Origin of the sequence: Pseudoduganella danionis (assembly GCF_009720775.1) — a bacterium.
Taxonomy (GTDB): domain Bacteria; phylum Pseudomonadota; class Gammaproteobacteria; order Burkholderiales; family Burkholderiaceae_D; genus Rugamonas; species Rugamonas danionis.
Genome location: NZ_WNKW01000005.1, coordinates 230687 through 288357 on the forward strand (window position 1 = coordinate 230687; position 57671 = coordinate 288357).

Genomic DNA, 57671 nt, shown 5'->3' on the forward strand with positions numbered 1-57671 from the left:
AGGATGCGCGCCGTGAACAGGAGCGGCGTGAACTGCTCGATCACATACGCCGTAACGAACGGCGCCGCGACGATGCGCGCGTCTGGGTAGAGCAGTATCAGCGCGACATGGAGCGCCTGCGCCGCAATATCTACTGAGCGAGGAAGGCACCGCTGGAGGTGACAAACGCGGCGAAAGCGCCCACATTCAGGCTGCCGAAGCCGCTCGTGTAATCCCAGCCTTTGGCCGCGCTGTAACCGCCATTGCTGCCGCTGGTTACGTCATGGAATAGCGCCGTCTGCGCCACGCCGTATTTGTACAGGGCGGGTGCAGGGAAGGCCAGCTTGTTATTGTTGGCCGACTGGATGCGTGCCCAGAAACCGGCGAAGATGGGCGCTGCCAGACTGGTGCCGCCGTACTGCAGCTTGCTGCCTTTGACCAAAGTGATGGCGCCGCTGCTAGGGTCGCCGGCAAAGGCCAGATCCGGCACGCCACGACGGGTGGAAGTGCCGAGCACCTTGGCGCTCAACTGCCAGCTCGGGGCCGCTTCGATCAGGCTGGCGCCGCCGCCCGTGCCGCCACCGCTCGCACAGGTGCTGGCCGTGCTGCAAGCCCATACCGTTTCACCGGTCCACGCGCCGGCAGTGCTGGTGCTGAGCGAAGTGCCGCCTACCGCGATCACATAGGGCGACGAAGCCGGATAGCTTTGCGCATTGCTGACACCTCCGCAGCTATACGAGCCGCTATCGCCGGAAGCCACCACAAAGGTCTGGCCCTGCGCTATGCCGGCCAGGAAAATCTGGTCGTTGGCCGCAGCCGTGCCACTCGCGCGCGCATTGATTTCGCATTCGCCCAGCGATACGCTGATGACCTTGGCCACATTGGCACTCACGGCAGCATTGAATGCGGCCGTCAGGTCTGCCTCGGCCATCGAGGCCGCGTTATAGAACACCATGGATTTGACCACGCCGCCCGCTGCGCCGAGCGCATTCTGGCTATCGATATTCCACTCCGCCGTGTTATCGGTGGCGCTGGCATTGGTCACGCGGCGCGCGTTGACCACGCTCACAGCGGGTCTGGCGTAGCCGGCGCTGCTAGCAAAGCTGTACAGGTCGGTGAGAGTCTGGGTCACGCTGCCGGCAGTGATGATGCCGATCGAGGTCTTGGCGGCAGTGGGCAGTGCGCTGGCGTTATAGATGGCCGGCCAGCTAGTCGGGCTGTGACCGACTTTGCCGGCCGTCGCGTAGGCGGTACTCAGTGCCAGCACTTGCGCCGTGTGGGCCGTGTGCACGGTCTGCAAGCCGTGCACACCAAGCACGATGTTGCCTAGTGCTGCAGGCACTACGGGATCGTTGGTATTGGCGTAGGCGTGGCGTTCGCCGCGGTTGAAGTGGGCCATACGCACTTTGAAGGCCTTACCGGCCGTGGCGGCCGTGCCATCGGCCGTGATCAGCATGCGGTTTTCGCTCACTTCGATATTCACATAGCCGCTCTGGCGCAGGTGCTGGACGACGCTGGCAACATCGCCGCTGCTTGGCGCATACTGGGCCAAAAACTGTTCGCTGCTGAGGGCGCTGACGCCTGTGCCCGACATCAAGTTTGCCGCGAAGCTTTCGAGCTGGGCACGGTTACGTAGCTGCAGCGAGATGGCTACCGGTACGGTATCGCCGGCACGCAGTTCCGCGCCTTCGGTGTACTCGCTGGTATCTGGTGTCTGGGTGCGTACGGCGCGCCAGTTCTGGCGGTTGTCCGCATAAACACTGCCGCTGAGTGCCACTGCCAGCAGGGCAGCAAGCATGGTCGATACGGGGCGCGATGGTCGCAGCATGGCAAACTCCTGACGATAACAGTAAAAAGTTTATCTCAGGTAATGTTCAATGCGGAAAAATTTACGTACATTTACCGCCAGATTGACGCTAAGATGCACACAGTTAGTTGCAATAATCTTATAACTTGTTAGCATTGCCACGAAAACAGTGACGGAGAAACAATGAATTCCCCTAGTGTGCCGCACCCGTATTACGAAATTCTGATCGCTGCCGCGCGCAAGTCCGGGCCCGCCACGGTGGCCGTGGCTCATGCCTGCGATCACCATGCACTCGAAGCGGCGCTCGACGCGGCCAGCATGGGACTGATCAGCCCCATACTGGTGGGACCACAGGATCGCATACAGCAGGCGGCGCAGGAGGCCGGACTGGATATTGCAGCATTGCCGATTGTGCATACCGAGCATAGTCACGACTCGGCTTTCCGTGCCGTCGAGTTGATACGCGAAGGCAAGGCCAGCGTGCTGATGAAAGGCAGTCTGCACACGGACGAACTGATGGGTGCTGTGGTCGCAGGCGAAACAGGCTTGCGCACCAGCCGCCGCCTGAGCCACTGCTTCGTGATGGACGTGCCGGGCCGTAACGAGCCGCTGATCATTACCGATGCAGCAGTGAATATCACGCCTACGCTGGCGGACAAGGTCGACATCGTCCAGAACGCTATCGATCTGGCCCATGTGCTCAAATTCGAGCCCGTCAAAGTCGCGATACTCGCAGCGGTGGAAACCGTGAGTGCGCGCATGCCATCGACCATCGATGCAGCAGCCCTGTGCAAGATGGCGGACCGCGGCCAGATTACGGGTGCCATACTCGACGGCCCGCTGGCCATGGACAATGCCATCGATCCCGAAGCGGCGCAGATCAAGCATCTGGTGTCGCCCGTGGCGGGGCAGGCCAACATTCTGCTGGCGCCGGATCTGGAAGCGGGCAATATGCTGGCCAAGAGCCTGACTTTCATGGCTGGCGCGGCCGCGGCCGGCATCGTGCTCGGTGCGCGTGTGCCCATCATTTTGACCAGCCGGGCCGATTCCGTTACTGCGCGGCTAGCCTCGTGCGCCGTGGCCGTGCTGATGGCACGCAATGCGCTGGCCAGCGGCCATGTGATGGGGGATTAAAGTCATGCAGTCGAATGAAAGCATCGTCGTCATCAACGCGGGCTCGTCCAGCATCAAGTTCTCGCTATATAGCGGCGCTGAACTGGAACTGACCTTCCGTGGCAAGATAGAAAATCTGTACAGCGGCGTGACCCATTTCGCCGCCGAAGATGCGCAGGAAAACAGCATAGGCGAACGGCGCTGGCCCGATGCACCGCTAGACCATGCGGCTGCCATGGCCTATCTGCTGGAATTTGCCGATAGCCACCTCGATGGCCATACGGTGGTGGCCGTGGGCCACCGCATCGTCCATGGCGGTGTGCACTACTGCGGTCCGCAGCGGCTGGACGCGAGTGTGCTGGCCAAACTGGAGCAACTGATTCCGCTGGCGCCCCTGCATCTGCCGCATAACCTCGCACCCGTGCGCGCCATGATGGCGCTGACGCCGGACCTGCCGCAGGTGGGCTGCTTTGATACGGCCTTCCACGTGGGCCAGCCGGCAGAAGCGCAGAGTTTTGCCCTGCCTGAGCGGATCACGGCGCAGGGAGTACGCCGTTATGGCTTCCACGGCCTGTCCTACGAATATATTGCGGCCAGTCTGCCGCAGGCGGATCCCGCTTTGGCCCAGGCGCGCGTGGTAGCTGCTCATCTGGGTAACGGTGCCAGCATGTGCGCCATCGATGCGGGTCGCAGTGTGGCCAGCACCATGGGCTTTACGGCCGTCGATGGCCTGCCCATGGGCACCCGCTGCGGCGCGCTCGATCCCGGCGTGGTGCTGTACCTGATCGAAGAACTGGGCATGAGCGTGGCCGCCGTGCAGAAGATGCTGTATCAGGAATCGGGCTTGCTGGGCGTGTCCGGCATCGCGTCCGATATGCGCACGCTGGAACAGAGCAGCGAGCCGCGCGCACGTGCTGCCATCGATCTGATGGTGTACCGCATAGGGCGCGAACTGGGTTCGCTGGCAGCCGCGCTGGGCGGGCTCGATGCGCTGGTGTTTTCCGGTGGCATAGGCGAGAACAGTGCCAGCCTGCGCGCGGCCGTGTGTGCCGATGCCGCATGGCTGGGCGTGCAACTCGATGGCGTGGCCAATGCTGCCACTGGTCATGGTCTACGCCGCATCAGTAGTGGCGCCAGCCGCGTGGCCGTGTGGGTGGTGCCGGCCAATGAAGAACTCATGATCGCACAACATACCAAAGACTTACTGGAGCCAGCATGACGACAGAAACTGTTTATCCTATTTTGACGGGCAAGCGTGCATTGGTGGTGGGCGTGGCCAACGAGCATTCCATCGCCTGGGGCTGTGCGCTGGCGTTCCGCAAGCTCGGTGCTGAAGTGGTGCTGACCTATCTGAACGATAAGGCCAAACCCTATGTCGAGCCGCTGGCGCAGTCCATCGATGCGCAATTGCTGCCGCTTGATGTCACCAGGCCGGAGCAGATGGAAGCCCTGTTTGCCACGCTGGGGGAGCAGGGCAAGCTCGATATTCTGGTGCACTCGATCGCGTTCGCGCCCAAGGCCGATCTGCAGGGCGGCTTGATCGATTCCTCGCTGGAAGGCTTTTTACAGGCCATGGATGTATCCTGCCATTCCTTCCTGCGCATGGCCAAGCTGGCCGTACCGCTGATGGCGCAGGGCGGTGCCATGTTCGCCATGAGTTACCACGGGGCGGAAAAAGTGGTGCCGAACTATAACTTGATGGGGCCCGTGAAAGCGGCGCTCGAATCGGCTTGCCGCTATCTGGCTTACGAGCTGGGGCCGCAAGGCATAAGGGTCCATGCGATTTCGCCGGGGCCGCTGAAAACCCGCGCCGCTTCCGGCCTGAAAGAATTCGACCGTCTGCTCAGCGATGCGCTGAACCGGGCCCCGCTGGGCGAACTGGTCGACATTGAAGATGTGGGCAATACCTGCGCCTATCTGGCCTCGCCATTCGCCCATCACCTGACGGGCAGCACAGTGTATATCGATGGCGGTTTGAACATCATTGCTTGACCTTACTGTCATGGGAAGGTGTAACATGCTGGCCATGCGTCCCATCTTCCGCTTTCTGCTATGGCTGTTGATCGTCGCCTTGCCGCTGCAGGGCGGCGCGGCATCCATGCTGCCGTGCGTGCAGCTGACGCCACCGATACTGCATGGTAGCCACTGCGCAGCGCAAGAGAAGGCCCAGCAGCAGCTGGAACAGAAAAAAGCCGCGCAGCAGCACGCCCATGCGAAATGCAGCCATTGCACCGCCTGTGCCAGCGCGCTTGGTGCGCCGCTCAACGCTGAACTGCTACTGGCCCGCCTGACGGGCACGGTTGCCCCCATCAACGAGCTGGCACCGCCCGGCCATATTCCTCCTGCACTCGAACGGCCGCCCCGGCCTGCCTGAGATCTTGCCGAAGTCACGGGCTATCTGCCCGTATCCCGACATTATTGAAGGAATTCCATGAAACGATATAGTTTGTCGCAGCACGCGCCAGACGGCGTGCACGCACCGCTGTGTTCTGCGGCGCGTACACTTGCGCCTCTGGCTGGCTGGCGTAGTGCCATCCTGCTGCCCTTGATCCTGCTGAGCGGCTGCGCGTCGCTGTCCGCTGATGGCGGCTACACCGATGTGGCCAGCCTGACCAGCCAGCGTCTGGGCCAACCGGTCCAGCTCCAGCGTGACGCCGCCCCGGCACAACAAGTGCAGGCCTTGCTGGCTAAGCCGCTGACAGCCGATGCTGCCGTGCAGCTAGCTCTACTCAACAACTCCGGCCTGAAAGCATCGCTGACGGAACTAGGCATCGCCGAAGCCGAACTGGTGCAGGCTGGCCGTTTGCGCAATCCGGCCTTCAGTTTCGGCCGCGTGCGCGGCGGTGGTGAAACGGAAATTGACCGCAGCGTGATGTTCGATCTGGCCGGCCTGATTACCATGCCCCAGCGTCGCCGCATGGAGCAGCACCGCTTCGAGCAAACCAAATACAGCCTGGCTAGCCGCACGCTGCAACTGGCCAGCGATACCCGCATCGCGTATTTCACGGCCGTCGCAGCGGCACAGTCGCTTGAGTTTGCCGAGCAGGTGGCGCTGGCCGCCCAGGCTTCGGGCCAGCTCGCTGAGCGCATGGCCAAAGCAGGTAACTGGAGCCGGCTCGATCAGGCACGCGAACAGGCATTCCAGCACGACGCCACCACCCAGCTAGTCAAGGCCCGGCACGAAGCGCTTGCCAGCCGTGAAGCGCTGCTGCGCCTGCTGGGGTTGGACAACAAGGACACCGTGCTGCAACTGCCAGCGCGTCTGCCTGAACTGCCCCACCATGTGCTGGCCATGCCGGACGCCGAAGCGCAGGCACTCAGCAGCCGGCTCGACGTGCTGGCGGCTCGTCAGGCCAGTGAGGCCAGTGCCGAGGCGCTGGGACTGAGCCAGACCAGCAGCTTTGTCAATGTGTTCGAACTCGGTTATGCCGATAAGCGCAGCACGGGCAGCCCGCGTCAGCAGGGCTACGAAGTCACGCTGGAACTGCCCATCTTCGACTGGGGTAGCGCGCGCAATGCTGCAGCACAGGCCAGCTATATGCAGACCGTGCACCATGCCGCCGATGTCGCACTGCAGGCCCGCTCGCAAGTACGCGTTGCCTACTCGGCCTACCAGAGCCAGTACGAGATTGCGCGCCACTACCAGGACAAGGTGGTGCCGCTGCGCAAACAGATCGCGGATGAAGTGCTGCTGCGCTACAACGGCATGCTGGCCAGCGTGTTCGAACTACTGGCCGACGCGCGCGAACAGCTCACTGCCGTCAATGGCGCCATCACTTCCCAGCGCGATTTCTGGATCGCGGAAACCAGCTTACAGGCCGCTATCCATGGTGGCAGCAATGAATCGAGGAGCCAGCCATGATTACGCGGCGTGATTTTTTCAAAGGTGCAGGTGCAGCAGCGGTTTCCGCCACGGCGGTCAGCAAGGTCGGCGCGGCCAGTTTGCCGGAAGCCGTGGTGATGACGGGGGCAGACACCCATGTGCCGCCAGCACCGGCCAATGGCCGCCATTTCAACCCCGTAGTAACGCTGAACGGCTGGTCGCTGCCATGGCGCATGAACAATGGCGTCAAGGAATTCCATCTGGTGGCCGAGCCGGTGGTGCGCGAAATGGCGCCCGGCATGAAAGCCCATCTTTGGGGCTATAACGGCCAGTCGCCGGGGCCGACCATCGAAGTGGTGGAGGGCGACCGCGTGCGCATCTTCGTCACCAACAAATTGCCGGAACATACCAGCGTGCACTGGCATGGCCTGCGGGTGCCGAACGGCATGGACGGCGTAACGGGGCTGACTCAGCCCGGTATCGCGCCGGGCAAAACCTATGTCTACGAGTTTGTGGCCAGCCGTCCGGGTCAGTTCATGTACCACCCGCACGCCGATGAAATGACCCAGATGGCGATGGGCATGATGGGCTTCTGGGTCACCCATCCCAAGGACTACCGCCAGCAGGCTGTGGACCGCGATTTCGTGTTCCTGTTGAGCGCCTTTGATATTGACCCGGGCAGCTACAAGCCGAAACCGAACACCATGCTGGACTTCAATCTGTGGACCTTCAACAGCCGCGTCTTCCCCGGCATCGATACGCTGCCGGTGCGGCAGGGCGAAAAGGTGCGCATACGCGTCGGTAACCTGACCATGACCAACCACCCGCTGCATATGCACGGGCACGAGTTTGTCGTTACGGGGACGGATGGCGGCTGGGTACCGCCGACGGCGCGCTGGCCTGAAGTGACCACCGATATCGGCGTCGGACAGATGCGCGCCATCGAATTCCTCGCCAGCGAGCCGGGCGACTGGGCCCTGCATTGCCACAAGTCGCATCACACCATGAATGCCATGGGCCATAACGTACCCAGCATGATAGGGGTGGACCACGAGGGTATCGCCGAAAAGATCAACCGCATCGTGCCCGGCTATATGGCCATGGGTGAAAAAGGTGGTTCGATGGGAGGCATGCAGATGCCGCTGCCGGAAAACACCCTGCCCATGATGACAGGCGAAGGGCCATTCGGCGGGGTGGAAATGGGCGGCATGTTCACTGTGCTGAAGGTGAGAAAAGACCAGAAGCGCGGTGATTACAGCGACCCTGGCTGGTATCAGCATCCGGCTGGCACGCTGGCCTATGAATGGCAGGGCGAGCTACCGCCACCGAGCCGGCAGTATGATGGCGGCCGCTCAGCCATGCCAGCCCCCAAAGTGCAGGCAGGCCCGGAGTTGGAAGTGACTGTGCGCAAGCCCACCGGACACAGCGGTCATTGAGGCCAGGCCCGGCGCTTAGACCGGGCGTGCTAGCGCCGCGTGTAATTGCGCAGGATGCGGTCGTAAGTCCCATCCTTGCGCATTTCCTGCATCACTTTGTCGTAGCGTGCGATCAGGGCACTGTGGTCTTTCAGTCGCGAAAAGCCAAGAAACGCCACCAGCCCCAGATCGACCGACGGCTTGAGTTCCTTGACGGCATTGCCGTGGCCGGAGACTTCCGCCGAGTATTGCATCACCAACCTTGGCCCCACAGCGATATCGAAGCGCCGCCCAACCAGCTTGGCCACGTTCTGTGCCTGCGTGGCAGCTTCGTCTGTCCGTTTGATCTGGCCATTCAGCAGCGCTTGGGTGAAATTCGGTCCGTACACAGCGCCGCGCTCCACGCCGAAGCTGTATTGCGCGAGTTTGGCTATGTCGCCGTCGTAACGGATGTCTGAATCCTGTCGCACAAAGAAGGAAATACTGTCTTCCACCAGTTTTTCCCTAGGGTAGCTCACATAGTTCAGCCGCTCCTCTTTGTACGCGAGCGGAAACACGCCATCGGCAGTGCCGGCCGCCATCATGGTTTGAGCGCGTGTCATGGGTAGAAAGGTGATGCGGATAGGGACTTGCAGGCGGCCAAAGGCTTCCTTGACCAGATCTACGGCGATACCGCGCGGCGCGCCATCCTGTTCGAAAGAAAACGGCGGCAGCGCGGCCGTCACCAATTGTAAAGGCGCGGCCGCGCGGGCTGACGGAAATGCCATAAGGGCAAGGAATACCAGACGTAACGCGACGTTGTTATAAAGATAAATTAAAAAAGCGTGCAAATAGTTCATGACCGCAAGTGTAGCGGATCATGAAGCTATTGCCGATTTTTTGCGCCAATTTCGCCTGCGAACGCTGGCTTTCTATGCAAAACATCGGGTTTTCGGCTTAGCTGGCCAACAGGGCAGGGGAGTTGGCAGCGCGCGGATTGCGCCGCACCAAACCGCCGAGCTGGAAGACGCCCACGGCTTCGTTCAGGCTATGGACTTGCTCCTGCATGGCCTGTGCAGCGGCGGCCGCCTGTTCTACCAACGCAGCATTCTGCTGGGTTACATCGTCCATCTGGGTAACGGCTTCGGTAATCTGTTCTATGCCGGCTGATTGTTCATGGCTAGCTTGCATGATGTCGCCCATGATGTCGGTCACGCGACGCACGCTGGCCACGACTTCGTTCATGGTGGCGCCGGCCTGTTCCACCAGACGGTTGCCGGCCTGAACTTTGTCGACCGAATCGCCTATCAGCTCCTTGATTTCCTTGGCGGCAGCGGCGCTGCGCTGGGCCAGCGTACGTACTTCACTCGCGACTACGGCAAAGCCGCGCCCCTGTTCGCCGGCGCGTGCTGCTTCCACTGCCGCGTTTAGAGCCAGAATATTGGTCTGGAACGCGATGCCGTCGATGACGGCGATAATATCAACGATTTTGTGGGCCGAATTATCGATGGCGGCCATGGTATGCACGACCTCTGCAACCACTGCACCGCCCTTGGCAGCAACCGACGAGGCAGATTCGGCCAGATCGTTGGCTTCGCGCGCGCGGTCCGAATTCAGACGCACAGTGCCCGTCAGCTCTTCCATCGAAGAGGCGGTTTCCTCCAGTGTAGTGGCCTGACGTTCAGTGCGCGAAGACAGGTCCAGATTGCCGGAGGCGATCTGGCCTGCCGCGCTGGCGATGGTGGCGCTACTATGCTGTACCTGGCCGACGATGCGGCTCAGGCCGTCACGCATGGACTGCATGGCAAACAGCAGGCTGCTATGGTCGTCGCTACGGGCATGGATAGGTACTTGCAGGTTGCCGGCAGCAATTTCTGTCGCGATGGCGGCAGCCTGATCGGGTTCGCAACCGAGCTGGCGTACGATGCTGCGCGTAATCAGCCAGCCCGAGACCAGACTGCACAGCAGCGTCAGCCCGCCCAGTACCAGCATGCGCTGGCGCGCGCTGTCATAGGCTGCTTCCGCGTTGGCCACGGCCTCGGTATTCTGCTTCTGCTCGAGCGCCACTAACTGGCGTATGAGCTCCCACCATTTTTTTTGTACGGGGCGGAATTCGTAACGCAGCAGCTTGTAAGCATCATCCTGTTTATCGTTCAAGGCCATTTCCTGCGCACGCACGATGAAAGGCTGGGCCAGTTCGCCTTGTTTGCGTATGTTATCAAGCAACTCCTTTTCTTCAGGCGTGGTATTGGCTTCGCTGCGGAACATCTGGTCCAGCTTGTTCAGATGGGTGGTGTATTTGGCGCCCTGATCGCTGATGCGTTTGATTTCTATCTGAATTTCCTTGGCTTCCTTGAGCAGGATGAGGTTGCGCAAGGCCAGCGCGCGTTCCGTTACGGTCAAGTCCAGCGTTTGGGCGATCTGGGTTTCGACATCGTTGACCTTGGTAATCTCTATCATGCGCTGCTGGATTTCGCGCATGCAGGCCAGCCCCAGCACAATTACTACGCCCAGCAGGACGCACACCAGACCAAAGCCCAGACTCAGCCGTTTGGCGATATTCATATTCGGCATCACTATCCCCTCAGAAAAACTGCCAGTGAGCGTTGGATATTAAAGTTGGTGTAGGGGAGCAATTATCACCAACCATCACACTGGCGCAGAAGCAACACAAATTAATTTACTTGTCTTCCAAAATCGATGTGCTAGCGCACTGCCAGCCTTGGGAACGGACCTATGCGCGCGTCTCGCAGCTTGCTAGTCGCAAGTTGAGTGCTGGTGCTCCTGTACGCCACTCTTGCCTAGGCTTTGCGCGCAAAACAACCGATAATGGCGGCCAAATCAACTTTGCACTGTTTGGAAGCCGCACATGGAAATTAAAGTCAACTTTCTCGATAAGCTACGTCTCGAAGCGAAATTCGATGATTTCACGGTGATCGCCGATCAGCCTATCCGCTACAAAGGCGATGGCTCGGCACCGGGCCCGTTTGACTATTTTCTGGCCTCGTCGGCGCTGTGCGCGGCCTATTTCGTGAAGTTGTATTGCAATACTCGCAATATTCCAACCGAAAATATTCGCCTGTCTCAAAATAATATTGTTGATCCGGAAAACCGCTATCAACAGATTTTCAAGATACAGGTAGAGCTGCCGCCGGATATTTCGGCCAAGGACCGCGAAGGCATCTTGCGCTCGATCGATCGCTGCACGGTAAAGAAGGTAGTGCAGACAGGCCCCGAGTTTGTCATCGAAGAAGTGGAAAACCTCGATGCCGATGCCCAGTCCCTGCTGACGCTGAAGCCGGATACGCAAGCGGCCACCTATATCTCCGGCAAGGATTTGCCGCTGGAACAGACCATTGCGAATATGTCCGGCCTGCTGGCCGAGATCGGCATCAAGATCGAAATCGCGTCCTGGCGCAACATCGTACCGAATGTCTGGTCGCTACATATTCGCGATGCCCACTCGCCGATGTGTTTTACCAACGGTAAAGGCTCGACCAAGGAAAGTGCACTGGCCTCGGCGCTGGGCGAATACATCGAACGCACCAGCTGCAACCATTTCTACGCCGGTTCCTACTGGGGTGAAGAAATCGCCAATGCGGAATTCGTCCATTATCCGAGCGAGCGCTGGTTCAAGCCGGGCCGCAAAGATGCGTTGCCCAAGGAAATACTTGATGAATACTGTCTTGCCATCTATGACGCTGACGGCGAATTGCGCGGCTCGCACTTGATTGACACCAATTCGGGCAATACCGCGCGCGGCATTTGCAGCTTGCCTTATGTGCGCCAGTCTGATGGGGCGACTGTGTATTTCCCTAGTAATCTGATCGAAAATCTGTTCGTCAGCAATGGTATGAGCGCGGGCAATACGCTGGCCGAGGCTCAGGTGCAATGTCTGTCCGAAATCTTTGAGAGGGCGGTGAAGCGCGAAATTCTCGAGGGTGAGCTGGCCTTGCCGGACGTGCCGGCAGACGTGCTGGCCAAATATCCGGGCATCGTGGCCGGCATACAGGGGCTGGAAGAGCAGGGCTTCCCTGTGCTGGTGAAAGATGCTTCGCTGGGCGGCCAGTATCCGGTGATGTGCGTGACGCTGATGAACCCGCGCACGGGCGGCGTGTTTGCCTCCTTCGGTGCCCATCCTAGCTTCGAAGTGGCGCTCGAGCGCAGCCTGACGGAACTGCTGCAAGGCCGCAGCTTTGAAGGTTTGAACGATCTGCCGCCGCCGACTTTTACCAGCAACGCTGTGACGGAACCGAATAATTTCGTCGAGCACTTCATCGATTCGAGTGGTCTGGTGTCGTGGCGCTTCTTCAGCGCCAAAGCCGATTACGACTTCGTCGAGTGGGATTTCACGGCGCACGGCGCCAATTCCAATGCCGAAGAAGCGGCCGCCATGTTCGGCATACTGGCCGAGATGGGCAAGGAATCGTATATGGCCGTGTACGACGAACTGGGCGCAGTGGCTTGCCGCATTCTGGTGCCCGGCTACTCGGAAGTCTATCCGGTCGAGGATCTGGTGTGGGACAACACCAATAAGGCCTTGCTGTTCCGCCAAGATGTACTGAATCTGCACCGTCTGGACGAGGCCGCGCTGGAAGCCTTGCTCGATCGTCTCGAAAATAACGAGCTGGATGAATATGGCGACATCGCCACGCTGATCGGTATCGAATTTGACGAAAACACCGAATGGGGGCAGTTGACGGTACTCGAACTTAAACTGCTGATCCATCTTGCGCTGGGCCAGTTGGAAGATGCGCACGATCTGGTCGGTGCTTTCCTGCAGTACAACGACAACACGGTGGAACGTCGTTTGTTCTATCAGGCGCTGAATGCGGCGCTCGAAGTGGAGCTCGATGACGAGTTGCAAATGTGCGACTACGAAGGCAATTTCCGCCGCATGTACGGCAATCCGCGCATGGACGCCGTGCTGGGTTCACTTGACGGCAGCGTGCGTTTCTACGGCCTCACGCCTACTAGCATGCAGCTCGAGGGGCTGGACAGACATCAACGCCTGCTGGACAGCTACAAGAAGCTGCACAGTGCCCGCGCCAAATTCGCGGCCCGAGCCAAATAAGGCGCCGGGCAAGATTGGCTGGCCGGACTTTCGCGACCAAGTACGGCCTGGCCAGCGCTGTAGTGTCTGTATCGGCCACTCTCAGGCCGAGTAACATCAGGGGCCGAACACAGAAAAGTATCACATCAGACGATGCGGTTGATTGTGATGAAACTGGTCGAGAAAGGCCTGCTGAGCTTGAAGCAGGACGGCGCAGACCGCCGAGCTTACCTTGTGCACATTAGCGCCGCGGGGCGCGCACTGGCTGCAGAGGAACGAGCCGCGCGCGCGCAATGGCTTGCCGAGCAATTGCTAAAGAAGACGGATCTAGAGCAGCGGGCGCTATTGAAAACAGCGATCCAGACTCTCGATAAGCTTATCCAGTAATGCGTACTTGAATTTAAATGGCTAGGCTGTAATACAGGCGTGGCCGGAATTCATAATTTCGCATAATTTATATTATGTAAAATGCGATCTGCACGAATGGAACTGAAACGGCTACCTGACTTACTGATGGAGTTTGTCAGTCTTCTCTGGCATAGCTGCGCGGGCTGGCCAGCAAGGCCATGAAGGCGGCCAACCCAGCATCAAACTGCTCTGCTTCAGCCAGTATCACGTCGTCTGGATATAACGGTGGCTGTGCCGTTGTCGCCAGTGCCAGCGCGTGCAGCAGATCCCGCGCGCTGCCCCAGGCATAGATAGGCTTGCAATGGCGGTATTGATCGCGCAAGAATTCCGCCAGCCGCTGCTCTCTGTCGCGCGCATCGAATTGCAGTCCGTCCGGCAGGATTACGGCGTCAAAATACACGGCCGGCCCTGCTTCGAAGGAGATTTCCGCATCGAGAAATTCGCCGTCCTTGCCGGTGGAGCGTCCCAGTCGGGTGGCGACCAGTCTCGGAAGCGCACCTTCTGCGCGCAGGCGTGCGTAGGCTAGCCGGACAGCGCTGGCAGCGACGCCCGCACCCACGATAATCGCAACCTTGCGCGCCAGTATGCCGGTCACGCCGGGCCGGGCTGTCAGCGACAAGGCTGGCGATGGCGCGTATTCGGGCACTACCGTTAGGCCGCTGACAGGAGCAGGCGGCGGCATCACCATCCCCAGCCCTTCGGCAATGGCCGCAGCCAGCCCGGTGCTGACGTTGGCCAGATTGGCCAGTACACGCTGGCGCACGGCGGGTGTCTGCACCTTGCTCAGTTCGAATCGGAAGGCATCGATGATGTGGCGCTGTTCGGCACCAGTCTGACTCAGGTAAAACATGCGGGCCTGTCCATAGTGCTCGGCAAATTTGAGCGGCTTGGCGCGTAGCTTTTCTCCATCGACGGCGGCGGGAAATGAGGCATAGCCCAGATAGCCAGCCTGATGGGGACAGCCACCACCCAGTGAATTCGGCTCGTAATTGACGCGGCCGCGGTGTATGGTCTGGCGATGCATGCCGTCGCGCTGGTTGTTGTGGAGCGGATTGACAGGCCTGTTGATGGGAATTTCGTGGAAGTTTGCCCCGCCTAGTCGCGAAATCTGCGTGTCCACATAAGAGTGTATGCGTCCCTGTAGCAAGGGATCGTTGCTGAAGTCTATGCCGGGTATGACGTGGGCCGTGCAGAACGCCACCTGCTCGGTCTCGGCAAAGAAGTTGTCGGGATTGCGATGCAGGGTCATGCGCCCTACTGTTCTTACGGGCACGAGTTCTTCCGGTATCAGCTTGGTGGCGTCCAGTACGTCGAAGTCGAAGGCTTCGGCCTGCGCTTCAGTAAATATTTGCAGGCCCAGTTCCCACTGGGGATAAGCGCCCTGCTCTATGGCTTCCCACAGGTCGCGCCGGTGGAAATCGGGGTCGGCACCCATCAGTTTCGCCGCTTCATCCCATACCAGCGCATGGGTACCTGCCAAGGGGTTCCAGTGGAATTTGCAGAACACGGCATCACCCACGCGGTTAATCAGGCGGAAAGTATGCACGCCAAAGCCCTGCATGGTGCGGTAGCTGCGTGGAATGGCCCGGTCAGACATTTGCCATAGCAGCATATGCGTTGATTCCGGCATCAACGAGACGAAGTCCCAGTAGTTGTCATGGGCGCTAGAAGCTTGCGGCATGGCGTGATGGGGTTCCGGCTTCAGTGCATGCACCAGATTGGGGAATTTGATCGCATCCTGTATGAAGAAGACGGGCATGTTGTTGCCAACCAGGTCCCAGATGCCATCGTCGGTGTAGAACTTGACGGCAAAGCCACGCACATCGCGCGCCGTGTCGGCCGAACCGCGTTCGCCTGCCACGGTGGAAAAGCGCACGAATACGGGTGTTACCTTGCCTGTCTGACGGAACGGTGCGGCGATGGTAATGTCGCTCAGGTCGTCATAGGCTTCGAAGAAGCCGTGCGCTGCCGAGCCGCGCGCGTGTACTACGCGCTCAGGGATACGTTCATGATCGAAATGGGTGATCTTCTCCCGCAGCAGAAAGTCCTCCAGCAGGGCCGGTCCGCGTATACCGGCTTTGAGGCTGTTCTGGTTGTCGCCGATGGCAACGCCCTGATTGCTGCTCAGAGCCTGTTCGCCGCCATCTGCACGGTTCTGGTCTAGCGGGCCTATACTGCGGTTGATACCCTGGGCAGGCGTATCGCCCAGTTTGGCAGAAGTGGCTGCCTCGCTCGCCGTACTGGCCAGTGCCAGTACGTCATCCGGCAGGTGCATTTCGCCCGTTTGCGGGTGCCTCGCTGCCTCGCCGTATTCACCCGGCTTGCTACTATTGGCCGGGCATAGGGCGGCCAGCTTCTGCGCGCTGCCAGCCCGTCGCAGAGCCAACTGCTCTTGCGCACTATTGCTGCCGCTGGAGTGTGGCGCGCTGCCGGTCGACGGACCGGAGACGGTGCTCAGCAGCGAGCTGGCGCCGGTGGATGGGTCATTGTTGCTATGATTGCTATTATTGCTGGTGTCTGTCGGCATAGTGTGCTCCGTGGCGGAAGACCGGATGACAACGCCATGTAATTATTTTTCATGAAACATTGCGGGGCCGGTTAACCACCTCATCTTCGCCCGATATACCCGAGCTTAGAATAGGACAGCAGATCACCGCTCTGTAGGCGGGCACGCCGCCGCACATGGGGGCGCTGACGGAAGTCCTTGATTTCGTTATAATTCCGCCCTTATCTAGGAAGGAACCACGCCATGTCGCTACTGGCTCATCAGCTCGAACTCCTGTCGCCCGCCAAAACTGCAGAGATAGGCCGCGAAGCCATCCTGCATGGTGCCGATGCGGTCTATATCGGTGGCCCGGCTTTCGGTGCGCGCCACAATGCCAGCAACACCATCGAGGAAATCTCGGCACTGGTGCAATTTGCTCACCGCTACCGTTCGCGCATCTTCGTTACGCTCAATACCATCCTGCATGATGCGGAGCTGGACGCCGCACGCAAGCAGATCTGGCAGCTGTACGAAGCCGGCGTCGATGCGCTGATCGTGCAGGATATGGGCCTGTTGGAGATGGATTTGCCGCCTATCCAGCTACATGCCAGTACCCAGTGCGATATCCGCACGCTGGAAAAGGCCAAATTCCTTGGCGATGTGGGCTTTTCCCAGTTGGTACTAGCGCGCGAACTGACGGTCGAACAGATACGCCAGATCCATGCGGCGGTCGATACGCCGCTTGAATACTTTGTCCATGGCGCGCTGTGTGTGGCCTTCTCGGGCCAATGCTATATCTCGCATGCCGACACGGGCCGCAGCGCCAACCGCGGCGACTGCTCGCAAGCCTGCCGTCTGCCGTACACGCTGAGCGATAGCAAGGGCCGCGTGGTGGCGTACGAAAAACATTTGCTGTCGATGAAGGACAATGACCAGAGCCGCAATCTGGAAGCGCTGGTGGATGCCGGCATCCGCTCGTTCAAGATCGAAGGCCGCTACAAAGACATGGGCTATGTGAAAAACATCACTGCCCATTACCGTCTACTGTTGGACGAGCTGCTCGAGCGACGTCCCGAATTCAGCCGTGCGGCCAGCGGCCACACGGAGATACTGTTCACGCCCGATATCGACAAAAACTTCCACCGCGGCCACACGGATTATTTTGCCAACGGTCGTCAGGACGACATCGGTGCGTTCGATTCGCCCAAATATGTGGGCGTGGAGCTGGGCACCGTGACCAAGCTGGGCACCGACCATTTCGACATGCTGACCAATGCCGCCATGGCCAATGGCGATGGCCTGAACTACATGCACAAGCGCGAGACCTGCGGCATCCAGGCCAATGTGGTGAAGAAGCTGGGCGAGAATGAGGATGGCCAGCTGTGGCGCGTGTTCACCAACGAAGCCATCAGCGCCCTGCCCGGCCTCAAGGTTGGCCTGTCCATCAACCGTAACCGCGACCACCAGTGGGAAGCGACGCTCAACAAGAAATCGGCCGAACGTAAAGTGGGCCTGCATCTGACGCTGAGCGAACAGTCTGGCGGGCTGAGCCTGTCGCTGCGCGATGAAGATGGACTGTGCAGCTCTACTTCAGCCCAGCTGGAATTGCAGACCGCCCAGAATGCCGACCAGGCCGAGGCCTCGCTGCGCGCCAGCCTCGGCAAATTGGGCAATACCATGTTCGCGCCGCTCGGCATCGAACTGCAGCTATCGCAGCCGTGGTTCGTGCCGGCAGCGGCCATCAATGCCCTGCGCCGTGACGCCATCGAAGCGCACGAAGCGCTGCGGCTGGCGGCCTGGGAGCGACCGCAGCGCAAACCTGCAGCACAGCCGCCTGCCGTGTATCCGGACACCCAGCTCAGCTATCTGGCCAATGTGTACAACGAAAAGGCCCGCGTCTTCTATCACAAACATGGTGTGCAGCTGATCGCGGCGGCCTACGAGGCGCATGAAGAAGCGGGTGAAGTGCCGTTGATGATTACCAAGCACTGCCTGCGTTTCTCGTTCAACCTCTGCCCTAAACAGGCTAAAGGCGTACAGGGCGTGCAGGGCCAGGTGCGGGCCGAACCGATGACCTTGGTCAGCGGCGACGAAACTTACACGCTGCGCTTCGACTGCAAGCCCTGCGAAATGCATGTGGTAGGGGCCATGAAACCGGGCATACTGAAATCGGCGCCACCATCGAATATTCCCTACAGCCCTATTACCTTCCACCGTCAGCGTCCGACTAGCTGACGAAAAAAGACGGCGCCCAATTCACACGGGGCGCCGTTTTCTTTGCTATGCCGGCATGGCCGGCGCCAGCATGCTTAACGCATCATGTCGGCTTTGACGAAGTATTTGCGGGCGTATTTGAGCAGCTGGCCATCGGTAGGATGGTCGGCACTTTCCACGCTCATGACGCACTCGGCAACGGCCGGATGGGCGCGCAGCATGTACTTCATCAGTTCCAGTTTTTCGTGGCCAGGGCCAACGATCAGGATCTCGGTGCTGCCGCTCAGGGCTTTGGCCACGTCATCAAAATACTGCTTGTTTTCCGGTGCGCGGCCCGCGCCCGTCGAACCCGATTTACCGTGCAGGTGTGGATGCTTCGAGTGAGTTTTAATGACTTCGCTGTCGGCGGCTTCAGCATTGAAATGGATTACGTGTGCTTCGGTATGATCGATCCACGCGACAACATGATTGAAAGACATAAACGACTCCATAGAATATAAACGTGGTGCCTGTAAGTCGCCGCAAAGCACCTGCGTTTCGATATTTTTCTTGTGGCAACGATTTAAGTCTAGTGAAGTTAAGTCGCAGAATCTTTGATGTAAATCAATCAGTCGCGTGACAGTTCTGCTTGCCTTAATGCTCTGCCGATCGCTACAGGTCTCCTTCGGCCTGCGGGGCTTCCGGTGGCCTCTGCTCGGCCCAGTCGGCCCGTATCCTTATCAGCTCCGGCAGTGCATGCTCAAAGGCATCAACCATTTGCGGATCGAAATGCAGGCCTTTGCCGGCCCGGATGAAGTCGCAAGTGTCGCTCAGGCTCCACGCCGCCTTGTACGGGCGTTGCATGGTCAGCGCATCGAACACATCCGCCACGGCTACCAGCCGCGCAGCCTCGGGGATGGCCGTGCCCGCCAGGCCGTGAGGGTAGCCTGTGCCATCCCAGCGTTCGTGGTGCGATAGCGCTACATCGCGCGCCATGGAAAAAATTTCCCCGTTGCCGCTTTGTAGGATCTGCGCGCCGATTTCCGTGTGGCGCTTCATTATTTCCCATTCGTCGGGCGTGAGCGTGCGCGGCGCCTTCAGGATGGCGCTGGGCACGCCTATTTTGCCGGTGTCGTGCAGCGGCGCGGCCAGTTCCAGCTGCTCCACTGTTTCGCTAGACCAGCCTAGCGTGCTGGCCAGCGTGCAGGCATAGGCGGCCATGCGCCAGATGTGGGCACCCGTATCGTTATCGTTGTAGTGGCCCGCTTCGCCCAGCATGTACACGGCTTCGCGCCGCGCACGGGCGACATCGTTCAGGTGTACCAGCGACAGATGGGTGGCCACGCGGCGCAGCAGTGTGGGCACGGAGATAGGTTTTTGCACATAATCGACCGCGCCCGCATCGAAGCCGCGCGCCTCGTCTTCCGTGGCCGTCATGGCCGTGAGGAAGATCACGGGGATGTGGCTGAGCCGGACATCCGCCTTGAGGCGGCGGCAGACTTCGTAGCCATCCAGGCCAGGCATCATGATGTCGAGCAGGATCAGGTCGGGCTGTATGCGGCCGGCCAGTTCCAGCCCTTTGGCCCCATTGTTGGCAAACACCAGGCGATACTTGTCGCGCATTACCTGCAGCAGCAGGTTGAGGTTGTTGGGCTCGTCGTCTATGGCCAGAATGATCTTCTGCATCAGGCTTGCCCTTGCCAGTTGAGGATCAGGCTGTCGGTCAGTGTGCTGGCCTGATCGAAGTCGAAATGCTGCACGGCGACCAGCAGCGGCTGTACCGCATTGCTGCCCAGCAGTGTGGCCAGATGGCTGAGTAGCCCGCGTACATCGTCGGGATTGGCACTTTCGAGTCCGCTGCGCAAGGCTTGCAGCAGCTGGGGGACCTCTTCCTGTTGCGTGGCTGGGGCCGCTGCAGCAGTGTCTGCGCCGGGGGGACTGCTGCGGGTCTGCTCGACCAGTTCCAACAGCTGGTCGAAGTCGAGCTGGAGCTGCTGCGTGCACTGGCGTGCCTGTGCCAGATTATCGGCCTTGATGGCGGCGTCCACTGCGCTGGCCAGCTTGGCGATAGCGGCCAGTTGCAGATTGGCCGCCACGCCTTTCAGCGTGTGTGCCATGCGGCGCCCAAGTTCCGGCGCCGTATCGAGTTGCTGGATGATGCGCTGGCCATCGTTGCCGTGGGCGGTACAGAATTCTTCCAGCGCCAGACGGTACACTTGCGCGTCGCCCCACAGACGCAAGGCGCGCGGCAGATTGACCAGCGGTGCCAGCGGTGCGAGTGCTGCCGGCAAGTCCTGCGTCGCATCGGCGGCCAGTGTGGGATTGAAACGGCCACGGCCCGCCGGCACCAGCGTTTCCATTTGCTGCAGGATTTCCGCCAGATCGATGGGTTTGCCCAGCACGGCATCCATGCCCGCTTCGCGGCAACTCCGGTGATCTTCCGGCAGCACACTGGCCGTCAGGGCAATAATGGGCAGATAGGCGGCATCGGACGGACGCATCATGCGGATGGCGCGGGTGGCTTCCAGTCCATCCATGTCCGGCATCATCACATCCATTAGCACCACATCGAAATCTTCCTTGAGGCATGCATCGACAGCGCCATGGCCGCTGTCCTGCCAGATTACTTCATGGCCCAGCTGGCTCAGGCGCAGCATCACCAGACGGGCATTGGTGGCGACGTCTTCCGCCAGCAAAATACGGAAAGCGCGCGGCGTGCGCGCACTGAGCTCATAGTCGTCGGTCGGCAGCAGCACCGGGGTGCCGGGGTTGTGCACCGCTGGCAAAGGCAGCGTGAAGTGGAAGGTGGAGCCGGCGCCATAGCTGCTTTCGGCCCAGATTTTACCGTGCATGAGCTCGACCAGATTGCGGCAGATGGTAGTGCCCAGTCCGGTACCGCCAAAGCGCCGTGTGGTGCTCACATCGGCCTGGGTGAACAGCTCGAACACCCGGTCCAGCTGTTCTTCCGTCATGCCTATGCCGGTATCGCGCACGGCGAAATGGATCTGGCCATCATCCATGGCTTCCAGCTGCAGGCTTATGCTGCCCGCGTGGGTGAACTTGATGGCATTGCCCACCAGATTCAGCAATATCTGGCGGATGCGGGTGGGGTCGCCCAGACAGATGGCCGGCACGCTGCTGCCCACTTCGACCTGCAAGGTCAGGTGCTTGTGGCGCGCCTCCTGATCGAGCAGTCTGAGCACGTCGCGCAGCAGGCGTGTCAGGCTGAAGGGCAGCCGTTCCAGTTCCGTCTTGCCGCCTTCGATCTTGGAATAGTCGAGGATATCGTTAATGATGCAGAGCAGGTCTTTGGCCGACTGGTGCACCGTCTGTACATGCTCACGCGCCGTACCGGTTACGCTGGCATCGGCCAGCACCAGCTCGGAAAAGCCTATGATGGCATTCATGGGCGTGCGAATTTCATGGCTCATATTGGCCAGAAAGCTGGCCTTGGCACGCATCGCCGCTTCCGCCTGCTCCTTGGCATGGCGCAGATCTTCTTCGATGGCGCGTTGGGCCGTGATATCGGTAATGAAGGCGACGAAATACGGCTGGTCCGGTGCCAGCCGCGTGTGGCCCAGCGCTATCGAGATGGGAAAGGTCTCGCCATTGCGGCGCCTTGCCCGCACTTCGCGTTTGACGCCGATGGAACGGTAGCGTACGGCCGTATCAGCCTGGCGGAAATACTGCTGGTGCGCTTGTGCTTCGAGTTCGGGCAACAGGCAGGCAACGCTGTTGCCACGCATTTCGCTATGACTCCAGCCAAACATTTCCTCTGCCGCGGGGTTGAATACGTCGATGCGCCCTTCCCCGTCAGTGGTAATGATGGCATTGGCGGCCGTCTGCACTATCGCCGACAGCTCGCCCGTGGTCGTGCTGATCTGCCTCTGTAACTGGGTGCGGTAGGCGCGCAATTCGTGTTCGGCGCGGCGCTTTTCCGTGATGTCGCGGGCAATTTTGGATGCACCGATCACGTCACCCTGCTCGTTCAGGATGGGCGAGACGGTGACGGAGACGGCAATCTGGATACCGTTTTTGCACACCCGTAAGGTGTCGAAATGCTCGACCCGTACACCCTGGCGGACCTGGCGCAGAATGGCCTGCTCCTCGCTCAGCCGGTCCGGCGGCAGCAAAAGCTGGATGGGCTGGCCGATGATCTCTTCGGCGGCATAGCCGAAGATGCGTTCGGCCGCAGGATTCCAGCTAGTGACGATGCCGTCTAGCGTTTTGGTGACGATGGCATCACTGGAGGACGCTACCAGTGCTGCGAGCAGTTCGCGGCTATGCGCGTTGATTTGAGGTTGCCACGTAGGAGCACGGGGGCTGGTTGCGGCCATAAGGTAGATGAAGAACAGTGGCTTATGTACCAACTCTACCTGTTTTGCGCCAAGAAATTATCACCAATTGTCACAACTGCTGGCGATAGGCCGCTCCAGTTGCAAATCGGCCTCAGCCACAGCGAGCATTTTACTGGCGGTCACCCGCCGCAGTGAGTGCCTGCAGCTCTTCCTCACTAAAGCCGGCGCGCAAACGGGCTTCGATATTGAACGGACCGCGTGGCGTCGGTGCACGGTAGCGCAGTGCCAGTTCGGCGTAGGTGGGGCGCAGCGCCAGGCCGCGTTGCTGGCACAGATGGGAAAACCAGCGGTTACCAATTTCTACGTGGCCCACTTCGTCGCGCAGAATGATGTCGAGAATGGCGGCAGCAGCCTGATCGCCTGCTTGCGCCAGCTTGGCGCGCAGCGGCGGGATGGCGTCCAGCCCGCGTGCTTCCAGCGTGCGCGGCACCAGCGCCATGCGCGCCATCACATCGTCACGCGTACGGTCGACCATTTCCCACAGGCTGTCGTGGGCGGAAAAGTCGCCGTAGGCATAGCCCAGTTGCTGCAAATGGCTGGCCAGCATATGGAAATGGCTAGCTTCTTCGTCGGCCACACGCAGCCAGTCGACATAGTATTCGGCCGGCATGCCGGCAAAACGCCACAGCGCGTCGAGCGCCAGATTGATGGCGTTGAATTCGATATGGCTGAGCGCGTGGATCAGCATGCCGCGCCCTGCGCTGGTTGCCATCGAGCGCCGCCCCACGGCGAGCGGCGGCACCAGGTCCGGCCGCTCGGGCCGGCCCGGGATGGCGCCTTGGCTCACCAGTTCGGCCTGCTCGTCTAGCTGCAGCGTGCCGGCCTGCCATGCGGCCTTCATCGCATGGACGGCGGCGACCTTGCTGGCCGGATCAGACAGCAGCAGGCAGTCCAGCGCGTATTGACGTAATTCGGTGGCTTGGGAGGCTGGAACGGAACTGGCGGACATGATGGTACGGGGCACGGAAAAGGCCGCAGTGTACCATCCGGCCCGCAGTTTGCTTGGCAGCTGGCACTGCGCCACAGTATGCTAAGACCTTTGTCTGTGTGGGGATGGCTTATGTCGCGTGTGCTCGGTGGGTTGCTTGCTATGTGGTCGATGTCGCTGGCGCATGGCCAGAATGCTGCGCTGGACCGCGAACTGGCCGCGGTGGCGCACGACCCTGCCCTGCCGCTGGCCAGCCTGTCGGTGCTTGCCCTGCGTGCCGGACAAGTAGATTATAGCTACCAGACCGGACTGCGCCAGCTCGATAGGCCCGCTACCGGCGTGGGCCCGGATACGCTTTACCGCATCGCTTCCATCTCGAAAATGGTCACGGCCATGGGGGTCATGAAGCTGATCGAGCAGCACAAACTTGATCTCGACACGGATGTTTCGCAGTATCTGGGCTACCCCTTGCGCAACCCCGGCTTTCCCGAGCGGGAGATCACGCTGCGTATGCTGCTCAGCCACACTTCCAGCCTGCGCGATGGTGCCGGCTACTATTGGGCCGGCGAGCAGCCCATCCGTGCCGAACTGACGCGGGGCACGCCGTCCATGTGGAGCAGCATGGCGGCGCCAGGCCAGTTTTTCACTTACGCCAATCTGAACTGGGGCGTAATCGGTACGGTGATGGAACAGGTGACGGGCGAACGCTTCGACCTGCTGATGCAGCGCCTGTTGCTGCAGCCCATGGGCATCCATGGCGGTTACTTCCCGCCCAGTTTCAGCGACGCCGAGCTGGACAGGCTGGCCACGCTCTACCGCAAGCGCAGCACCGATACAGAGGTGTGGGACAGCCAGGGGCCGTGGATAGCGCAGGTAGACGACTATCGTTCTGGCCGCCCGCTGAGTGCGCTACCGGCCAGCTACCAGCCGGGGCAGAACGCCACCTTGTTCAGCCCCACGGGCGGCTTGCGCATTTCCGCACAGGGACTGGGGCAGCTGATGCAGATGCTGCTCCAGCACGGCCAGTATCAGGGCCGCACCATCTTGCAGCCGGACAGCATACGGCTGATGTTCAGCCAGCAGTGGCTGTTCGATGGTCGCAACGGCGATACCGAGCAGGGCCAGTACGGCAGTTGGGGGCTGGGTAGCCAGCGCTTTGGCCGGCTTGCCAATGGGCGCGACCGGCTGGTAGAAGATGCGACCTTCCACGCCGTGGGCCATCTGGGCGAAGCCTATGGGCTGCTATCCACCTTTGCCGTCGATCTCGAGCGCGGCAACGGCATGATCGTGCTGATAGGCGGCTTGGGCCGCGACCCGGCCCTGCATCCGGGCCAGTATTCAGCACTGACCCGCAGCGAGGAAAGAATACTGACAGCGCTGTACCGCCATATCACCCGCCCGCCCCGCCCTGAGCCTGGGCGCTAGGTTCGCCGGTAACTCATCCCATTCCTACAAAGATGGGGGCCGCGCACTGATACCTGCGCGCCTAGGCTTGCTCCATGATGAGTCGTATCCCGTCGCCTGATGAACGGGCCACTGCAACCACCGGAGACCAACATGAGCTACTTAGACCGCGATACCTATGGCATTTATAGCGACACGACAGATGACAGCGGCCCGGGCCCGCGCCTGATGGGGGCTGATACGCTGATCGGCGAAGACGTGTACAACCGCCAGGATGAAGATCTGGGCGACATCAAGGAAATCATGCTCGATATGCGGCAGGGACAGGTAGCTTATGCCGTGCTGTCCTTCGGTGGCTGGCTGGGCATGGGCGATAAACTGTTTGCCGTGCCATGGCAGGCACTGCAACTCGATACCGTGAACAAGCGTTTCCTGCTCGACGTGTCGAAAGAGCACCTGAAAAATGCGCCGGGCTTTGACAAGGACCACTGGCCCGACATGGCCAGTACCGAATTCAGCACGGAAATCCACAGCTTCTACCATACGCAGCAGAATCTGGGCGGTGCCCGCACGGCCAGCGGCAGCGTGATGGGCAGCGGCAGCAGCAGCCTGCAAAGCGATCCCGGCTACAGCGGCAGCACGGAAAGCGGCACTGGCCGCAGCGGTAATCTGTAAGCCTGTGCGCTCAGCATCACGCCGGCCCTGCACCAAGATGTAGCGGCGCAGGGCCGGTACAGCTCTTCCTCTCTTTGCGGTTTTCGCTCCGCTGTCACGCAGCCAGCCGTCTTGCGCTGGGTCTGCCGCACAGCTTGCACCAAAATCGGGCATTCCTACTGGCACGCTTCTTGATACTGAAGAAGCGTACTCATCTGGGATGCTCGATATGGCAAAATTCTTCAATGAAATGACTGCAGACGGTCTGGCGCATGATGCCAGCGCCGAGGTTAGGGAGCACTATCGCGAGTTCTGCGGCTGGCTGCAGCGCCAGTCCAGCGACACCATAGAACGCAAGCGCGCCGAGGCGGACCTGACCTTCCGCCGCGTGGGCATCACTTTCGCCGTGTACGGCGACGATGCCGGCACCGAGCGCCTGATTCCCTTCGATACCATCCCGCGCATCATCCCGGCCCACGAATGGCAGCAGCTACAGGCCGGGCTGGTACAGCGGGTGCAGGCACTGAACATGTTCATCCATGACATCTATCATGAGCAGAACATCATCCGTGCAGGCATCATCCCGGCCCAACAGATCTACCAGAACGCCCAGTACCGCCCTGAAATGCAAGGCATTAATGTCGCTTCCGATATCTATGCCCATATCGCCGGCGTCGATATCGTGCGCGCTGGTCAGGGTGAATTCTATGTGCTGGAAGATAATCTGCGCGTGCCTTCCGGTGTGTCCTACATGCTGGAAGACCGCAAGATGATGATGCGCTTGTTCCCCGAGCTATTTGCGCGTAACCGCATCGCGCCCGTTGACCACTACCCTGACCTGCTACTCGACAATCTGCGCTCTGTCGCCCCCATGGGCATCAACGATCCTACCGTGGTGGTAATGACGCCGGGCATGTATAACTCGGCCTATTTCGAACATGCTTTCCTGGCCCAGCAGATGGGGGTGGAACTGGTGGAAGGCAAGGACTTGTTCGTCAGTGACAACACCGTGTATATGCGCACCACGCGCGGCCCCAAACGCGTGGATGTGATCTACCGCCGCCTTGATGACGACTTCCTCGATCCGCTCGCCTTCCGCCCCGATTCGTCGCTCGGTGTGCCGGGCCTGCTGTCGGTCTACCGGGCTGGGCGGGTCACGCTGGCCAATGCCATCGGCACTGGCGTGGCCGACGACAAATCCATCTATCCCTATGTGCCGGACATGATCAAGTTTTACCTGTCGGAGCAGCCCATCCTCAACAATGTGCCGACCTACCAGTGCCGCAAGCCGGAAGATCTGGCCTATACGCTGGCCAATCTGCCCGAGCTGGTGGTGAAGGAAGTGCACGGGGCCGGTGGCTACGGCATGCTGGTGGGGCCAGCCTCGACCAAAGAGCAGATCGAAGACTTCCGCCAGCGCCTGCTGGCACGGCCAGACGGCTATATTGCCCAGCCCACGCTGGCGCTGTCGGCCTGCCCGACCTATGTGGAAAACGGCATTGCGCCGCGCCATATCGATCTGCGCCCGTTTGTACTGTCCGGCAAGAATATCGCCATGGTGCCCGGCGGATTGACCCGCGTCGCGCTGCAGGAAGGTTCGCTGGTGGTGAACTCTTCGCAAGGGGGCGGCACCAAGGATACCTGGGTACTGGAACGTTAAGGAGAGACTATGTTAAGCCGCACTGCCGATCATTTATTCTGGATGGCGCGCTATACGGAACGCGCCGAAAACACTGCCCGCATGCTCGATGTGAATGTGCAGACCTCGATGCTGCCTCAGTCAGAAGCAGAAACGGCGCAAGGCTGGCGCGCCATGCTGGGCATCTCCGAGCTGCAGCACGCATTCGACCAGAAATTCCGCACGCTGGAAGGCCGCGCCGTGATTGATTTCATGGTGCGCGATCCGGCCAATCCCTCTTCCATCGTCGCCTGCCTGACGGAAGCCCGCGAAAACGCGCGTGCCGTGCGCGGCACGCTCACCACGGAAGTGTGGGAAATCCAGAACCAGACCTGGCTCGATATGCAGCAGCATCTGAAAGGCGAGCTGCTGGAAACGGACCCCAGCAAATTTTTCGAATGGGTGAAATACCGCTCACACCTGTCGCGCGGCGTCACCGTCGGCACCATGCTGCGCGACGAAGCCGTACACTTCATCCGGCTGGGCACCTTCCTCGAGCGGGCCGACAATACGGCCCGTATTCTCGACGTGAAATTCCATGGCGGTGGTGCCGAACCGGCTGGCGATGCCATGAGCCAACGCGACTTCTATTACTGGGGCGCGCTGCTGCGCTCGGTGTCGGGCTTTGAAATCTACCGCAAGGTCTACCGTGATGTGATTACGCCAGCCCGTATCGCCGAGCTGCTGATGCTGCGGAATGATATGCCGCGCTCTCTGCTGGCCTGTATGGATGAAGTGCTGCTCAACTTGCGCGCTGTGCATAACGAGGTGTCGGCCGACACCGAGCGCTATGCTGGCCGGCTGCACGCTCAGCTACAGTTTGGCAAGATCGAGGATATGCTGGCCGAAGGCCTGCACGACACGCTGACCACCTTCCTGTCCGATATTAACGAATTGGGCAACCGCATCAGCCGCGATTTCCTCGTGCCGCTGGCCGCTTAAGCTGGAGCTACACCATGCACCTGACCATACGGCACGAGACTGTGTATAGCTATAGCTCGCCGCTGGCCTACACGATACAGCAGCTGCACCTGACGCCGCGCAGCGATCCGCAGCAGCGCGTGCTGTCCTGGGAGCTGCACCTGCCCGGCGCCGTACATGCCTACACGGATGCCTATGCCAATCCCTCGCATATGATGACGCTGGACACGCCGCACACGCGTTTACAGATTATTGCGAGCGGCGTGGTGGAGACCAGTAAGCCGCCGCGTGGCCGCATCAGCACCAGCGAATCGTTGTCGCCGCTGGTGTACACGGTGCCTACCCGCCTGACCGAGGCGGGGCCTGAAATACTGGCGCTGACGCACGCTGGTCTGGCGCAGGGCAAAGCCAGCACGACCAGTTTGCTGCAACTATGCGAGCGCATATTGCAGGGCGTGCGCTATCAGACAGGTGCCACCGGCGTGGCCAGTACCGCTACCCAGGCCCTGCAACTGGGACAGGGTGTGTGTCAGGATCATGCCCACGTGTTCATTGCTTGCTGCCATGCGGCGGGCATACCGGCACGCTATGTATCAGGCTATATCGATCCGGAGAATACCGGCCATGCAGCCAGCCATGCCTGGGTCGACGGCTGGGTCGAAGATGGCGATTACACGGGCTGGGTCAGCATCGATGTGACCCATGCGCGCCTGATGACGGATGCCTACTGCCGTCTGGCAGTGGGCCGCGATTATGATGGTGCTGCGCCGATACGCGGTGTGCGCCGTGGCGGCGGGATGGAATCCATGCAGGTGCAGGTGCAGATCATGCCGCAGTAGTCGGGGTAGAATGATGTTCCTTCAAACAAATGGTTGCTTTCGATGACGTACTGTGTGGGCATGCGCCTGAATGCCGGGCTAGTTTTTCTTTCTGATTCGCGCACCAATGCAGGCGTAGACCAGGTCGGCACGTTCCGCAAGATGAGTGTCTTCGAGATTCCCGGCGATCGTATGATGGTGATGATGACTTCGGGGAATCTGTCGATATCCCAGTCGATACGCCAGCTGATTGCCGACAGCCAGAGCGATGACGGGCGCAGCATCTGGAATGCAGGGACCATGCATGAAGCGGCCCGCATCGTCGGCGACGCCGTGCGCCACGTGCATGCGCGCGAAGCCAAGGCACTGGCCGAGTTTGGCATCGATTTCAATGTCAGCATTATCTTTGGCGGCCAGATCGGCGGCGAGCGCTGCCGTCTGTTCCAGATCTATTCGGCTGGCAATTTCATCGAAGCGCATGACGAAAATACCTATTTCCAGATCGGCGAGGCCAAGTATGGCAAGCCGATTATCGATCGCGTGGTGGGCCCTGCCACCAGCCTCGACGATGCCGCCAAGTGCGCGTTGATTTCGATGGATTCCACACTGCGCTCGAATGTCTCGGTAGGCTTGCCGCTGGACCTGCTGGTGTACGAAACGGGGGCACTCGCGGTGACCCATTTCGTCACCATAGACGAGCGCAATCAGTATTTCCAGATGATACGTAACACTTGGGGCCACCAGCTCAAGCGCGTCTTCGAGGGGCTGGAAAATCCCGTCTGGGATGCGGCGCCCGAAAGCACGGCCAACGTGCTGCACAGTGCCGCTACCAGCAGCCAGCCCGTGCGCGTGAGTCCGCCAGCAGGAATCAGCGCCCCTGCTACCAGCCGCACGCCGCTACAGACACTGACCCAGCAGTTTCATGACGGACAACAATAATCCGGCACGCTAACGGTGCAAAGGCTATCATTAGCGTAACACCCAATCTGCTTTGGAGCATTGCATGTCGGAAGTAAGCATATTCTCGGTCGATACCCTGATCAAGTACATGGGCGATGATGACAAAGCCCGCGCGATGGTCGGCAAGATCGTCGCCGACGCGTGCGCGCCCGCCATGGAGCCTTTGCTGCTGGCTGGCACCGCGATCCGCGAGGGCCGCCTGAGCGATGCCGCCAAAATGCTGCACACCTTGCGCGGCGCCATCGGTACGCTGGGAGCCAAGCGGCTGGTTTCGGCTTCGCTGGAACTGGAGCAGGCTTTGCTGGGTCAGCATACTGAGCAGATCCCGAGCTTGTTTGCCAGCGTCGATGCGGAGTATCGGCTGGTATTGCATGCGGCAGAGAACTGGCTACGCCAGCATGCGCCAGATCAGATGCGCTAACCTTTGCCAAATTCTCAATATTCTTAAGAGATTGTGATTGCTGCGGCGCGGCGTAGGCGTTTGCGCGAGCGCAACTTTTAAGTATTAACGAATGGTTACAATTGTTACTCCCATTAGGACTGTATCAACCGGGCAGGCTTGGGCTTCGTGCTAACATTCTCCTCAGTTGTTGCGGTGTCACTCTGGCGTCTGGATGAGCCGTCAGTTTCTAGCTCTTCAATCTGAAAAATAGCCCACGGCCAGCCTTGCCTTCTTGGCAATTTGCTGTGGCGCAAGTATAATGGTGCAGTGCGTCGTGATGACCCCTAATCCCAGTGTTAATCACAGTTTGGAACTTTATGGAATTATTCAATAAGTCTGGTGTGCTGATTTCGTCTTTGTTGGTGATGGTAGGCGCTTTGATAGCCTGTCAGGCCAAGGAAGACGCTATTCCGCCATCGACGGTTATTGAAGCCGCTGCCATGCAGTTGGGCACACAAGGCCAAGGCGCTGCGGAGCGCCGCCTGCGTGAGTGGGCGGATCTGGGATCACCTGTGGCACAGCGCGAACTGGCATTGCGTTATCTGAGTAATCCCGCCAAGCGTAATGAAGCACGTCAATTATTTGAGCGTGCCGCCGGTGCCGGCGACGCCCAGGCAGTGATCAATTTGGCTGGCTTGTACCAGTCTTCCGCCTTGCCCAACACCAATTCATCCATCGCTGCCGGTCGCACCCTCAAGGATGTGACCAATGCCAGCTATCTGCCACACTGACAGTGTAGTCTAGCCGCACAGCTTCAATTGTGCGGCCGTGTCGCTGAATTTCAGAATACAGTCTGCGAGCAGTTTTAGGCTAGTGCCGCTTGGAGTATTTTCATAACCTCCAGATATGCCGGCCCGAGCCCTGCAGGGCAGCTAGACTGTATTGCCCTTTCAAGTCGATCAAGCAGCCATCGCTGCGTACCCGGCTGCACAGCTCTTCCATTGGCCGCTGCAGCAGGCTGCGGTGTGGCACTGCACAGATCAGCGCATCGGCCACGGGCAGCTCGTTCCAGCGCAACAGCCTTACCCCATATTCGTGCGCCGCTTCTTCCGGGTCGGCGACAGGATCGTGCACCACCACCTCCAGCCCATAGGCTTGCAGCTCGGTGATCAGGTCGGCCACCTTGGAATTGCGTAAATCCGGACAGTTTTCCTTGAAAGTCAGCCCCAGCACGATCACCATGGCACCTTTAATCCGCAGATTGGCTTGCACCATGAGCTTGACGGTGCGTTCCGCGATGAATTTGGCCATGCTGTCATTGATCCGACGTCCGGCCAAGATAACGTCGGGGTGGTAGCCGAGCTTCTGCGCCTTGTGCGTCAGATAATAGGGATCGACGCCTATGCAATGCCCGCCAACCAGGCCGGGCTGGAAAGGCAGAAAGTTCCACTTGGTGCCTGCCGCCTGCAGTACCTCGCGCGTATCGATCTGCAGGCGGTCGAAGATAATCGCCAGCTCATTCATCAGCGCGATGTTCAGATCACGCTGAGTGTTCTCTATCACTTTGGCGGCTTCGGCCACCATGGAGAGTGCATCTTCCATGCTGGCGCCATAACGGTAGCGCACCTGCGCCAGTCCTGTAATGCCGGGCTTGATGCTATGCCTGACGTTGTAATACTCCGTCAAATCATTCAGGTGATTGACGAAATAGGCACGCTCGGGACGCGGGCCGACGAAACTCATCTCCCCTTTGAGCACATTCAACATCTGCGGCAATTCGTCAATGCGCAGGCGACGCAACCAGTAACCCACGCGCGTAATGCGCGGATCATTCTCCAGCGCCCAGCGCGGCTGTCCGTCGCGTTCGGCATCCAGCCGCATGCTGCGGAACTTCAGCACGCGGAATGGCCGATTGTTGCGACCTATGCGTTCCTGCTGATAGAACACGCTGCCGCCGTCTTCCAGCCAGATCGCAATGGCCGCCAGCGCCATCACGGGCGCCGTCAGCAAACCTATCAGCGCGCTGGCGCACAGGTCGACACCACGTTTGACCATGGCCCGGAACAGATTCTGTTTAAAGCCGCCGCCAAAGATCAGATAGCTTGGTTGCAGCGCATCCAGCCTGATCTGGCAGGCTTCGCGCTCGAAGAAGGTAGCCGCGTCGGTGACCGGCACGCCACCGAGCGCACAATCGAGTAGCTGATGCACGGGCAGCCCGCCACCACGCCGGTCCCCCACGGAGACAATGATTTCGTCCGCACCATGACGGCGCGCGAGTGCCAGCAGCGATGAATCTGCCGGTAGCAGCATGGCGCTGGGCACGCAGCTATCCTCTCCCTGCACGGGCACAAAGCCCAGCACCTTGAACGGATGAAAGCCTATGCCAGCCGCCGCCAGTTCCATGCATTCGCGCGCGGTCGCACCCTGTCCGACCACGATCAGGCGCTGCTCGAGCAGACGCGACTGGGCTGAAGTAAATACCAGCAGGCGCGTGCCCAGGACGGCCAGCCCGCCCAGCAGGAATACGCCGGCGCCCGGATGGCCCAGATACGAGCGCGGTAACATGCTCGTCAACAGATTTTGCAAACAAAACGCCAATACCAGCGCCGGCAGTATGCGCAACAGTGTGCTGCGCATGTCGGCCCGGGTCTGGCTATGCTGATACATGCCCAAAGTACCCATGCTGAGCACCATGACCAGCGAGAAGATCAGTCCCACACCATAGACCTGCTGCGGCAGCAATTGCCGGCCCGCCAACCACCAGGGGGAACTCAGCACGGCCGCCAGCAATAAAGCCATCAGCTCCAGCAGGAGTAACAAAAAGGCAATTTTTGAGACGTAGTGGTGGAATATCCGGATCACGATGCCCTCCCCGAAACGGGCTGCACGATGCTACCGATGATGAGCGTGTGGTGTTTTCAGACCTTGAGCGACCACAATTGACTCTGCTGTCGGCCAAAATCTGGGCAAGAATCGGCAGGGATATGACAGCCGCATGACAAATGGTCTATAGTCATGGGTCTTTACTGTATTCAAGCGGAATCATGAAATTTGATGTTGCAATTGTCGGCAGTGGATTGGCCGGCCTGTCAGTCGCCTTGCATCTGGCGGAAACGCGTACTGTCGCGATTATTTCCAAGCGTACCCTGCAAGACGGGGCCAGTAACTGGGCGCAAGGCGGGATTGCCGCCGTGCTAGATTCGGGCGACAGCCACAAACAGCATATCGATGACACGCTGGTAGCCGGCGGCGGCCTGTGCGACGAAGGCGCCACCCGCTTCATCGTCGAGCATGGCCGCGAAGCCATCGAATGGCTGATCGGACAGGGCGTGCCCTTCACCCGTGACGATACGGCGGAACTGGGCTTTCACCTTACCCGTGAAGGCGGCCACAGCCAGCGGCGCATCATCCATGCGGCCGATGCCACCGGCCATGCCGTGCAAGTCACGCTGGAAGAGAAGGTGCGCGCCCATCCGAACATCACGCTGTTCGAACACCATTGCGCCATCGACCTGATTACCTCGGACAAGCTGCATCCCGCCAAGAAGAGCAGCCAGCCCAAGTGCTATGGTCTGTATGTGCAGGACGAAAAGACCGGCCAGGTGCTGACCTTCGCTGCCGAGCACACCGTGATGGCTACGGGCGGCGCTGGTAAAGTCTATCTGTACACCACCAATCCCGACACCGCCAGCGGCGACGGCATCGCCATGGCCTGGCGCGCCGGTTGCCGCGTGTCGAATATGGAATTCATCCAGTTCCACCCGACCTGTCTGTACCACCCGTATGCCAAGTCCTTCCTCATCACGGAAGCCATCCGCGGTGAAGGCGGCCTGCTCAAACTGCCGCCGGAAGCAGGCGCATCGGCAGGCAAGCGCTTCATGCTGGCCCATGACGAACGGGCCGAACTGGCACCGCGCGACGTGGTGGCACGCGCGATCGACTTCGAAATCAAGAAGCGCGGGCTGGACTATGTGCATCTCGATATCAGCCACAAACCGGCCGACTTCCTGATCGAACATTTCCCGACCATCTATGCGCGCTGCATGGAGCTGGGCATCGATATCACCAAAGAGCCCATCCCTATCGTGCCAGCGGCCCATTACACCTGCGGTGGCGTGGTGACTGACCTGTATGGCCGTACCGACCTGCCCGGCCTGTATGCGGTGGGCGAAACGGCGTGCACGGGACTGCATGGCGCCAACCGTCTGGCCAGCAACTCGCTGCTCGAATGCGTGGTGATCGGTCGTGCCTGCGCCACCGATATCGCTGGCAAGGAAAAAGGCGAAGTACCGTATCTGCCGGACTGGGATGAAAGCCGCGTCACGGATGCCGACGAAGAAGTGGTGATCGCCCACAACTGGGACGAACTGCGCCGCTTCATGTGGAACTACGTGGGCATCGTGCGCACCACCAAACGACTGGAACGGGCACAGCACCGCATCGCCCTGCTCAAGGAAGAGATCGACGAGTACTACCAGAACTTCCGCATCACTCACGACTTGCTGGAGCTGCGCAATCTGGTCGATGTGGCTAGCTTGATCGTCAACAGCGCCTTGCAGCGGCATGAAAGCCGCGGCCTGCACTTCAGCCGTGACTATCCGGAGACGTTGCCGAAAGCCCTGCCCAGCATATTGACGCCTAATCGACGCAAATAAGCGCCGCAAATAAGCGCCACCAAAAAGTGTGACCACTAGAGGTTCTGCATGATAGCCCTGCGTACTGCCGTAGCGACCGATATCCCCGCGATGGAAGCGCTGATCGCCCGTTCCGGCATAGAACTGAGCGAAGGTTTCTATACGCCCGCGCAGGCGCAGGCTATCACCCAGCATGTGTTCGGCGTGGATACCCAACTGGTGGCAGACCAGACGTATTTCGTCATCGAGGAAGCAGGCGAGTTGCTGGCCTGCGGCGGCTGGAGCAAACGCGCCACCTTATTTGGCGCCGACCGCACCAAGCTGGGTGCCGATCCCCTGCTCGATCCTGCCACACAGCCGGCCCGCATACGGGCTTTCTTCGTGCACCCGCAGGCCGCGCGGCGCGGATTGGGGCGGCAATTGCTGGAACACTGCAGCGCCGCCGCTGCAGCAGGCGGCTTCCACCGGCTGGAGCTGGCAGCTACCCTGCCCGGCGTGCCGCTCTACACGGCTTGCGGATTCAGTGAAATTGAAGCATTCGAAATCCCCCTGCCCGGCCCGATCAAAGTCGGGCTGGTGCGGATGGGGAAAGACATCTGAGGTTGATGCCGGCGCTTAGCCGATAATGCGCAGCGAATAATCCGTTGCGCGTACGTCCTTGGTCAGGCTGCCAATCGAAATGCGGTCCACGCCCGTTTCGGCGATGGCGCGCACGGTATCGAAGTTGATGCCGCCGGAAGCTTCCAACAGCGCACGGCCAGCATTGCGCTGTACCGCGTCACGCATCATATCGAGGCTGAAGTTGTCCAGCAGGATGGACACAGCACCGGCCGCCAGTGCTTCATCCAGCTCGACGATGGTTTCCACTTCCACCTGTATCGACACGCCCTTGTTGAGTGCCTGCGCTGCATGCACGGCTGGCGTGATGCCGCCCGCGGCTGCAATGTGGTTTTCCTTGATCAGAATGCCGTCGTACAGTGCCAGACGCTGGTTCTGGCCACCGCCCACACGTACTGCGTACTTCTGCGCCAGCCGCATGCCGGGCAAGGTCTTGCGCGTGTCGAGAATGGCCGCGCGGGTGCCGACAATTACGTCCACATACTTGCGCGTCACCGTAGCGACACCGGACAGCAGTTGCAGGAAATTCAGCGCAGCGCGCTCGCCCGTCAGCAAGGCGCGAGCCGGACCATGCAAGGTGCACACCGGCGTATCGGCCTGCATCAGATCGCCTTCGGCATAGTGCCACTCGATTTCAATGCCGGCCTGCATGCAGTTCATCACGCCTTCGAACCACGGCGCGCCACACAGCACGGCCTGCTCGCGCACGATCACGCGGGCCGTGGCACGGCCACCTTCCGGCACCAGCAAGCCGGTCAGGTCGCCCGTGCCCACATCCTCCAGCAAGGCCGATAGCAGATTGGCTTCGAAAGCGGACTTGAGCGCCTCGTCGAACGGCGCGTAACGGTTGATCAGGGTGCTCATGCTGGACCTATCCCATCGAACAGTTTGCCTTCCTGCGCCAGATCGGCGCTGGCCTGTACGCGCGCCTTTTTGGCGGCCGCGAAATCCAGCATGCGGGTGATCGAGGTCACGGCTTTCTGGCCTATGGCCGGATCGACGTGGATTTCGTTGGCACCGCTGTTATCCATGTTTTCCAGCAGGTCCACCAGATTCTGCAAGCCATTCATGGCCATCCACGGGCAGTGGGCGCAGCTCTTGCAGGTCGCGCTATTGCCGGCGGTAGGCGCTTCGATGAAGCGTTTGCCTGGCGCCGCAGCGCGCATCTTGTGCAGAATGCCGTTATCGGTCGCCACGATAAAGGTATCGGCCGGCAGATTTACGGCAGCGTCGATGATCTGGGTGGTCGAACCCACCACATCGGCCAGCGCCACCACGTTGGCTGGCGATTCCGGATGCACGAGGATTTTCGCATCAGGATACTGGGCCTTGAGCAGCTCCAGTTCCACGCCCTTGAATTCGTCATGCACGAGGCAGGAACCCTGCCACAGCAGCATGTCGGCACCGGTTTTCTTCTGGATGTAGGAACCCAGATGCTTGTCCGGCGCCCACAGGATTTTCTTGCCCTGCGCATGCAGGTGGGCCACGATATCGAGGCCGATGGACGACGTTACCATCCAGTCGGCGCGCGCTTTGACGGCGGCGCTGGTGTTGGCATATACCACCACCGTGCGGTCCGGATGAGCGTCGCAGAAGGCCGTGAATTCATCCGCCGGGCAACCCAGATCGAGCGAGCAGGTCGCGTCCAGATCAGGCATCAGTATGCGTTTCTCGGGGCTCAGGATTTTCGCCGTTTCGCCCATGAAGCGCACACCGGCCACGATCAGCGTTTTGGCGCTGTGGTCGCGGCCGAAGCGGGCCATTTCCAGCGAGTCGGACACGCAACCGCCCGTCTCTTCGGCCAGATCCTGCAGATCGGCGTCCACATAGTAATGCGACACCAGCACGGCCTGCTTTTCCTTCAGCAGTTGCTTGATGCGCGCTTTGAGGCTGCTACGCTGCTCCGCCGTCAGCGGAGCGGGAGTGCGCGCCCACGCGCGGGCGGTGCAGCTGGCGCCGTCCTGCGGGTGCTCGTACTCGACGGGCTTGATTTCTATGGTTTGCATGCTACTCGCTTGAACTTGGTCTGATGATGCGCTGGCCCGGCTTAGTTGATGCCCTGACTGCTCAGGTACTCTTCGTAGTTGCCGCGGAAGTCGATCACTTCATTTTCCTTGATTTCGATAATCCGGTTCGCCAGCGAGGAAACGAACTCGCGATCGTGCGATACGAAGATCAGGGTGCCCGCGTATTTTTCCAGCGCGATGTTGAGCGATTCGATCGATTCCATGTCCATGTGGTTGGTCGGTTCGTCCAACAGCAGCACGTTGTGACGACCCAGCATCAGCTTGCCGTACATCATGCGGCCCTTCTCACCACCGGACAGCACTTTGACGGATTTCTTCACTTCGTCGCCGCCGAACAACAAGCGGCCCAGGATCGAGCGCACGGCCTGATCGTCGTCGCCTTCCTTGGTCCACTTGCCCATCCAGTCGGTGAGGTTGATATCGGTGGCAAAATCTTCCGTCGGGTCTTGCGGCATATAGCCCACGTTGGCATTCTCGGCCCATTTCACCAGACCGTGATCGGCCTGCAGACCGGTGATGTCCTGGCCGCCGATACAGCGCAGCATGGTGGTCTTACCGGCGCCGTTGGCACCGATGATGGCGATGCGTTCGCCTGCTTCGACCATGATGCTGAAGTTATTGAACAACTGGCGGTCGTATTTCTTGGCGATGCCTTCCACTTCCACAGCCAGACGGTGCAGTTTCTTCTCGCCTTCGAAGCGCACGAATGGATAGGCACGCGAGGATGGCTTGATGTCCTCGACCTTGATCTTGTCTATCATCTTGGCGCGCGAAGTGGCCTGACGGGCTTTCGACTTGTTGGCCGAGAAGCGACGTACGAAGTCCTGCAGTTCGGCCACTTTCTCTTTAGCCTTGGCATTGTTGGCCAGTTGCTGGTTACGCGCCTGGGTCGATGCCAGCATGTAGTCATCGTAGTTGCCCGGATAGATCTTCAGCGTGCCGTAGTCCATGTCGGCCACGTGGGTGCAGACCTGATTCAGGAAGTGACGATCGTGGGAAATGATGATCATGGTGGAGTTGCGCTCGTTCAGCACATCTTCCAGCCAGCGGATCGTGTTAATGTCCAGGTTATTGGTCGGCTCGTCCAGCAGCAGAATGTCCGGATTCGAGAACAGCGCCTGTGCCAGCAGCACGCGCAGCTTCCAGCCCGGCGACACATTGCTCATCGGGCCCTGATGCAGATCGATGGTAATACCTACGCCCAGCAGCAGTTCGCCGGCACGGGCTTCGGCCGTGTAGCCGTCGTATTCCGAGACTTTGCCTTCCAGTTCGGCCGCCTTCATGTAATCGTCGTCAGTGGCTTCCGGATTCGCATAAATCGCATCGCGCTCGGCCATCGCGGCCCACATTTCCGTGTGGCCCATCATGACCACGTCCAGCACGCGCATTTCTTCGTAAGCAAACTGATCCTGACGCAGCTTACCGAGGCGCTCGTTCACATCCAGCATCACGTTACCGGAAGACGGTTCCAGATCGCCACCGAGGATTTTCATGAAGGTGGACTTGCCGCAGCCGTTCGCGCCGATCAGACCGTAACGGTTGCCATCACCGAATTTAACGGAAATGTTTTCGAACAGCGGCTTGGCGCCGAATTGCATGGTGATATTGGCTGTGGAGAGCACGAGGAAGACCTTTAAAGCAGTGAATTGAATTAACCGGGCATTTTACCATTAGCCGCGCAAGGTCGGGTATTCGCTGAGCGTGAGCTCCAGTGTGCGCGCTGTCGAGCGCAGGTGGGCCATGGCGCCGTAAGGCAGGGTGGCGCGCCGCTCGATGTGGCCGAACGGCAACCCGGTCAGCACAGGTAGCGGCAGCACGGAACGCAGATAGGCCAGCATGGCTTCGAAATCGTAGCCGTTATCATAGGGGCTCAGCTTGTAACCGGAGAAATCACCGAGCATCAGCGCCTGCTGGCCGGCCAGCGCCCCCGCGTAATACAGCTGCAGCACCATGCGCTCGATGCGGTAAGGATGTTCGCTGATATCTTCGAGGAACAGGATGCCGTCAGGCTGGGCCGCGAAATACGGCGTACCCAGCAAGCTGACCAGCATGGCCAGATTGCCACCCCATAGCTGGCCGCGCACATCAACCACAGGATTGTCGCTGCCCTCTTCTGCCACTTCGCCGAGCACCTGATGCAGCGGCCCGCGCAGGCAGTTGTGGAATTGCTGCATGGTGTAGCCGACCAGCGTCTCGCGCGCATAATCGCCGCAGAACATGGGGCCAGCGAAACTGATGCAACCAGTCTGCTTCATATAAGCCATCTGGAAGGCAGTGAAATCGCTATAGCCGACGAACAGTTTGCCGCTGTCAGCCAGACGCTCGAAATCGATATGGGGCAGCAGCCGGCTCATGCCATAGGAACCGCGCAAGGCCAGTACCACCTCGACCTCGGGATCCTCGGCCGCTGCATACAGTTGCGCCAGCCGCGCTTCATCCGTGCCGGCAAAGCGCTGGTGGCGCGCCTCATGCTGGTAGTAATTATGGATCAGAAAGCCCTGCTGGCGCAGGCGTGCTATGCCCGCTTCGACAGCGGGATAATCCGGCGCATAGCCGCCGGTGGCGGCAATAGCCATGCCGAAAGGAAGAGTAGTCAATTGGTTCTGCCGCAGAGAGTGGGAATGCGCTGTAAATCAGCGTTACAAAAACGCCACCATCTTACCGCGCAGCCCTTGAGACGGGCAAGTTGGCGCCCAGCTTCCCGGGCAGTCTAGCCGGCCTCTGCGTCCGGTGCGGCGAGGGCATCACTGGCCGCGCGGCGTGCGGCACTGGCGGCGGCACGCCGCGCCGCGAAAAAGCTTTTGAGCATGGCGCCACACTGCTCGCCCAGCACACCGCCGGCAACGCTGGTGTGATGATTGAGCTGGTTATGCTCGAATAGATTCATCAGCGAGCCGCACACGCCCGTTTTCGGGTCGCTGGCGCCGAACACCACGCGCGACAAGCGCGCATGCATCATGGCACCCGAACACATCAAACAAGGTTCCAGCGTAACGTAAAGTTCACAGCCGGGCAGACGGTAGTTGCCCAGCTTGGCGGCAGCAGCGCGCAGCGCGACAATTTCCGCGTGGGCGCTAGGGTCATGTTTGCCTATGGGCTGGTTGTAACCGCAGGCGATCACCTCGCCATCTTTGACGACTACCGCCCCGACCGGCACTTCGCCCAGATCCCACGCGTACTGCGCCTGTTCCAGCGCCAGCCGCATAAAATCCTGGTCTGCCATAGACTTAGGCCTCCGTAATTTCGGCCCAGCAGTTCGGCGTTTCGTGCAGCACCAGCTTGTGCAGGTGCAGGCCGGTGCCAAAGCGGTCTTTATAAGCCGCCTTGAGGATGGCGAAAGCGACATGGGCCAGATTCTCGACGGTAGGAATACGGTCGATCACCACGGTCTTATGGCCCGGCAGCGTAGCGAGGAACTCGCGCACGGCCGCATCTTTTTCGTAGACGATGAAGGCGTGATCCCACACATCGACCAGATGCTCCTTGGCCAGCGCCTTGATATCGGAGAAGTCCATGATCATGCCGTTATCGGAATTGCCTTCGGCGCTGATGATCTCGCCCGTCAGGGTGATTTCCAGAGTGTAGCGGTGGCCGTGCAGATTGCGGCACTGGCTTTTATGGTCGGGAATCCGGTGGCCGGCATCGAATTCCAGTTTGCGGGTAATGGTCAGCATGATTAGGGTATCTGTAAAAGTTTATGTGTTTGCAAGCTCAGCTTCCACTTGGGGTTGCGCTTGCAGGTCTCGATCGCCAGACGGGTGTTGAATTCAGCCAGAGGACCATCCATGGCCTGCACGAAATAGTGCTCGAAATCGAGTCCTTCGTAGGCGCTCAGGTCTTGTCCCGTCTGCGGTATCACCACCTTGATTTCATTGCCTTTGCTGACAGCCAGCGTCGAACCCATTTTCGGGCTCACGCAGATCCAGTCCACCCCTGCCGGTACCGGCAGCGTGCCATTGGTCTCGATGGCGATGGTAAAACCGTGCGCATGCATGGCCTCGATCAGTGGGCCATCCAGTTGCAGCAGCGGCTCGCCGCCCGTGAACACCACGTATTTGATGGCCGTATAGCTGACCGGCCAGAGCGCATTGATGGTCGCCGCCAGTTCGGCCGGCGTGGTGAACTTGCCACCACCTTCGCCGTCCGTGCCGACAAAATCCGTATCGCAAAACTGGCAGATGGCCTGGGCGCGGTCCTGCTCGCGGCCAGTCCACAGATTGCAGCCGGAAAAGCGGCAGAACACGGCAGGCCGGCCCGCATGGGCGCCCTCGCCTTGCAGCGTGTAAAAAATCTCTTTGATGCTGTAAGTCACGGCAGTTCCTGAAAGGACAACCCTCAATTATATCCCATCCTGTACGCAGCGCACTAGCCAGTGAAAAAGTTGACTTTCCACAATGCTACTCCAAGGCAATCACGATATGTTGTCTCCATGCACAAACAAGGAAGAGTAGCCCATGTCCACGCCGCCTAAAATCCAGCATGTGATGGAATATCCCGCCGCCGACGCCCAGCATAGCTTCGCCCTGAAACTGATGGAACTGCTGGTGGTGCCGACTTTTGTACTCGATCTGCAAGGCAAGGTCATCATCTGGAACCGCGCCTGCGAGCGCCTGACGGGCGTGGAAGCGTGGGAGGTGCTGGGCACGCGCGATCACTGGAAGAGCTTCTACCACGAGCAACGCCCCACGCTGGCCGATCTGGTGGTCGAGCACCGCAGTAGCGCCGCTGCGCTCGAGCACAGCCCACAGGTCCGCCGCGCCGATACCGATAGCGGCCTGTGCGCGGAGAACTGGTGCGATATGCCGCGCCTGGGCCGGCGCCGCTATCTGGTGGCCGACGCCAGCCCTATCCATGACAGTGCCGGCCAGCTGGTGGCCGTGGCCGAAACCCTGCGCGACGTCACGGACGAAAAACGTGCGCAAGCCGCACTGGAACAGCTTGCCACCCGCGATGGCCTGACGGGGCTGGCCAACCGGCGCTGCTTCGACGATACGCTCAATGCGGAATGGGCGCGCGCGCTGCGCCAGAACCAGCCGCTGTCACTGCTGATGGTGGATGTCGACAACTTCAAGCAGTACAACGACGCCTACGGCCACCTCGGTGGCGATGAATGTCTGCAGCGCATCGCTGGCGCCGTGGCCTGCGAAATGCGCACCAACGATCTGGTGGCGCGCTATGGCGGTGAAGAATTTGCCGTCATCCTGCCCAACCAGTCGCTAAAAGGCGCGGCCATCGTGGCCGAACGCATCCGCTGCCGAGTGGAACAACTGCACCTACCCAATCTCGGCAGTCTGCAGCATGTGGTCACGGTCAGCATAGGTGCAGCGACGGCATTTGCCGCACCGGGCAGCGATCCGGGCCTGCTGGTGGCCACTGCCGATTCCGCGCTGTACCGCGCCAAGCACATGGGCCGCAACCGCATCAGCTTGCCTGAACCGGAGGCTACTTAACCGGTGTAAACGATGTAGTCGAAACCGTTGACAATGGAACCGATCACGCCAGCCTGATTCTCGGCCGATTCCGAGATCGCAGACAAGACCTCGGCCCGGTTGGCAGCGCCGATATTGATGTTGTTCTCGTAAAACGCCAGCCCGACGGCATCGGGTGTGCGGTGCAACACGTTCTGATAGATCTGTGAAACGAAATCGTGCGTGTTGAGGTTGCTGCCATAGGCGTTGATAAACTCTACGCTGGTCATCAGATAATTCGCCACCTGCGTCAGGCTATAGCCATTTTCCAGCGCACGAATCCAGTAGCCCAGACCACCGAGATCCGGTGCACGATTGAACGCAGCCTGATACAGGCGGTAAGCCTCGCCGCCGATCTGGTGGTCGCCGATATCGAGCGCCACCGCATTGCCGCTGACGAAGAACAAACGTTCCACATTACTCAGCACGTCCTGGGTCCCGCCCGCCGAGTCCGTCACCACGAATTCGTTGCCGCTGCCGCTGACCGTATAACTGGCGCGCGCCTTGGCGAAACTGGCCGTATCGAAACCGGCGCCCGCATTGACCAGTTCACTCCCTGCGCCCAGCACCAGCTTGTCATTGGCCGCGCTGCCATTCACAATCTGGCTGATCTGACTCAGGTCTATGGTCCGGTCAGAGAATTTCAATTGTTCGATGCCGCTCAGCATATCCGTGCCGTCGCCGCTGACCTGCAGACTGGCACTACTACCATTCAGCAGATACTGATTGTAGCTGCGGGCAAACACCATGGTATCCGTACCGGCGCCGCCGCTAATGGTGTCGCTGCCGGCGCCGCCATAGAACGTATCGGCACCACTGCCCCCCATCAGGATATTGCCCGCGTCATTAGCATAAATGGTGGAGCCGCCCGAACCGGCCTGAGCCTTCTCTATCGTGACGTTATAGGCGATCGAAATATTGTTATAGCCAGGCGCCGTCGAACTGAAGCTGCCAGCCTTGAGATTAATCACCACCGCCCCCGTGCAGGCAGTGAAATCAAACGTATCGCTACCACCGGCATCCCAGATGCACTGCATCGCCGCATCGGTGCTAAAACTGTAGGTATCGGCCCCTGTATGGTAGGTCATGTTGGCGCCATACAGGTACTGGATCGCCTGTATGTCATACAGCATGGGGGTAATGCCATATTTATGATTGAGACTGAAACCAGCGCCGTTGTTATACGACATCTGGGTATATTCGATATTATCGGTCACCGTAGGCAGAAACGGGCCATCGATACTGCCGCCCGTCGAATCATAACTGCCAGGGTGCTTGAGACCCAACGTGTGTCCCAGTTCATGAATCAGCACCGATGTACCGAATGTGCCATCGCCGTAACGGCTATTGGACGAGTCCGTATTATTCAGGAACAGATAGGTAGGATCACCGCCATTCGGCAGATAAGCGTAGCCACTACTCTGATTACCCTGATCGTTGGAGCCTAGCTGGATGTCACCGCCCGACGCGACTTCGGTAAAGGTGATATTGGCGACCGCTGCCCAGACGGCCATTTCGGCGCGGGCAGCCGCTTGCTGGGCGGTAGTGAGCGGCGCAAATCCGCGCACATCGTCTATGCTGCCATCGCTAGGCGCCACGGTCATGAAGCTATAGGTGAGCGTAACGGCCATACCGGGCCGCTTCGCCCAACTGCTAAAGACCAGCGAATCTATCGAATTGTTACCTGTTGCAAAAAAAGCCATGGCTGATCAGTCGAAACACAAAGAAATTGCCACCATCCTAGCATTAGAACGGCAACGCCTGCAGATCGGGTTCTACCCAGTTTCGCCGTGCGTCGGTCGAGAACAGGCAGTCGCTGCTCCAGTACTTGAGCGGCCAGTGCTTGTCGCCGATGGGCGAGGCCAGCAGGCCAGTGCACAGCGCTGCCAGGCCAGTATCAGCCGGCTGCTGGCGCACATAATCGGACACGGCGCGCAGCGAAGCCTGGGTAATGGTTTCATGGTAGCCACCCGTATCGGTGTTAGCGACACCGCAAGCCAGATTGTAGGCGCGGATTATGCCCGGCATGGCAACCGGCGCGTCGATATCGGGCCGCGCCACCACCAGCCACAAGGCAGCGGCCAAGTGGGCTGCATGGGTCCATTGCTGCTTGGGCAGACTGCAGTCAAGCAGGCCCTGGCCTATGGCCTGTATCTGGCCTTCGCTCATTAAAGCGCCTTGATAAGCACTCATGCAGTATCTCCAAATGGGTTGGCAACAGTATTCACGGCGGCCGGCGGCAGCATGGCAGGCAGCGTACGGCTTTCCAGCGCCGCCACCACATCGTTTAGCAGTTGCTGCAAAGCGCGCGCATCGGCCAGTCCAAGCTGGTCTGCCGTCAGGTCCAGATCGCCGCTAATGGTGATACGGTCCAGCCGGTTCTCTATGCACAGCCGGCCGATATGGCGCACATCGGCTTCATTGGCATAGGGTAGGAATGGGCGCGATTGTTTCATTTTCCACCTCTCGATTTACGCAGCTTTACATTTGGCAAACGCAAAACTGTCTCCTTTTGCGCAGCACCCAGACTGGGCAGCAAATTGATGCCTATGCGCGCCTCGAGTTGCGCAATACTCATCAGTTCATAGTCGCTGGTGGCGCGATTTTCCACAAAAAAAGCCGCACCAGCACGCTGACGCGGGCTATAGACTACCTTGTACAGGTGGCTAGGCACCAGCACATTGCCGATCTTTTGCAAATTTGCACCGAGAAACACCGGGCCCGTCAGCACATACAGTTCGCCTTCCTTGAGCGCTTGCTTGCGCACCACCGCTTCGATGCCGGCCCACAGATGGCGGTTGTTTTCGCCTTCCTGCGGCACCATATTTGCCAGTGTAAAGCTCTGGTGCTGGCTGGCGCGGTCCGGCATGTCACCGTTGGGCGCCATATGACCTCGATCATAGCCGCTGCGCGCGTAGTCGGACAGCTCGGCACGCGCACTGGGCGGCAGCCGGGTTTCAGCATGGAAGGAGTTTTCTCGGGACAGGGTCTTGGCCGACTGCAGTTGCTCGGCCGTCAGATGCTCCGCCGACCACAGCGGGGTGCGGGTGATACCGGAGTGCATGACGCCGAACTCATCGTAGCAAAGCTCGGCCGTACCGGCCTGCATGCGCGGATTCTGGATTTCCGGCAGGCGCCCGTCCACATAATGGGCAGGACAACTGCCCGCCACTGCCCCCGCACAGACACCGGCCGCCAGCAGCACGGCCAGCATACTACGTTGAATCACACCCATCTTTTATCCGTAGAAATATGAAACAGGCATTCTAGCGGACAGATAGCCGCCCGCACAGGGCGGCACATACTCAGGCGGGCCTGCCCGTGACTTGGGGATTCGGTGTGGGCTCGGCCACCTTGTGCAAGTGATTTCGATCAAGATGGTGGAACGGTTCGCTCTGGCCACGGATCAGCATCACGGTGTCTTCCTCGTAGGACCAGCTGCCATCGTCGTGGAAGCTCACCTTGATGCGGTATTCCACGGTCTTGAAGCCATGTTCGAGGAAGGGATTCGAGCGTATGCCATAGGTTTCCGATTCGCGCAGGGCGATCAGTTCGAACTCGCGCGCATCGGCTGCCACCACGCCGGCCGCCATGGCGATCTGGCCACGCGGAATGGCCAGCGTCTGGATTACCGTGCTGGTAGCCGGTTCCCACAGCCAGTAACCCACCTGCTCGTGGTAAGTCTTGGGCTGGTCCGGCTTATTGACGATGATCAGATAGCGCAAACCATAGAATAGCTGCGGCCCGTTGGTCACAGGGTCGATCGGTTGCAACTCGATGCGCTCCACGTAAGCCTGCTTGCGCGGCCCGTCCGCCTTGGGCTTGATATCGAGGCCGCGCTCGCCTGTCCAGATACCGGCCATGCGGGCTAGCGGTCCCAGATTATTCAGAGTACTGCGGTCGTAGCCTTCCGGCTCGGTGTAGATATCGTTTGAAAACTCGCTCATACGGATTCCTGTCTATGCTGATGAGCACTATTGTATGGCGGAATTGCCGAATAAGCATAAGTCGTCGCTAGCGGTGTAGCGGCCGCCGCGACTGGCAATACGCGCACCGCCAGTATGCCCACCACATTATTCAAGCGCATACGGCATAGCGTCAGGCCATCCTCGTCTGTAGCGGCCAGCCTGAGCTGCACTTCCAGTCCGCCCGCAATGGCATGGCTGCGCAAGCTGCGTAGATCCAGATCAAGTCGTCGGACGATGGCCAGCACGGCTTCCAGTGTAGCGATAGGGGCATCGTCTTCGATGCAGAAACGGAAATTGGCCTGAGTATTTTTCATACAGCCAGAATATCCGCAATCTTACGGAATAGGCTTCCATAGTATATGCAAATTGGTGAAATACACAGAAGAATCACCTATCCAAGCTAGAATAGGCAGAAGATAAATCTTTCAAGGATCGGACAGATGGAAATCGACGAAATAGACCGCAAAATTCTGCGTGCCTTGCGCCGCGACGGCCGCCTCAGCAATACCCGTCTGGCCGAGCTGGTCGGCCTGTCCACCACGCCTTGCTGGAACCGGGTACGCGCGCTGGAAGAGGCAGGAATGATAGAAGGCTACACCGCCCTGCTGAGCCAGAAAGCGCTGGGCTACCCCGATACAGTCATCATCGAAGTCACGCTGGACCGGCATGACGACGATATTTTCGAGAAATTCGGCCAGGCGCTGGCCGAGCTGCCGGAAGTGATAGAGGCTTATTTACTGACGGGAGAATATGACTATCTGATCAAGGTGGCCGTGGCCGGCACCGCCGGTTATGAAGAATTCCTGCGCCGCAAACTATATAAACTGCCGGGCTTAAAACACAGCCGTTCCACCTTTGTTTTGCGTTGTTTAAAACACAGTGTTTCTGTCGAACCATAGTTTGGTGAATTTATTCAACATTAATAAGCGCGTAATACCTAAAAGCCACACTTTCGCCATTTTGCTTGCCCCGCTATTTCTTCAATAGTAGATTAAAAAAACAGAATATTTAACAAAAAGGGGAACACAATGCGATTTAATCAGATTGCGGCATTAACAACCTTATCGATTATTTCATCCGGCGCCCTGGCGGTAGAAAGCAGTTTTAGTGGTTTTGCCCAGTTGACGGTGGGCCGCGTGCTCAGCGGCAGTAGCGATGGCAATGTACCGTATCAGATAAATGCCCAGCCCGGTTATAGCTACAAATGCCCTTGCTTTACTGGCAATTATGAATATGTCGGCATGTATGAATACCACAAGACTCAGGTCCAGCCTGAATCGCTGGCTGGTCTGCAGGGCAATTTCAAATTCTCGCCTGATCTGTCCGCCACAGTGCAGGTGGTAGCGCGCGGCGCTGACAGCTCGGTCAATGCAGACTGGGCCTACGGCAGCTACCGCATCAACGAAAACCTGACGCTGCAGGCCGGCCGCAAGCGCCTGCCACTGTACTACTACTCCGACTACATGTACGTGGGCTATGCCTACCCGTGGCTGCGTCCGTCGCAAGACTTGTACGCCTGGCAGATCTACTCGTATGACGGCGCCAACTTGCTGTACACCAACACGGCGGGTGACTGGACATATACGGGCAACGTCTGGGTCGGCAAGCGCAAGAGTAACGATAACCAGATGCTCGGTAATCTGTACTACTCCAGCCGCATCGACGAATCGTGGAACAAGATGATCGGTGCTTATCTGGATGCCAGCAACGATATATTCAGCCTGCGCGGCGTATATATGCACACGGTGGTGGAACGTTATTCGGTGATTAATGGTGTACGCAGTCCCGCCATGTCGGGGGCGAATGGTCAGTTAATTAATGATGTCGGTCAGGCATTTTATGGCCTGTCCTTCAATATGGATTATAAAAACTGGCTGATGCGCAGCGAAATCAATTATATCGACCGTCCCTCTGTTAAAAACAGCTTTATAGTCCAGTCTTATTCCGGCGGTTATAAATTCGACCAGCATTCGGTCATGTTATCGTATTCTCAATTCGCCGAGCATTCCGCTTACTGGCCAACCGGCACGGAAAAACATAACACTACTTCGCTCACTTATCGCTGGGACTTCGCTACATCGCAAGCGTTGAAAGTGCAGTTCGACAAAGTCAAGGACAAATCGAAATTCCAATTCACGGGCGACGCCAATTTGCTGTCCGCTTCGTGGCAAATGGTGTTCTGATCGGATCCGACAATAATAAACAGACTATAAGGGAGTGTTTTATGCAGAAGTTATTCATCAAGCTGGCGCTGGTCAGCACCTGTATGCTGACGGGCCTCGCTGCGGCGGCGGAAATTGTGGTCGTGGTCAATCCGAAAAACCCGGCCACGCGCATGTTCTCCGAACAGGCGTCGCAGTTCTTCCTGGGGAAATCGACCATGTTCGTGCCGCTCGACCAGGCGGAAAAGTCGCAGATCCGTACGGATTTCTACCAGCGTCTGGCCGGCAAGGATATTTCTCAGGTCAAAGCGGCCTGGGCCAAGATCATCTTCACGGGCAAAGGCGTGATGCCAGCCGAGCTGCATTCCACGGCCGAAGTAAAAAAAGCCATCGCCAACGATATCAATGCCATCGGCTATATCGAAAAATCGGCCGTTGACGATAGCGTCAAAGTCATCCTCACCCTGCCTTAACCTTGGCGCCGGCTGGCTGTCCTGCACAGCCAGCCGTGCCGCCAGCGCGCTTGTCTCGGTTACAATGGTGGCATGAACGCAAAAAAAATCTTCCCCATCCTGCTGCTGTTCAGCGCCTTCAGCGCTACAGCGGACAACGCGCCTCCTCTGGGCTGGAACAACTCTGCCGAGCTGGGCGCCATATCCACTTCCGGTAACACGGTCGGTAATTCCGTGACGGGCAAACTGGACGCCCATCAGGAACTGCGCAACTGGAGCAATGAATACATCCTGGCAGCCTACTTCAAGGATGAAGAAATCAAGCAGGCCAGCGGCGAGCGGGTACGCCAGCGCTCGGCCCAGCGCTATTCATTGTCGGCCAAGGCGGCATTCAAGCTGCTGGAAGACCACAACCGGCTATTCGCGCTAGCTACCCATGTGGACGACCGCTTCGGTGCATACACCCGCTACTCCACGCTGGGCGTCGGTTACGGCACTCAGGCCTACGCCACCGAGAGCAGCAATATGGACGTGGAAATCGGTCCGGGCTACTTTCAGGGCACGCGCTCGAATAGCGTAACGGAAAGCGGCATGACCATACGCGGCGCAACCAACATCAAATGGAAAGTCAGCGACACGGCCCAGCTGTCGCAGAACATCATTATCGAGCGCGGTACCTCGAACGTGCATTCGCAGGCCGAAACAGCACTGCGCACCAAGATCAATGGCACCATGCAGATGAAAGCCGCCTACAGCATCCGCAACGATACCAATGTACCCGCGGATAAGCGCAATACCGATACCCAGACCTCGGTCACCCTGGTCTATTCGTTCTGATTTTTTACTAGTCCTCATTCCATGAATACTCCCCGCATTTTCGGCACGCCACTGGCACCCAACGCCACCAAAGTCATGCTGCTCGGTTCTGGCGAACTCGGTAAAGAAGTCATCATCGCGCTCCAGCGCCTGGGCGTAGAAGTGATCGCCGTCGACCGCTATCCGAATGCACCGGGCCATCAAGTGGCGCACCGCGCCCATGTCATCAACATGGCCGATGGCGCGGCCCTGGCGGCCCTGATCGAACAGGAGCAGCCGGATCTGGTCGTGCCGGAAATCGAAGCCATCGCCACCGATACGCTGGCGGCACTCGAGCAGGCCGGCAAGATCACCTGCATCCCCACCGCCCGTGCTGCCCAGCTGACCATGAACCGCGAAGGCATACGCCGCCTGGCGGCGGAAACGCTGGGCCTGGCCACTTCGCCTTACCGTTTCGCCAGCAGTCTGGCCGAACTGCAGGCGGCCACGGCGGAAATCGGTTTCCCCTGCGTCATCAAACCCGTCATGTCCTCGTCCGGCAAAGGCCAGTCCAAGATCGATAGCGCGGCCGAAGTTGCCGCCGCCTGGGACTATGCCGCCGCCGGCAGCCGCGTCGACGCCGGCCGCGTGATCGTCGAAGGCTTTATTGATTTCGACTACGAGATCACCCTGCTGACGGTGCGCTCCATAGGCGCCGATGGCCAGATCCAGACCCAGTTCTGCGATCCTATCGGCCACGTACAGGTGCAGGGCGATTACGTCGAATCCTGGCAGCCCTGCGCCATGCAGCCACTGGCACTGGAGCGGGCGCGCGAGATCGCCGCCAAAGTTACGGCCGATCTGGGCGGACTGGGCCTGTTCGGCGTCGAGCTGTTCGTCAAAGGCGATATGGTGTGGTTCTCCGAAGTCAGCCCGCGCCCGCACGATACCGGCATGGTCACCATGGCTACCCAAGTGCAGAGCGAATTCGAGCTGCATGCCAAAGCCATCCTCGGCCTGCCCGTGAATGTGGCGCTGCGCACGCCCGGTGCTTCGGCCGTGATCTACGGCCAGCATGACGCGGTCGGCATCGCGTTTGAAGGCGTGGCGGCAGCGCTGGCCGTGCCGGGCAGCGATATCCGCCTGTTCGGCAAGCCGGAATCGTTTGCGCGCCGGCGCATGGGCGTGGCACTGGCCAGCGCGGCCGATGTGGACACGGCACGCCAGCATGCCAAGCAGGCCGCAGCACTGGTGCAGCCGCGCCGCGCCGAATAAAACTGGCGACATGGATGTCGGCGCCCGCCGGCATCCACTTTCTGCCACAGCAGCAGCCGAACAGCGTATAGTGCTTGCCAACGAGATAGCACCATGACAGCCATGCCCGATGCACAGCCTTCCACCACCACCAGACTACCCTACCTGGCACTGGTGATGGCGCTGACTGCATGCTATTTCCTGTTCGCGCGCGCCAGCCTGCTACTGGCCTTCGCACATAGCAATGCCACGCCCGTCTGGCCGCCTTCCGGTATCGCCTTTGCAGCCATGCTGGCCTTCGGTTACCGCGTTTGGCCGGCCATCCTGATAGGCGCCACCTTTGCCAATCTGGCCACCTTCGTCGGCAACGGCCTGGCGCCCGACCTGTCCACCAACCTGATTTCGCTGCTGATAGGCGCCGGCAATACGCTGGAAGCGGCCGCTGGCGTCTGGCTGGCCCGTTACTATGCCTGCGGCCGCCAGCCATTTTCCCAGCTACAGGATGTCTACAAATTTGCCCTGATCGGCCTGCTCATGTGCGTGCTGGCAGCCGTAGTCGGCAGCGGCGTGCTGTATCTGGGCGGCATGGTTAGCTGGACCGCACTACCCACGGTCATGTTGACCTGGTGGGTGGGCGATGTGGCCGGCGTGCTGCTGGTCACCCCTGCCCTGCTGGCATGGCGTCCAGCGCAAGGCGCCTACCGCCTGAGCTGGCAGGCAGCGCTGGCCGTGCTGGTGTTGCTGGCCATGATTACGGCCATCTTCGCGCGCCAGTACAGCGCCGGCGATGGCGAAGGCTGGCTGCCCTACCTGCTGATCCTGTGTGTGGCCTGGGCCGCCCAGCGCTACTCCCAGCGCGGTGCCAGCCTGTGCTGTCTGCTGATTGCCGCGGGCGCCGTGCTGGGCACCATACGGGGACTGGGTCCGTTCGCGGTGGGCACGCTCAACGATGCCTTGATCGCGCTGGCCAGCTATGTGGTGCTGTGCAGTGTGATCGGCATGGTGCTGAGCGCCGACGATTATGAACGCCACCGTACTCAGGAGCGCATGCGCGGCCAGAACGCGGCCCACTGGGCCACGCTGCTGGCTGGCATCGCCCTGACGGTGGTGGTATGGCAGTTGGTAGCCCTGAGCACGGAACGGCGCGCACGCGACCAGTTCGATGCGCGCGCCGCCGATATCGCCGAGCGCATCAGCCGACGCATGGACTTGTATGCGTCCGGACTGCGTGGCGCGCGCGCACTGTTCCGCGTCGAGGCTGAACCCACGCGCGCGCAATGGCAGGCGTTCACTGAAGCGCTGGATATCCGCAACAGCATGCCCGGCATGCTGGGGCTGGGTTATGCCGCACTGATACCGCACCAGCAGCGCGAGCAGGTCGAAGCGCAAATCCGTCTGCACGACCGCAGCGATTTCCACATCTGGAGCCTGCCCGGCGCCAGTCCCGGCCCTGCCGCCGGCGTGGTGCTGTATCTGGAACCGGCCAGCGGTGCCAATCTGCGCGCCTTCGGCTATGACATGATGTCGGAACCGATACGCCGCCAAGCCATGCTGGAAGCCGCGCGGCTGGGCGAACCCGTGCTGACGGGACGGGTCGTGCTGGTGCAGGAAGGCCCGGGCCAGGGCCAGCCCGGCTTCCTCATGTATTTCCCCATTTACCACCAGCGTGCCCAGTTCCCGCGTGGCCGTGCCGCGGCCGCGCTGCGCATGGACGCGCTCAACGGTTTTTCCTATAGCCCGATCCGGGCCGAGGAAATGCTGGCTGGCCTGCTGGGTCCGGCGGACAATGGCTTGCTGCTGGAAGTGTTCGACGGTGATAGCACGGCAGCCGGCAATCTGCTGTATGCGAGCGAAAGCCGCTTGCCGGCCGAGCTGGAACAATACCCGAATCCGTATCAGCGCCTGCTGCCGCTGGACTTGCTGCGCCACCGCTGGACCCTGCGTTTGACCTCGCTGCCCGCGTTCGAAAACAGCATAGACCGGCAGAAGTCGCACATCGTACTGCTGGCAGGCGTGATTATCAGCCTGCTGTTCTTCGGCGTGGTGCGCGCACTCACGGCGCGCCAGACCTATGCCAGCGCGCTGGCAGAAGAAAAGACTGCCGCCCTGCGCGAATCGGAAGCTTCGCTGATCGTGGCCAGGGATCTGGCAGAGGCGGCCAGCCGGGCCAAGTCGGAATTCGTTGCCAACATGAGCCATGAAATCCGCACCCCGCTCAATGCCGTGCTGGGCATGACCCAGTTGCTCAACAACACCACCCTGTCCGCCGAGCAGCAGAAATATCTGGACATGATAGGCAGCTCCGGCACAGCCCTGCTCAACATCCTCAACGATGTGCTCGATCTATCCAAGATCGAGGCGGGCCGCATGGAGCTGGCGCCGGTCCAGTTCAGCCTGCAAAGCGTGCTCGATGCCGTGGCCACCATCATGACCGTCAATGCCAGCGAAAAGAATCTGGAACTGGCCATCGGCGTCGATCCCGGCGTGCCGCAGGCGCTGTGCGGTGATAGCCACCGGCTGCAGCAAATCCTCGTCAATCTGGTTGGCAATGCCATCAAGTTTACGGAAAAAGGCCGTGTCTGCGTGCTGGTGGAACGGGCCGGCGCCAGTGGCGAAGCGGTCACGCTGCGCTTTAGCGTCAGCGATACCGGCATCGGCATTCCGCAGGAACAGCGCAGCCTGCTGTTCGCACCGTTCTCGCAAGCCGATGCATCAATGACGCGGCGCTTCGGCGGCACCGGACTGGGGCTGGCGATTTCGCGCCGCATCGCCGCACTGATGGGTGGCGAAATCGAAGTCGACAGCACTCCCGGCGTGGGCAGCGTGTTCACCCTGCGCATCCCGCTACGTTATGGCATGCCGGCCGCCGTCGACGAAGCACCGCTGCCGAGCCAGCATGTATTGCTGATCGAAGCCGACGCACTGGCAGCCGACTACCTGCGGCGCAATATCGCCAGCCTGGGCTGGCGCTGCAGCCACGCCAGCAGCGGCGAGCAGGCGCTGCAGTTGCTGGGCAGCGGCCAGGCCAGTTTCGATGCCATCCTGCTAGCCTGGAATCTGCCCGGCATGGATGGACTGGCCACCATGCAAGCCATCCGTGCAGCCCGTCCTGTCGATTGCCCTGCCATCGTGCTGCTGACCAGCGCCTATGGACAAGGCCAGCTACTGCATCATCGTGAAGCCGAGCTGGCCAATGCGACACTGCTCAAGCCCGTTACGCCGGCCCGTCTGTACGAAGCCTTGCGTACCACCTTGCGCCACACCCCGACCACGGCAGCCAGTGCCGATCTGGGCGCCGTCGCCGCGCTGCGCATCGATGGCGTGCGCCTGCTGCTGGTGGAAGACAATCCGCTCAACCAGCTAGTCGCGCAAAGCATGCTCAGCTACGCGGGCGCCACGCTGGAAACCGTCGACAACGGCCGCGCGGCGCTCGACCTGCTGCGCACCGATAGCCAGCGCTTCGATCTGGTGCTGATGGACGTGCAGATGCCGGAAATGGATGGTTTCGAAGCCACCATGCGCATCCGTTCGGAACTCAAACTGTCCCTGCCCGTGCTGGCCATGACAGCCGGCGTCATGCAATCGGAGCGGCAGCAATGCATCGCCTCCGGCATGAACGATTTCATTGCCAAGCCGGTCGATATCGACCAGATGCTGCGCACCATACGGCGCAATCTGCCACCACGCCGCCCCGCCTGAGGCATCAGATGCCTTGCAGTAACTTGCATTGCGAAATGCTCAATTGTTACATCTTCACCATAGCGCCCTCATGTGCGCAAGATCAAAATTTTTGCTGAAAGCTGCCACGTTGAACGCGTAATTGGCGAAATTGGCGAATATTTCGCCCCGAGGCCGCGCATATTGTTGTCCATCCACAACAAAAATGTCACATTTCACGCTGATTCTCACACAAACTCACCGCCAGGGTTTACACTATCTCTGCGTCCTAGACAACACAGAACAAAACACTACGAGATCAACGGGAGGAAATCACAATGAAACAACCCAAACTGGCCTTGACGGTACTGGCCGTACTTGGTGCACTGGCTGCACAAGCCCACGCGGACGACAGTCTGCCTATCACCATCAGCGGCTTCGGCACGGGCGCGCTGACCATGACAGACACCAATGACGGTCTGTTCAACCGCGTCAATCAGGTGGGTGGCGCCGGCAAGAGCGCGCGCACCGGCGTGGACTCGAATCTGGGCCTGCAGATGACGGCCAAGCTGAGCGACAACCTGTCGCTGACGGCACAGGGTCTGGTACGCAAGAACGGTCCTAGCGACCAGTTCAGCGGCGAAATGGCCTGGGCTTTTGCCAAATACAAGGCCACCGATGAAATCTCCTTCCGCGTGGGCCGTATTGGTCTGCCGGTCTACATGATTTCCGATGTGCGCAATGTGGGCTATGCCAACATCATGATGCGCGCGCCGAACGAAGTCTATCGTCAGGTGACGGCCGACAATATCGATGGCGGCGACATCCTCTATCAGCACAGCTTCGGCGACACCACGGTAACCGGGCAGTTGGCAGTAGGCCGCACCCGCTTCCACGCATCGAGCAACTACGATGTGGAATTCAAGCCAGCCGTGTCGGCACAGGTGGTACTGGAAAACGGCCCGTTCACCTATCGCCTGGGCCACGCCAAAGCCAAGGTCAATGTGTATGACAACGCCAACCTGAATACCCTGCTGGCGGCGCTGAACAAATACGGCCTGACCTCGGTTGTGGCCGAACTGCCGCTGCACGATATCGATGGCACCTTCACTTCGGCCGGCATTTCCATGGATTACAACAACATCGTGCTGCAGGGCGAATACGCCAAGCGCAAGACGGAAACCCGCGCCATCCAGGACACCAGCTCCTACTACCTGATGGCCGGCTACCGCATGGGCAAATTCCTGCCTTACGTAATGCACGGCGACGTCAAGCAGGACAGCATCCGCAGCTTCGCCAGTCTGCCAACCACGGGTCCGCTGGCTGCCCTGACGGCAGCTGCCAATGGCGCCATCCAGGCAGGTCTGCAGTCCACCACGGCCATCGGCGTGCGCTGGGACTTCTATAAGTCGGCAGCGTTCAAGTTCCAGATCGATCACATCAGCACCCGTGATGGCACTGGCTACTTCGTCAATGCCAAACCTGCACTGGCAGGCAAGAGCGTCAATGTGTATGCCGCCGGCATCGATTTCGTATTCTAAGGAGAGCCTCTATGAAAACGGCCATTGCAAAAGTTCTGCTCGCGCTCGGTCTCGGTATGGCAGCTGCACCAATGTTTGCTGCCGAGATCGTGGTTATCGTCAATCCCAAGAATCCGGCTACGCGCATGTTCAGCGAACAGGCTGGCCAGTTCTTCCTCGGCAAGTCGACCCTGTTCACTCCTATCGAGCACACGGACGGCCCGCTGCGCAACGAGTTCTATAAAAAGGTGCTGGACAAGGATGCCACCCAGGTGAAAGCCATCTGGTCCAAGCTGGTGTTCACGGGTAAAGCCACGGCACCGAAAGAACTGGGTTCCAGTGCCGAGGTGAAGAAAGCCGTGGCGGCTGACGTCAGCGCCATCGGCTACATTGAAAAGTCGCAGGTCGACGATACCGTGAAGGTGATACTGACGGTACAGTAAGCTTGCAGTCTGAGCGCACTACCCCAACGCCCGGCTCAGCCGGGCGTTGTTGTTTGGCCTGCCGCTTCAGCCTTCCACTACCACCAGTGGCACTAGCTGTTTGCGCGCATGGCGTGCATGCGGCACCCACGCCAGCGCCTGCCAGCGGCGCCACATGATCAGGCCGCGTATCCATTCGTCTGCGGCGTAAGCGAGCCACACGCCGGGCAAGCCCCAGCCCAACACCACCCCGAACAGCCAGCTACCGCCGGCCAGTACCAGCAGCATGGACAGCGCGCCCGCCAGCAAAGGAAAACGGGCATCGCCCGCTGCGCG

The 57671-nt window shown here is 59.9% G+C and carries 52 protein-coding genes (2 of these 52 running past the window's edge); 29 read left to right on the top strand and 23 right to left on the bottom strand.

What is annotated here, in order from left to right:
• Window positions 1–137 carry the 3' portion of a DUF2799 domain-containing protein gene (locus tag GM655_RS17570; RefSeq protein WP_155435986.1) on the top strand. It extends 1258 nt beyond the left edge of the window, so only the last 137 of its 1395 coding nucleotides appear in the window; its start codon lies beyond the left edge, outside the window; it ends in the stop codon at window positions 135–137.
• Here GM655_RS17570 and GM655_RS17575 read toward each other — a convergent pair.
• Window positions 131–1807: a S53 family peptidase gene (locus tag GM655_RS17575; protein ID WP_155435987.1), complete on the bottom strand. Its 1677-nt coding sequence runs from the start codon at window positions 1805–1807 to the stop codon at window positions 131–133. The genes GM655_RS17570 and GM655_RS17575 overlap by 7 nt on opposite strands.
• A gap of 162 nt (window positions 1808–1969) precedes the next feature.
• On the opposite strand from GM655_RS17575, the gene GM655_RS17580 reads away from it, so the two are divergent.
• Genes GM655_RS17580 through GM655_RS17605 form a run of 6 tightly spaced genes read left to right on the top strand, consistent with a single transcriptional unit; the run spans window position 1970 to window position 8158 of the window.
• Window positions 1970–2920 (top strand): phosphate acetyltransferase, encoded by a 951-nt coding sequence (locus tag GM655_RS17580; protein ID WP_155435988.1) that lies wholly within the window; start codon window positions 1970–1972, stop codon window positions 2918–2920.
• 4 nt (window positions 2921–2924) lie between these two features.
• The gene (locus GM655_RS17585) at window positions 2925–4118 is read left to right on the top strand and encodes an acetate/propionate family kinase (protein ID WP_155435989.1); all 1194 of its coding nucleotides are present in this window, start codon (window positions 2925–2927) and stop codon (window positions 4116–4118) included.
• Window positions 4115–4891: an enoyl-ACP reductase FabI gene (fabI, locus tag GM655_RS17590; RefSeq protein ID WP_155435990.1), complete on the top strand. Its 777-nt coding sequence runs from the start codon at window positions 4115–4117 to the stop codon at window positions 4889–4891. The genes GM655_RS17585 and fabI overlap by 4 nt, the downstream gene beginning before the upstream one ends.
• Window positions 4892–4916: 25 nt before the next feature.
• The gene (locus tag GM655_RS17595; protein WP_155435991.1) at window positions 4917–5273 is read left to right on the top strand and encodes a hypothetical protein; all 357 of its coding nucleotides are present in this window, start codon (window positions 4917–4919) and stop codon (window positions 5271–5273) included.
• 57 nt (window positions 5274–5330) lie between these two features.
• Window positions 5331–6761, top strand: coding sequence for a TolC family protein (locus GM655_RS17600; RefSeq protein WP_155435992.1), 1431 nt, complete (start codon window positions 5331–5333; stop codon window positions 6759–6761).
• Window positions 6758–8158, top strand: coding sequence for a multicopper oxidase family protein (locus GM655_RS17605; RefSeq protein WP_155435993.1), 1401 nt, complete (start codon window positions 6758–6760; stop codon window positions 8156–8158). Before GM655_RS17600 ends, GM655_RS17605 begins: the two co-directional genes overlap by 4 nt.
• 29 nt (window positions 8159–8187) lie before the next feature.
• Here GM655_RS17605 and GM655_RS17610 read toward each other — a convergent pair whose 3' ends face one another.
• Window positions 8188–8976 carry a substrate-binding periplasmic protein gene (locus tag GM655_RS17610; RefSeq protein WP_155435994.1) on the bottom strand — a complete coding sequence of 263 codons (789 nt, stop codon included), beginning with the start codon at window positions 8974–8976 and terminating at the stop codon, window positions 8188–8190.
• A 97-nt stretch (window positions 8977–9073) separates the two neighbouring features.
• Complete coding sequence (locus tag GM655_RS17615) at window positions 9074–10681, bottom strand: methyl-accepting chemotaxis protein (RefSeq protein WP_155436121.1); 1608 nt, start codon at window positions 10679–10681, stop codon at window positions 9074–9076.
• A gap of 304 nt (window positions 10682–10985) precedes the next feature.
• On the opposite strand from GM655_RS17615, the gene GM655_RS17620 reads away from it, so the two are divergent.
• Window positions 10986–13190, top strand: a complete 2205-nt coding sequence (locus tag GM655_RS17620; protein WP_155435995.1) for an OsmC domain/YcaO domain-containing protein — start codon at window positions 10986–10988, stop codon at window positions 13188–13190.
• A gap of 147 nt (window positions 13191–13337) precedes the next feature.
• The gene (locus GM655_RS17625) at window positions 13338–13556 is read left to right on the top strand and encodes a winged helix DNA-binding protein (protein WP_155435996.1); all 219 of its coding nucleotides are present in this window, start codon (window positions 13338–13340) and stop codon (window positions 13554–13556) included.
• Window positions 13557–13692: 136 nt separating this feature from the next.
• Here GM655_RS17625 and GM655_RS17630 read toward each other — a convergent pair whose 3' ends face one another.
• Window positions 13693–16104, bottom strand: a complete 2412-nt coding sequence (locus GM655_RS17630; RefSeq protein ID WP_155435997.1) for a catalase — start codon at window positions 16102–16104, stop codon at window positions 13693–13695.
• A 222-nt stretch (window positions 16105–16326) separates the two neighbouring features.
• On the opposite strand from GM655_RS17630, the gene GM655_RS17635 reads away from it, so the two are divergent.
• Window positions 16327–18297, top strand: coding sequence for a peptidase U32 family protein (locus GM655_RS17635; protein ID WP_155435998.1), 1971 nt, complete (start codon window positions 16327–16329; stop codon window positions 18295–18297).
• A gap of 74 nt (window positions 18298–18371) precedes the next feature.
• Here GM655_RS17635 and GM655_RS17640 read toward each other — a convergent pair whose 3' ends face one another.
• The 4 genes from GM655_RS17640 to GM655_RS17655 all read right to left on the bottom strand — a co-directional run bounded on the left by GM655_RS17640 (window position 18372) and on the right by GM655_RS17655 (window position 23562).
• Window positions 18372–18755, bottom strand: a complete 384-nt coding sequence (locus GM655_RS17640; protein WP_155435999.1) for a translational machinery protein — start codon at window positions 18753–18755, stop codon at window positions 18372–18374.
• A gap of 172 nt (window positions 18756–18927) precedes the next feature.
• Entirely contained in the window at window positions 18928–19941 is a 1014-nt protein-coding gene (locus GM655_RS17645) for an HD-GYP domain-containing protein (protein WP_155436000.1), read from the bottom strand.
• Window positions 19941–22592: a PAS domain S-box protein gene (locus tag GM655_RS17650; protein ID WP_155436001.1), complete on the bottom strand. Its 2652-nt coding sequence runs from the start codon at window positions 22590–22592 to the stop codon at window positions 19941–19943. The genes GM655_RS17645 and GM655_RS17650 overlap by 1 nt, the downstream gene beginning before the upstream one ends.
• 130 nt (window positions 22593–22722) lie before the next feature.
• Complete coding sequence (locus GM655_RS17655) at window positions 22723–23562, bottom strand: ferritin-like domain-containing protein (RefSeq protein WP_155436002.1); 840 nt, start codon at window positions 23560–23562, stop codon at window positions 22723–22725.
• 141 nt (window positions 23563–23703) lie between these two features.
• Between GM655_RS17655 and GM655_RS17660 the strand changes: the two genes are divergently transcribed.
• The 8 genes from GM655_RS17660 (at window position 23704) to GM655_RS17695 (ending at window position 31149) form a co-directional block, all read left to right on the top strand.
• Window positions 23704–24966, top strand: coding sequence for a serine hydrolase domain-containing protein (locus GM655_RS17660; RefSeq protein ID WP_155436003.1), 1263 nt, complete (start codon window positions 23704–23706; stop codon window positions 24964–24966).
• Between the two features lie 132 nt (window positions 24967–25098).
• Window positions 25099–25620, top strand: a complete 522-nt coding sequence (locus GM655_RS17665) for a PRC-barrel domain-containing protein (protein ID WP_155436004.1) — start codon at window positions 25099–25101, stop codon at window positions 25618–25620.
• A 208-nt stretch (window positions 25621–25828) separates the two neighbouring features.
• On the top strand, window positions 25829–27259 hold the full coding sequence (locus GM655_RS17670) for a circularly permuted type 2 ATP-grasp protein (protein WP_155436005.1): 1431 nt from the start codon (window positions 25829–25831) through the stop codon (window positions 27257–27259).
• A gap of 9 nt (window positions 27260–27268) precedes the next feature.
• A complete protein-coding gene (locus GM655_RS17675) occupies window positions 27269–28219 on the top strand; it encodes an alpha-E domain-containing protein (protein WP_155436006.1) in 951 nt (316 codons plus the stop codon).
• Between the two features lie 14 nt (window positions 28220–28233).
• A complete protein-coding gene (locus tag GM655_RS17680) occupies window positions 28234–29037 on the top strand; it encodes a transglutaminase family protein (RefSeq protein WP_155436007.1) in 804 nt (267 codons plus the stop codon).
• 42 nt (window positions 29038–29079) lie between these two features.
• On the top strand, window positions 29080–29955 hold the full coding sequence (locus GM655_RS17685) for a proteasome-type protease (RefSeq protein ID WP_155436008.1): 876 nt from the start codon (window positions 29080–29082) through the stop codon (window positions 29953–29955).
• Window positions 29956–30019: 64 nt separating this feature from the next.
• The gene (locus GM655_RS17690) at window positions 30020–30397 is read left to right on the top strand and encodes an Hpt domain-containing protein (protein WP_155436009.1); all 378 of its coding nucleotides are present in this window, start codon (window positions 30020–30022) and stop codon (window positions 30395–30397) included.
• Between the two features lie 338 nt (window positions 30398–30735).
• Complete coding sequence (locus tag GM655_RS17695) at window positions 30736–31149, top strand: SEL1-like repeat protein (protein WP_155436010.1); 414 nt, start codon at window positions 30736–30738, stop codon at window positions 31147–31149.
• Window positions 31150–31249: 100 nt separating this feature from the next.
• Here the strand turns inward: GM655_RS17695 and GM655_RS17700 are convergent, their stop codons facing one another.
• Window positions 31250–33157: a TIGR03013 family XrtA/PEP-CTERM system glycosyltransferase gene (locus tag GM655_RS17700; protein WP_155436011.1), complete on the bottom strand. Its 1908-nt coding sequence runs from the start codon at window positions 33155–33157 to the stop codon at window positions 31250–31252.
• 245 nt (window positions 33158–33402) lie between these two features.
• Here GM655_RS17700 and nadB point away from each other — a divergent pair, with 245 nt between their 5' ends.
• Window positions 33403–35013 (top strand): L-aspartate oxidase, encoded by a 1611-nt coding sequence (nadB, locus tag GM655_RS17705; RefSeq protein WP_155436012.1) that lies wholly within the window; start codon window positions 33403–33405, stop codon window positions 35011–35013.
• Between the two features lie 48 nt (window positions 35014–35061).
• A complete protein-coding gene (locus GM655_RS17710; protein ID WP_155436013.1) occupies window positions 35062–35592 on the top strand; it encodes a GNAT family N-acetyltransferase in 531 nt (176 codons plus the stop codon).
• A gap of 15 nt (window positions 35593–35607) precedes the next feature.
• Here the strand turns inward: GM655_RS17710 and nadC are convergent, their stop codons facing one another.
• The 7 genes from nadC to queE form a co-directional block, all read right to left on the bottom strand.
• Complete coding sequence (gene nadC / locus GM655_RS17715) at window positions 35608–36474, bottom strand: carboxylating nicotinate-nucleotide diphosphorylase (RefSeq protein ID WP_155436014.1); 867 nt, start codon at window positions 36472–36474, stop codon at window positions 35608–35610.
• On the bottom strand, window positions 36471–37616 hold the full coding sequence (gene nadA, locus GM655_RS17720; protein WP_155436015.1) for a quinolinate synthase NadA: 1146 nt from the start codon (window positions 37614–37616) through the stop codon (window positions 36471–36473). Before nadA ends, nadC begins: the two co-directional genes overlap by 4 nt.
• Window positions 37617–37657: 41 nt before the next feature.
• Entirely contained in the window at window positions 37658–39259 is a 1602-nt protein-coding gene (locus GM655_RS17725; RefSeq protein ID WP_371866873.1) for an ABC-F family ATPase, read from the bottom strand.
• Window positions 39260–39307: 48 nt separating this feature from the next.
• Window positions 39308–40234, bottom strand: coding sequence for a muramoyltetrapeptide carboxypeptidase (gene ldcA, locus GM655_RS17730; protein ID WP_155436016.1), 927 nt, complete (start codon window positions 40232–40234; stop codon window positions 39308–39310).
• 113 nt (window positions 40235–40347) lie between these two features.
• Window positions 40348–40860, bottom strand: coding sequence for a tRNA adenosine(34) deaminase TadA (tadA, locus tag GM655_RS17735; RefSeq protein ID WP_155436017.1), 513 nt, complete (start codon window positions 40858–40860; stop codon window positions 40348–40350).
• Window positions 40861–40864: 4 nt separating this feature from the next.
• Window positions 40865–41311: a 6-carboxytetrahydropterin synthase QueD gene (gene queD, locus GM655_RS17740; RefSeq protein ID WP_155436018.1), complete on the bottom strand. Its 447-nt coding sequence runs from the start codon at window positions 41309–41311 to the stop codon at window positions 40865–40867.
• A 2-nt stretch (window positions 41312–41313) separates the two neighbouring features.
• Complete coding sequence (gene queE, locus GM655_RS17745; RefSeq protein ID WP_371866874.1) at window positions 41314–41949, bottom strand: 7-carboxy-7-deazaguanine synthase; 636 nt, start codon at window positions 41947–41949, stop codon at window positions 41314–41316.
• Between the two features lie 142 nt (window positions 41950–42091).
• Between queE and GM655_RS17750 the strand changes: the two genes are divergently transcribed.
• Complete coding sequence (locus GM655_RS17750; RefSeq protein WP_196308798.1) at window positions 42092–43087, top strand: sensor domain-containing diguanylate cyclase; 996 nt, start codon at window positions 42092–42094, stop codon at window positions 43085–43087.
• Here GM655_RS17750 and GM655_RS17755 read toward each other — a convergent pair.
• The 6 genes from GM655_RS17755 to GM655_RS17780 form a co-directional block, all read right to left on the bottom strand.
• Window positions 43084–44736: a DUF4214 domain-containing protein gene (locus tag GM655_RS17755; protein WP_229632621.1), complete on the bottom strand. Its 1653-nt coding sequence runs from the start codon at window positions 44734–44736 to the stop codon at window positions 43084–43086. The two genes, GM655_RS17750 and GM655_RS17755, sit on opposite strands and share 4 nt — an antisense overlap.
• Before the next feature lie 115 nt (window positions 44737–44851).
• Complete coding sequence (locus GM655_RS17760) at window positions 44852–45298, bottom strand: hypothetical protein (RefSeq protein WP_229632622.1); 447 nt, start codon at window positions 45296–45298, stop codon at window positions 44852–44854.
• On the bottom strand, window positions 45295–45561 hold the full coding sequence (locus GM655_RS17765) for a hypothetical protein (protein ID WP_155436021.1): 267 nt from the start codon (window positions 45559–45561) through the stop codon (window positions 45295–45297). Before GM655_RS17765 ends, GM655_RS17760 begins: the two co-directional genes overlap by 4 nt.
• The gene (locus GM655_RS17770; protein ID WP_155436022.1) at window positions 45558–46340 is read right to left on the bottom strand and encodes a DNA/RNA non-specific endonuclease; all 783 of its coding nucleotides are present in this window, start codon (window positions 46338–46340) and stop codon (window positions 45558–45560) included. Before GM655_RS17770 ends, GM655_RS17765 begins: the two co-directional genes overlap by 4 nt.
• Window positions 46341–46410: 70 nt before the next feature.
• Window positions 46411–47052 carry an FABP family protein gene (locus GM655_RS17775; protein ID WP_155436023.1) on the bottom strand — a complete coding sequence of 214 codons (642 nt, stop codon included), beginning with the start codon at window positions 47050–47052 and terminating at the stop codon, window positions 46411–46413.
• A complete protein-coding gene (locus tag GM655_RS17780; RefSeq protein WP_196308799.1) occupies window positions 47049–47387 on the bottom strand; it encodes a hypothetical protein in 339 nt (112 codons plus the stop codon). Before GM655_RS17780 ends, GM655_RS17775 begins: the two co-directional genes overlap by 4 nt.
• A 126-nt stretch (window positions 47388–47513) precedes the next feature.
• Between GM655_RS17780 and GM655_RS17785 the strand changes: the two genes are divergently transcribed.
• The 8 genes from GM655_RS17785 (at window position 47514) to GM655_RS17820 (ending at window position 57356) form a co-directional block, all read left to right on the top strand.
• The gene (locus GM655_RS17785) at window positions 47514–47972 is read left to right on the top strand and encodes an Lrp/AsnC family transcriptional regulator (protein ID WP_155436024.1); all 459 of its coding nucleotides are present in this window, start codon (window positions 47514–47516) and stop codon (window positions 47970–47972) included.
• Window positions 47973–48101: 129 nt separating this feature from the next.
• A complete protein-coding gene (locus GM655_RS17790; protein ID WP_155436025.1) occupies window positions 48102–49256 on the top strand; it encodes a hypothetical protein in 1155 nt (384 codons plus the stop codon).
• A gap of 41 nt (window positions 49257–49297) precedes the next feature.
• Window positions 49298–49708: a hypothetical protein gene (locus GM655_RS17795; RefSeq protein WP_155436026.1), complete on the top strand. Its 411-nt coding sequence runs from the start codon at window positions 49298–49300 to the stop codon at window positions 49706–49708.
• Between the two features lie 72 nt (window positions 49709–49780).
• On the top strand, window positions 49781–50524 hold the full coding sequence (locus GM655_RS17800) for a DUF481 domain-containing protein (protein WP_155436027.1): 744 nt from the start codon (window positions 49781–49783) through the stop codon (window positions 50522–50524).
• Window positions 50525–50545: 21 nt separating this feature from the next.
• Entirely contained in the window at window positions 50546–51757 is a 1212-nt protein-coding gene (gene purT, locus GM655_RS17805) for a formate-dependent phosphoribosylglycinamide formyltransferase (RefSeq protein WP_155436028.1), read from the top strand.
• A gap of 93 nt (window positions 51758–51850) precedes the next feature.
• On the top strand, window positions 51851–55435 hold the full coding sequence (locus GM655_RS17810; RefSeq protein ID WP_155436029.1) for a CHASE domain-containing protein: 3585 nt from the start codon (window positions 51851–51853) through the stop codon (window positions 55433–55435).
• 296 nt (window positions 55436–55731) lie between these two features.
• Complete coding sequence (locus tag GM655_RS17815; RefSeq protein ID WP_155436030.1) at window positions 55732–56934, top strand: porin; 1203 nt, start codon at window positions 55732–55734, stop codon at window positions 56932–56934.
• Between the two features lie 11 nt (window positions 56935–56945).
• Entirely contained in the window at window positions 56946–57356 is a 411-nt protein-coding gene (locus GM655_RS17820; protein ID WP_155436031.1) for a type 2 periplasmic-binding domain-containing protein, read from the top strand.
• A gap of 66 nt (window positions 57357–57422) precedes the next feature.
• Here the strand turns inward: GM655_RS17820 and GM655_RS17825 are convergent, their stop codons facing one another.
• Window positions 57423–57671, bottom strand: partial view of an MATE family efflux transporter gene (locus GM655_RS17825; RefSeq protein ID WP_229632623.1) — the 3' end only. The gene runs 1125 nt beyond the window's last position; only the last 249 of its 1374 coding nucleotides appear in the window; the start codon falls outside the window, past its right edge; the stop codon is at window positions 57423–57425.

What these genes read in the sequence shown, in the direction of transcription:
- GM655_RS17575 (WP_155435987.1), bottom strand. Translation starts at nt 1,807, where the DNA reads ATGCTGCGACCATCGCGCCCCGTATCGACCATGCTTGCTGCCCTGCTG.
- GM655_RS17580 (WP_155435988.1), top strand. Translation starts at nt 1,970, where the DNA reads ATGAATTCCCCTAGTGTGCCGCACCCGTATTACGAAATTCTGATCGCT.
- GM655_RS17585 (WP_155435989.1), top strand. Translation starts at nt 2,925, where the DNA reads ATGCAGTCGAATGAAAGCATCGTCGTCATCAACGCGGGCTCGTCCAGC.
- fabI (WP_155435990.1), top strand. Translation starts at nt 4,115, where the DNA reads ATGACGACAGAAACTGTTTATCCTATTTTGACGGGCAAGCGTGCATTG.
- GM655_RS17595 (WP_155435991.1), top strand. Translation starts at nt 4,917, where the DNA reads ATGCTGGCCATGCGTCCCATCTTCCGCTTTCTGCTATGGCTGTTGATC.
- GM655_RS17600 (WP_155435992.1), top strand. Translation starts at nt 5,331, where the DNA reads ATGAAACGATATAGTTTGTCGCAGCACGCGCCAGACGGCGTGCACGCA.
- GM655_RS17605 (WP_155435993.1), top strand. Translation starts at nt 6,758, where the DNA reads ATGATTACGCGGCGTGATTTTTTCAAAGGTGCAGGTGCAGCAGCGGTT.
- GM655_RS17610 (WP_155435994.1), bottom strand. Translation starts at nt 8,976, where the DNA reads ATGAACTATTTGCACGCTTTTTTAATTTATCTTTATAACAACGTCGCG.
- GM655_RS17615 (WP_155436121.1), bottom strand. Translation starts at nt 10,681, where the DNA reads ATGAATATCGCCAAACGGCTGAGTCTGGGCTTTGGTCTGGTGTGCGTC.
- GM655_RS17620 (WP_155435995.1), top strand. Translation starts at nt 10,986, where the DNA reads ATGGAAATTAAAGTCAACTTTCTCGATAAGCTACGTCTCGAAGCGAAA.
- GM655_RS17625 (WP_155435996.1), top strand. Translation starts at nt 13,338, where the DNA reads ATGAAACTGGTCGAGAAAGGCCTGCTGAGCTTGAAGCAGGACGGCGCA.
- GM655_RS17630 (WP_155435997.1), bottom strand. Translation starts at nt 16,104, where the DNA reads ATGCCGACAGACACCAGCAATAATAGCAATCATAGCAACAATGACCCA.
- GM655_RS17635 (WP_155435998.1), top strand. Translation starts at nt 16,327, where the DNA reads ATGTCGCTACTGGCTCATCAGCTCGAACTCCTGTCGCCCGCCAAAACT.
- GM655_RS17640 (WP_155435999.1), bottom strand. Translation starts at nt 18,755, where the DNA reads ATGTCTTTCAATCATGTTGTCGCGTGGATCGATCATACCGAAGCACAC.
- GM655_RS17645 (WP_155436000.1), bottom strand. Translation starts at nt 19,941, where the DNA reads ATGCAGAAGATCATTCTGGCCATAGACGACGAGCCCAACAACCTCAAC.
- GM655_RS17650 (WP_155436001.1), bottom strand. Translation starts at nt 22,592, where the DNA reads ATGGCCGCAACCAGCCCCCGTGCTCCTACGTGGCAACCTCAAATCAAC.
- GM655_RS17655 (WP_155436002.1), bottom strand. Translation starts at nt 23,562, where the DNA reads ATGTCCGCCAGTTCCGTTCCAGCCTCCCAAGCCACCGAATTACGTCAA.
- GM655_RS17660 (WP_155436003.1), top strand. Translation starts at nt 23,704, where the DNA reads ATGTGGTCGATGTCGCTGGCGCATGGCCAGAATGCTGCGCTGGACCGC.
- GM655_RS17665 (WP_155436004.1), top strand. Translation starts at nt 25,099, where the DNA reads ATGAGCTACTTAGACCGCGATACCTATGGCATTTATAGCGACACGACA.
- GM655_RS17670 (WP_155436005.1), top strand. Translation starts at nt 25,829, where the DNA reads ATGGCAAAATTCTTCAATGAAATGACTGCAGACGGTCTGGCGCATGAT.
- GM655_RS17675 (WP_155436006.1), top strand. Translation starts at nt 27,269, where the DNA reads ATGTTAAGCCGCACTGCCGATCATTTATTCTGGATGGCGCGCTATACG.
- GM655_RS17680 (WP_155436007.1), top strand. Translation starts at nt 28,234, where the DNA reads ATGCACCTGACCATACGGCACGAGACTGTGTATAGCTATAGCTCGCCG.
- GM655_RS17685 (WP_155436008.1), top strand. Translation starts at nt 29,080, where the DNA reads ATGACGTACTGTGTGGGCATGCGCCTGAATGCCGGGCTAGTTTTTCTT.
- GM655_RS17690 (WP_155436009.1), top strand. Translation starts at nt 30,020, where the DNA reads ATGTCGGAAGTAAGCATATTCTCGGTCGATACCCTGATCAAGTACATG.
- GM655_RS17695 (WP_155436010.1), top strand. Translation starts at nt 30,736, where the DNA reads ATGGAATTATTCAATAAGTCTGGTGTGCTGATTTCGTCTTTGTTGGTG.
- GM655_RS17700 (WP_155436011.1), bottom strand. Translation starts at nt 33,157, where the DNA reads ATGGCTTTATTGCTGGCGGCCGTGCTGAGTTCCCCCTGGTGGTTGGCG.
- nadB (WP_155436012.1), top strand. Translation starts at nt 33,403, where the DNA reads ATGAAATTTGATGTTGCAATTGTCGGCAGTGGATTGGCCGGCCTGTCA.
- GM655_RS17710 (WP_155436013.1), top strand. Translation starts at nt 35,062, where the DNA reads ATGATAGCCCTGCGTACTGCCGTAGCGACCGATATCCCCGCGATGGAA.
- nadC (WP_155436014.1), bottom strand. Translation starts at nt 36,474, where the DNA reads ATGAGCACCCTGATCAACCGTTACGCGCCGTTCGACGAGGCGCTCAAG.
- nadA (WP_155436015.1), bottom strand. Translation starts at nt 37,616, where the DNA reads ATGCAAACCATAGAAATCAAGCCCGTCGAGTACGAGCACCCGCAGGAC.
- tadA (WP_155436017.1), bottom strand. Translation starts at nt 40,860, where the DNA reads ATGGCAGACCAGGATTTTATGCGGCTGGCGCTGGAACAGGCGCAGTAC.
- queD (WP_155436018.1), bottom strand. Translation starts at nt 41,311, where the DNA reads ATGCTGACCATTACCCGCAAACTGGAATTCGATGCCGGCCACCGGATT.
- GM655_RS17750 (WP_196308798.1), top strand. Translation starts at nt 42,092, where the DNA reads ATGTCCACGCCGCCTAAAATCCAGCATGTGATGGAATATCCCGCCGCC.
- GM655_RS17755 (WP_229632621.1), bottom strand. Translation starts at nt 44,736, where the DNA reads ATGGCCGTTACGCTCACCTATAGCTTCATGACCGTGGCGCCTAGCGAT.
- GM655_RS17760 (WP_229632622.1), bottom strand. Translation starts at nt 45,298, where the DNA reads ATGAGTGCTTATCAAGGCGCTTTAATGAGCGAAGGCCAGATACAGGCC.
- GM655_RS17765 (WP_155436021.1), bottom strand. Translation starts at nt 45,561, where the DNA reads ATGAAACAATCGCGCCCATTCCTACCCTATGCCAATGAAGCCGATGTG.
- GM655_RS17770 (WP_155436022.1), bottom strand. Translation starts at nt 46,340, where the DNA reads ATGGGTGTGATTCAACGTAGTATGCTGGCCGTGCTGCTGGCGGCCGGT.
- GM655_RS17775 (WP_155436023.1), bottom strand. Translation starts at nt 47,052, where the DNA reads ATGAGCGAGTTTTCAAACGATATCTACACCGAGCCGGAAGGCTACGAC.
- GM655_RS17780 (WP_196308799.1), bottom strand. Translation starts at nt 47,387, where the DNA reads ATGAAAAATACTCAGGCCAATTTCCGTTTCTGCATCGAAGACGATGCC.
- GM655_RS17785 (WP_155436024.1), top strand. Translation starts at nt 47,514, where the DNA reads ATGGAAATCGACGAAATAGACCGCAAAATTCTGCGTGCCTTGCGCCGC.
- GM655_RS17790 (WP_155436025.1), top strand. Translation starts at nt 48,102, where the DNA reads ATGCGATTTAATCAGATTGCGGCATTAACAACCTTATCGATTATTTCA.
- GM655_RS17795 (WP_155436026.1), top strand. Translation starts at nt 49,298, where the DNA reads ATGCAGAAGTTATTCATCAAGCTGGCGCTGGTCAGCACCTGTATGCTG.
- GM655_RS17800 (WP_155436027.1), top strand. Translation starts at nt 49,781, where the DNA reads ATGAACGCAAAAAAAATCTTCCCCATCCTGCTGCTGTTCAGCGCCTTC.
- purT (WP_155436028.1), top strand. Translation starts at nt 50,546, where the DNA reads ATGAATACTCCCCGCATTTTCGGCACGCCACTGGCACCCAACGCCACC.
- GM655_RS17810 (WP_155436029.1), top strand. Translation starts at nt 51,851, where the DNA reads ATGACAGCCATGCCCGATGCACAGCCTTCCACCACCACCAGACTACCC.
- GM655_RS17815 (WP_155436030.1), top strand. Translation starts at nt 55,732, where the DNA reads ATGAAACAACCCAAACTGGCCTTGACGGTACTGGCCGTACTTGGTGCA.
- GM655_RS17820 (WP_155436031.1), top strand. Translation starts at nt 56,946, where the DNA reads ATGAAAACGGCCATTGCAAAAGTTCTGCTCGCGCTCGGTCTCGGTATG.